The 56,660-nt window shown below is 64.6% G+C and carries 55 protein-coding genes and 1 tRNA gene (2 of these 56 running past the window's edge); 22 read left to right on the top strand and 34 right to left on the bottom strand.

Features of this window, described 5'->3' with window-relative positions:
- Positions 1-134, top strand: partial view of a TetR/AcrR family transcriptional regulator gene (locus tag GC088_RS07660; RefSeq protein ID WP_323958431.1) — the 3' portion only. It extends 532 nt beyond the left edge of the window; 134 of the gene's 666 nt are visible here — the last part of the coding sequence; its start codon lies beyond the left edge, outside the window; it ends in the stop codon at positions 132-134.
- Positions 135-366: 232 nt separating this feature from the next.
- Here GC088_RS07660 and GC088_RS07655 read toward each other — a convergent pair whose 3' ends face one another.
- From GC088_RS07655 to GC088_RS07625, 7 genes are all read right to left on the bottom strand, one after another.
- Entirely contained in the window at positions 367-1,143 is a 777-nt protein-coding gene (locus tag GC088_RS07655) for a hypothetical protein (protein ID WP_323958430.1), read from the bottom strand.
- 222 nt (positions 1,144-1,365) lie between these two features.
- Positions 1,366-1,449: transfer RNA gene (locus GC088_RS07650), tRNA-Leu, on the bottom strand.
- A gap of 72 nt (positions 1,450-1,521) precedes the next feature.
- Positions 1,522-2,760 (bottom strand): kynureninase, encoded by a 1,239-nt coding sequence (locus GC088_RS07645; RefSeq protein WP_323958429.1) that lies wholly within the window; start codon positions 2,758-2,760, stop codon positions 1,522-1,524.
- Positions 2,761-2,855: 95 nt separating this feature from the next.
- Positions 2,856-3,821, bottom strand: coding sequence for a trypsin-like serine peptidase (locus tag GC088_RS07640; RefSeq protein WP_323958428.1), 966 nt, complete (start codon positions 3,819-3,821; stop codon positions 2,856-2,858).
- Positions 3,822-3,837: 16 nt separating this feature from the next.
- Complete coding sequence (locus GC088_RS07635; protein ID WP_323958427.1) at positions 3,838-4,890, bottom strand: MaoC/PaaZ C-terminal domain-containing protein; 1,053 nt, start codon at positions 4,888-4,890, stop codon at positions 3,838-3,840.
- 20 nt (positions 4,891-4,910) lie between these two features.
- Complete coding sequence (locus GC088_RS07630) at positions 4,911-6,263, bottom strand: 3-oxoacyl-ACP reductase (RefSeq protein ID WP_323961867.1); 1,353 nt, start codon at positions 6,261-6,263, stop codon at positions 4,911-4,913.
- A gap of 2 nt (positions 6,264-6,265) precedes the next feature.
- On the bottom strand, positions 6,266-7,606 hold the full coding sequence (locus GC088_RS07625; protein ID WP_323961865.1) for an acetyl-CoA C-acetyltransferase: 1,341 nt from the start codon (positions 7,604-7,606) through the stop codon (positions 6,266-6,268).
- A 182-nt stretch (positions 7,607-7,788) separates the two neighbouring features.
- Here GC088_RS07625 and GC088_RS07620 point away from each other — a divergent pair, with 182 nt between their 5' ends.
- Complete coding sequence (locus tag GC088_RS07620) at positions 7,789-8,484, top strand: TetR/AcrR family transcriptional regulator (protein ID WP_323961863.1); 696 nt, start codon at positions 7,789-7,791, stop codon at positions 8,482-8,484.
- Positions 8,481-10,586, top strand: a complete 2,106-nt coding sequence (locus tag GC088_RS07615) for an acyl-CoA dehydrogenase family protein (RefSeq protein ID WP_323961862.1) — start codon at positions 8,481-8,483, stop codon at positions 10,584-10,586. Before GC088_RS07620 ends, GC088_RS07615 begins: the two co-directional genes overlap by 4 nt.
- A gap of 22 nt (positions 10,587-10,608) precedes the next feature.
- Here the strand turns inward: GC088_RS07615 and glgA are convergent, their stop codons facing one another.
- A complete protein-coding gene (glgA, locus tag GC088_RS07610) occupies positions 10,609-11,805 on the bottom strand; it encodes a glycogen synthase (protein ID WP_323961860.1) in 1,197 nt (398 codons plus the stop codon).
- A gap of 143 nt (positions 11,806-11,948) precedes the next feature.
- On the opposite strand from glgA, the gene GC088_RS07605 reads away from it, so the two are divergent.
- Complete coding sequence (locus GC088_RS07605) at positions 11,949-13,130, top strand: glucose-1-phosphate adenylyltransferase (RefSeq protein ID WP_416377527.1); 1,182 nt, start codon at positions 11,949-11,951, stop codon at positions 13,128-13,130.
- 63 nt (positions 13,131-13,193) lie between these two features.
- On the opposite strand, the gene GC088_RS07600 is transcribed toward GC088_RS07605, so the two are convergent.
- From GC088_RS07600 to GC088_RS07590, 3 genes are read right to left on the bottom strand one after another with little or no spacing between them, the layout of a single operon-like run.
- Positions 13,194-14,045 (bottom strand): transglutaminase family protein, encoded by an 852-nt coding sequence (locus GC088_RS07600; RefSeq protein ID WP_323961857.1) that lies wholly within the window; start codon positions 14,043-14,045, stop codon positions 13,194-13,196.
- Entirely contained in the window at positions 14,042-14,968 is a 927-nt protein-coding gene (locus GC088_RS07595; protein WP_323961855.1) for an alpha-E domain-containing protein, read from the bottom strand. Before GC088_RS07595 ends, GC088_RS07600 begins: the two co-directional genes overlap by 4 nt.
- Entirely contained in the window at positions 14,961-16,553 is a 1,593-nt protein-coding gene (locus GC088_RS07590; protein ID WP_323961853.1) for a circularly permuted type 2 ATP-grasp protein, read from the bottom strand. Before GC088_RS07590 ends, GC088_RS07595 begins: the two co-directional genes overlap by 8 nt.
- 146 nt (positions 16,554-16,699) lie before the next feature.
- Here GC088_RS07590 and pepN point away from each other — a divergent pair, with 146 nt between their 5' ends.
- Positions 16,700-19,309, top strand: a complete 2,610-nt coding sequence (gene pepN, locus GC088_RS07585; protein ID WP_323961851.1) for an aminopeptidase N — start codon at positions 16,700-16,702, stop codon at positions 19,307-19,309.
- 31 nt (positions 19,310-19,340) lie between these two features.
- Here pepN and GC088_RS07580 read toward each other — a convergent pair whose 3' ends face one another.
- From GC088_RS07580 to GC088_RS07560, 5 genes are all read right to left on the bottom strand, one after another.
- Positions 19,341-20,414, bottom strand: coding sequence for a lipoate-protein ligase LplAB (locus GC088_RS07580; protein ID WP_323961849.1), 1,074 nt, complete (start codon positions 20,412-20,414; stop codon positions 19,341-19,343).
- 110 nt (positions 20,415-20,524) lie between these two features.
- Positions 20,525-20,779, bottom strand: coding sequence for a type B 50S ribosomal protein L31 (locus GC088_RS07575; protein ID WP_323961848.1), 255 nt, complete (start codon positions 20,777-20,779; stop codon positions 20,525-20,527).
- A 147-nt stretch (positions 20,780-20,926) separates the two neighbouring features.
- Positions 20,927-21,739 carry a TrmH family RNA methyltransferase gene (locus GC088_RS07570; RefSeq protein WP_323961846.1) on the bottom strand — a complete coding sequence of 271 codons (813 nt, stop codon included), beginning with the start codon at positions 21,737-21,739 and terminating at the stop codon, positions 20,927-20,929.
- A gap of 1 nt (position 21,740) precedes the next feature.
- Positions 21,741-22,517, bottom strand: coding sequence for a sulfite exporter TauE/SafE family protein (locus GC088_RS07565; RefSeq protein WP_323961844.1), 777 nt, complete (start codon positions 22,515-22,517; stop codon positions 21,741-21,743).
- A gap of 18 nt (positions 22,518-22,535) precedes the next feature.
- The gene (locus GC088_RS07560) at positions 22,536-23,321 is read right to left on the bottom strand and encodes an ABC transporter ATP-binding protein (RefSeq protein ID WP_323961842.1); all 786 of its coding nucleotides are present in this window, start codon (positions 23,319-23,321) and stop codon (positions 22,536-22,538) included.
- Positions 23,322-23,464: 143 nt separating this feature from the next.
- Between GC088_RS07560 and serB the strand changes: the two genes are divergently transcribed.
- Positions 23,465-24,346, top strand: coding sequence for a phosphoserine phosphatase SerB (serB, locus tag GC088_RS07555; RefSeq protein ID WP_323961841.1), 882 nt, complete (start codon positions 23,465-23,467; stop codon positions 24,344-24,346).
- Positions 24,347-24,478: 132 nt separating this feature from the next.
- On the opposite strand, the gene GC088_RS07550 is transcribed toward serB, so the two are convergent.
- Positions 24,479-25,222 (bottom strand): SDR family oxidoreductase, encoded by a 744-nt coding sequence (locus GC088_RS07550; protein ID WP_323961839.1) that lies wholly within the window; start codon positions 25,220-25,222, stop codon positions 24,479-24,481.
- Between the two features lie 48 nt (positions 25,223-25,270).
- Positions 25,271-26,014: a 3-oxoacyl-ACP reductase FabG gene (gene fabG, locus GC088_RS07545; RefSeq protein ID WP_323961837.1), complete on the bottom strand. Its 744-nt coding sequence runs from the start codon at positions 26,012-26,014 to the stop codon at positions 25,271-25,273.
- Positions 26,015-26,125: 111 nt separating this feature from the next.
- Here fabG and GC088_RS07540 point away from each other — a divergent pair, with 111 nt between their 5' ends.
- Genes GC088_RS07540 through GC088_RS07530 form a run of 3 tightly spaced genes read left to right on the top strand, consistent with a single transcriptional unit; the run spans position 26,126 to position 27,596 of the window.
- Positions 26,126-26,530 carry a DUF3099 domain-containing protein gene (locus GC088_RS07540; protein ID WP_323961835.1) on the top strand — a complete coding sequence of 135 codons (405 nt, stop codon included), beginning with the start codon at positions 26,126-26,128 and terminating at the stop codon, positions 26,528-26,530.
- Positions 26,527-26,778 (top strand): hypothetical protein, encoded by a 252-nt coding sequence (locus GC088_RS07535; protein WP_323961833.1) that lies wholly within the window; start codon positions 26,527-26,529, stop codon positions 26,776-26,778. Before GC088_RS07540 ends, GC088_RS07535 begins: the two co-directional genes overlap by 4 nt.
- A 53-nt stretch (positions 26,779-26,831) precedes the next feature.
- On the top strand, positions 26,832-27,596 hold the full coding sequence (locus GC088_RS07530; RefSeq protein WP_323961991.1) for an SURF1 family cytochrome oxidase biogenesis protein: 765 nt from the start codon (positions 26,832-26,834) through the stop codon (positions 27,594-27,596).
- Between the two features lie 42 nt (positions 27,597-27,638).
- Here the strand turns inward: GC088_RS07530 and GC088_RS07525 are convergent, their stop codons facing one another.
- Positions 27,639-29,237 carry an ABC-F family ATP-binding cassette domain-containing protein gene (locus GC088_RS07525; protein WP_323961831.1) on the bottom strand — a complete coding sequence of 533 codons (1,599 nt, stop codon included), beginning with the start codon at positions 29,235-29,237 and terminating at the stop codon, positions 27,639-27,641.
- Positions 29,238-29,381: 144 nt separating this feature from the next.
- Here GC088_RS07525 and GC088_RS07520 point away from each other — a divergent pair, with 144 nt between their 5' ends.
- Genes GC088_RS07520 through GC088_RS07510 form a run of 3 tightly spaced genes read left to right on the top strand, consistent with a single transcriptional unit; the run spans position 29,382 to position 31,408 of the window.
- Complete coding sequence (locus GC088_RS07520; RefSeq protein ID WP_323961829.1) at positions 29,382-30,017, top strand: biotin transporter BioY; 636 nt, start codon at positions 29,382-29,384, stop codon at positions 30,015-30,017.
- A gap of 30 nt (positions 30,018-30,047) precedes the next feature.
- Complete coding sequence (locus GC088_RS07515; protein WP_323961827.1) at positions 30,048-30,758, top strand: energy-coupling factor ABC transporter ATP-binding protein; 711 nt, start codon at positions 30,048-30,050, stop codon at positions 30,756-30,758.
- Positions 30,755-31,408 (top strand): CbiQ family ECF transporter T component, encoded by a 654-nt coding sequence (locus tag GC088_RS07510; RefSeq protein WP_323961825.1) that lies wholly within the window; start codon positions 30,755-30,757, stop codon positions 31,406-31,408. The genes GC088_RS07515 and GC088_RS07510 overlap by 4 nt, the downstream gene beginning before the upstream one ends.
- A gap of 3 nt (positions 31,409-31,411) precedes the next feature.
- Here GC088_RS07510 and GC088_RS07505 read toward each other — a convergent pair whose 3' ends face one another.
- Both GC088_RS07505 and GC088_RS07500 read right to left on the bottom strand, forming a co-directional pair.
- Entirely contained in the window at positions 31,412-32,581 is a 1,170-nt protein-coding gene (locus tag GC088_RS07505) for a thiolase family protein (protein ID WP_323961823.1), read from the bottom strand.
- A complete protein-coding gene (locus tag GC088_RS07500) occupies positions 32,565-33,992 on the bottom strand; it encodes an AMP-binding protein (RefSeq protein WP_323961821.1) in 1,428 nt (475 codons plus the stop codon). The genes GC088_RS07505 and GC088_RS07500 overlap by 17 nt, the downstream gene beginning before the upstream one ends.
- 123 nt (positions 33,993-34,115) lie before the next feature.
- On the opposite strand from GC088_RS07500, the gene GC088_RS07495 reads away from it, so the two are divergent.
- Positions 34,116-34,646, top strand: a complete 531-nt coding sequence (locus GC088_RS07495) for an O-acetyl-ADP-ribose deacetylase (protein ID WP_323961819.1) — start codon at positions 34,116-34,118, stop codon at positions 34,644-34,646.
- Positions 34,647-34,735: 89 nt separating this feature from the next.
- Here GC088_RS07495 and GC088_RS07490 read toward each other — a convergent pair whose 3' ends face one another.
- The 6 genes from GC088_RS07490 to GC088_RS07465 are packed head-to-tail and all read right to left on the bottom strand — an operon-like array spanning position 34,736 to position 39,928.
- Positions 34,736-35,065: a metal-sulfur cluster assembly factor gene (locus GC088_RS07490; RefSeq protein WP_323961817.1), complete on the bottom strand. Its 330-nt coding sequence runs from the start codon at positions 35,063-35,065 to the stop codon at positions 34,736-34,738.
- A gap of 31 nt (positions 35,066-35,096) precedes the next feature.
- Entirely contained in the window at positions 35,097-35,870 is a 774-nt protein-coding gene (sufC, locus tag GC088_RS07485; RefSeq protein ID WP_323961815.1) for a Fe-S cluster assembly ATPase SufC, read from the bottom strand.
- A 53-nt stretch (positions 35,871-35,923) separates the two neighbouring features.
- Complete coding sequence (locus tag GC088_RS07480) at positions 35,924-36,295, bottom strand: non-heme iron oxygenase ferredoxin subunit (RefSeq protein ID WP_323961813.1); 372 nt, start codon at positions 36,293-36,295, stop codon at positions 35,924-35,926.
- Positions 36,295-37,593 (bottom strand): Fe-S cluster assembly protein SufD, encoded by a 1,299-nt coding sequence (gene sufD / locus GC088_RS07475; RefSeq protein WP_323961811.1) that lies wholly within the window; start codon positions 37,591-37,593, stop codon positions 36,295-36,297. Before sufD ends, GC088_RS07480 begins: the two co-directional genes overlap by 1 nt.
- A complete protein-coding gene (gene sufB, locus GC088_RS07470) occupies positions 37,593-39,068 on the bottom strand; it encodes a Fe-S cluster assembly protein SufB (protein ID WP_323961809.1) in 1,476 nt (491 codons plus the stop codon). Before sufB ends, sufD begins: the two co-directional genes overlap by 1 nt.
- Positions 39,068-39,928 carry a helix-turn-helix transcriptional regulator gene (locus GC088_RS07465; protein WP_323961807.1) on the bottom strand — a complete coding sequence of 287 codons (861 nt, stop codon included), beginning with the start codon at positions 39,926-39,928 and terminating at the stop codon, positions 39,068-39,070. The genes sufB and GC088_RS07465 overlap by 1 nt, the downstream gene beginning before the upstream one ends.
- Before the next feature lie 259 nt (positions 39,929-40,187).
- On the opposite strand from GC088_RS07465, the gene GC088_RS07460 reads away from it, so the two are divergent.
- Genes GC088_RS07460 through GC088_RS07450 form a run of 3 tightly spaced genes read left to right on the top strand, consistent with a single transcriptional unit; the run spans position 40,188 to position 42,821 of the window.
- On the top strand, positions 40,188-41,132 hold the full coding sequence (locus GC088_RS07460) for an ABC transporter ATP-binding protein (RefSeq protein ID WP_323961806.1): 945 nt from the start codon (positions 40,188-40,190) through the stop codon (positions 41,130-41,132).
- On the top strand, positions 41,129-41,866 hold the full coding sequence (locus tag GC088_RS07455) for an ABC transporter permease (protein WP_323961804.1): 738 nt from the start codon (positions 41,129-41,131) through the stop codon (positions 41,864-41,866). The genes GC088_RS07460 and GC088_RS07455 overlap by 4 nt, the downstream gene beginning before the upstream one ends.
- A gap of 4 nt (positions 41,867-41,870) precedes the next feature.
- Complete coding sequence (locus tag GC088_RS07450) at positions 41,871-42,821, top strand: COX15/CtaA family protein (RefSeq protein WP_323961802.1); 951 nt, start codon at positions 41,871-41,873, stop codon at positions 42,819-42,821.
- A 4-nt stretch (positions 42,822-42,825) separates the two neighbouring features.
- On the opposite strand, the gene GC088_RS07445 is transcribed toward GC088_RS07450, so the two are convergent.
- The gene (locus tag GC088_RS07445; protein WP_323961801.1) at positions 42,826-43,731 is read right to left on the bottom strand and encodes a dihydrodipicolinate synthase family protein; all 906 of its coding nucleotides are present in this window, start codon (positions 43,729-43,731) and stop codon (positions 42,826-42,828) included.
- 26 nt (positions 43,732-43,757) lie between these two features.
- Entirely contained in the window at positions 43,758-44,708 is a 951-nt protein-coding gene (locus GC088_RS07440; protein ID WP_323961800.1) for a heme o synthase, read from the bottom strand.
- A gap of 408 nt (positions 44,709-45,116) precedes the next feature.
- Between GC088_RS07440 and tkt the strand changes: the two genes are divergently transcribed.
- From tkt to pgl, 6 genes are read left to right on the top strand one after another with little or no spacing between them, the layout of a single operon-like run.
- Positions 45,117-47,291, top strand: coding sequence for a transketolase (gene tkt, locus GC088_RS07435; RefSeq protein WP_323961799.1), 2,175 nt, complete (start codon positions 45,117-45,119; stop codon positions 47,289-47,291).
- A 48-nt stretch (positions 47,292-47,339) separates the two neighbouring features.
- Complete coding sequence (gene tal, locus GC088_RS07430) at positions 47,340-48,452, top strand: transaldolase (RefSeq protein ID WP_323961797.1); 1,113 nt, start codon at positions 47,340-47,342, stop codon at positions 48,450-48,452.
- A gap of 5 nt (positions 48,453-48,457) precedes the next feature.
- Entirely contained in the window at positions 48,458-50,095 is a 1,638-nt protein-coding gene (locus GC088_RS07425) for a phosphoglucose isomerase-related protein (protein WP_323961795.1), read from the top strand.
- Positions 50,096-51,637 (top strand): glucose-6-phosphate dehydrogenase, encoded by a 1,542-nt coding sequence (gene zwf / locus GC088_RS07420; RefSeq protein WP_323961793.1) that lies wholly within the window; start codon positions 50,096-50,098, stop codon positions 51,635-51,637. It abuts the gene before it with no gap.
- Positions 51,634-52,575, top strand: coding sequence for a glucose-6-phosphate dehydrogenase assembly protein OpcA (locus tag GC088_RS07415; RefSeq protein ID WP_323961791.1), 942 nt, complete (start codon positions 51,634-51,636; stop codon positions 52,573-52,575). The genes zwf and GC088_RS07415 overlap by 4 nt, the downstream gene beginning before the upstream one ends.
- A complete protein-coding gene (gene pgl, locus GC088_RS07410; RefSeq protein ID WP_323961789.1) occupies positions 52,565-53,377 on the top strand; it encodes a 6-phosphogluconolactonase in 813 nt (270 codons plus the stop codon). Before GC088_RS07415 ends, pgl begins: the two co-directional genes overlap by 11 nt.
- 7 nt (positions 53,378-53,384) lie before the next feature.
- On the opposite strand, the gene GC088_RS07405 is transcribed toward pgl, so the two are convergent.
- From GC088_RS07405 to gap, 5 genes are all read right to left on the bottom strand, one after another.
- Entirely contained in the window at positions 53,385-53,759 is a 375-nt protein-coding gene (locus GC088_RS07405; protein WP_323961787.1) for an RNA polymerase-binding protein RbpA, read from the bottom strand.
- A 138-nt stretch (positions 53,760-53,897) separates the two neighbouring features.
- Complete coding sequence (gene secG / locus GC088_RS07400; protein WP_323961785.1) at positions 53,898-54,149, bottom strand: preprotein translocase subunit SecG; 252 nt, start codon at positions 54,147-54,149, stop codon at positions 53,898-53,900.
- Between the two features lie 20 nt (positions 54,150-54,169).
- The gene (gene tpiA, locus GC088_RS07395) at positions 54,170-54,985 is read right to left on the bottom strand and encodes a triose-phosphate isomerase (protein WP_323961783.1); all 816 of its coding nucleotides are present in this window, start codon (positions 54,983-54,985) and stop codon (positions 54,170-54,172) included.
- Between the two features lie 38 nt (positions 54,986-55,023).
- The gene (locus GC088_RS07390) at positions 55,024-56,271 is read right to left on the bottom strand and encodes a phosphoglycerate kinase (protein ID WP_323961782.1); all 1,248 of its coding nucleotides are present in this window, start codon (positions 56,269-56,271) and stop codon (positions 55,024-55,026) included.
- A 3-nt stretch (positions 56,272-56,274) separates the two neighbouring features.
- On the bottom strand, positions 56,275-56,660 hold the final stretch of the coding sequence (gene gap / locus GC088_RS07385; protein WP_323961781.1) for a type I glyceraldehyde-3-phosphate dehydrogenase. The gene runs 622 nt beyond the window's last position; only the last 386 of its 1,008 coding nucleotides appear in the window; its start codon lies off the right edge, out of view — the gene reads right to left on this strand; the stop codon is at positions 56,275-56,277.

The raw sequence follows: 56,660 nt of genomic DNA, 5'->3' as shown, positions 1-56,660 counted from the left end.
GCGGGCAATACCCGCATATGGTCGAGATCGCCACGGAAGTAGTCCTGCAGCCCGGGTACGACTACGGAAATGAGTTCGTGTATGGACTGGACCTGATTCTCGACGGTCTCGAACGCTCGCTGAATGCAGACTGATCGGATTGCAGGCAATTGTGCCTCGCCGACACGAAGCTGATCAACGAAGATAAGAACGACGTCGGTGGGCGGGGCGGGGCGGCCCTGCGGAAGGGCGGCCCCGCCCGGCAGAAGGAGCCAAAACCGGTGGCGGCTGGCTCCACCAGCAATCATGCGCAAGTGACCCTAGCGATACCTTGGAACTGCTGATGCCCTGTTCGGCGGGTGCAGACTCAACATAGGTAGGGTCGAGCTACTCCATCAAGTCAACCCCGAGGAAGCGCTTGGACGCTTCACCCGCACCAGGACTGTCCTTGCCCCGTTCAGGTACCCAGGTCATGACACCGTACTGCCCGGCTGCTAGGTCGTCGGAAATGTGTATGTCGAATGTGTAGGACCCGTCAGGTCCCGCGTAGGCGATCACAGGCTGCTGCGGCCAGCCCGAGCCGGGGCTCAGAAGGTTGTAGTCGGTGTGCGGCTCTGCGAACAGAACGTGAATGGCCTCGCCCGGGATGTAGCCGTGGCCGCCTATGGTCAGCACGCCCGGCATGATTGCGATAGTTGGGCCAGGATAACCGGGCTGAGGGTGTGCAACGCTGCGCGCTCCCTCATCATCCGGGTCGCTCGTGTGTGGTGAGCCAGGTGGAACATTTGGGTAGGGGTTCCCGGGCATCGGGTTCGGTTCGCCGTGTGGCGGCGGCACGAACGGATCGTTCGGTCCGACCGGAAGCGGCTCGATAGTCGGCACTGGCTGCTTGGGCCCGTCGGTCGCCGACTCGTCAGGCTCCTGTTCGGAGGTCGGCTCCGGTTCGGAGGTTGGCTCCGGCTTGAATGTGGGTACTGCGCTTGCGGGCGATTCCGATGTGGGCGTCTCATTCTCTTCGGTGGACCCCGCTGACGGAGTGGCAGACGACGGCGCGGATTCAGACGGTGCAGCGCCGATGTTGGGCTCCTCAGCTGGACTGCTATTGCAGCCTGCGAGGAAGACGGCGGCTACGGCGAAGGCGGTGAGCGATGACAGCTTGGACAAGGGCGTACTTTCGCGAAGAATCGGATGGGTGTGGCGGAGAATCGCCTTTGGCAAGAACCCTGCTGCAGTGCTGCATCCCCCACAGCGGACGTTACCGGCTGGAACTGGCTGTCAACAGCACGATTTGGTCTCGTGAGGAAACCGTTATGTGGCTTGTCCGCGTCTTGGTTCCCCGCTGCTCAGAGGACACAAAAAAACCCCGGTTTCCCGGGGTTTTCCTTGTGCGCGGAGGGGGACTTGAACCCCCACCCTCAATAAGAGGACTAGCACCTCAAGCTAGCGCGTCTGCCATTCCGCCACCCGCGCAGGTGGTGTTTTCGAAGTTTCATCTCCTCGAAAGCAGCGAGAAAAACTCTAACACGACGATGGCCAAAGTCTTTAATCGAGGGTCGCAACCCCCAGTTTTCGGGCGATCTCCCGGATGCCGGTGAGGGTTTCCTCGAAGGAGGTCGAGAGCGGGGACAGGCCCAGGCGCAGGCCGTGCGGGTTGCGGAAGTCGGGAATCACGCCCTCCTCCCACAGTTCCGGCAGCATGTTCTCGAAGGCAGGATGATCGATGGTGATGTGGCTGCCCCGCTGGTCTGCATCCCTTGGCGAGGCGATAACCACCCCTGCCCTACCCATCAATTCATCGACAGCGTCGATGGCGAACGACGTCAGCTGGACCGACTTGCGGCGAACCTCATCCATGCCTACCTGCTCCAGCAGATTGAGCATGTCCTGCATCGCCACCATTCCCAGGATCGGCGGGGTACCCGAGACCAGGCGGCGGACACCTACCGCGGGCTCGTAGGCGGTTCCCATTCCGAAAGGGGCGGAACTGCCAAGCCAGCCCTGGATAGGCTGATCGAGGCCCTGAAGGTGGCGCTCCGCCACATAGGCCCAGGCAGGAGCGCCCGGTCCGCCGTTGAGGTACTTGTAGCTGCAGCCAACGGCGAAGTCCGCCCCGCAAGCATCCAGGTGGACGGGAACGGAACCCACGGTGTGGCTAAGGTCCCACACAATGAGCGCGCCGGCGTCGTGCGTCAGTTTCGTGATGGTCTCCATGTCCGCAACATGGGCGGAGCGGTAGGCAACATGGCTGAGTACGACGACGGCCGTAGCCGGCCCGACCTGGCTCCCCACCGTCTCGGGCGTGGGACCGCCGTCGTGCGGGGTCTCCACCCAGCGCACCGTGAGGCCACGGTCCCGCGCAATCCCCTCGACGATGAACCGGTCGGTGGGAAAGTTGGCGCGCTCGATCACAATCTCGGAGCGCCCCGGCCGCGCATTTAGCGCAGCCCGGATGACCTTGTAGAGCAGCACGCTGGTGGAGTCGGCCACCACGCATTGCCCCGTGGCCGCGCCCAATGCCACGCGACCGATCTGATCCCCAACAGCCTCAGGGAGCCGCAGCCACTCCTCGTCCCATGCGCGGATCAGCCGTCCCCCCCACTTGGCGCGCACAAATTCATTGAGGTGCTCTGCTGTTGCCTTCAGCGGCCGTCCAAGCGAGTTTCCGTCGAGATAGGCGGGAAGCGAGGGGTCGTCGTGGCCCTCAAACAGCTCCCGGCACCACCCCAGGGGATCCTCGGCATCCAGGGAACGGGCAAGATCAGTACGGGCGTCAAAACTCATTGCATCAGTGTAGGTGCGGCCCCTGCGGGCGTACGCCGAGGTGCCGTCTCGCGGATTTCCGGCAAGGACGGCACCTCGGCGTCGCTGACGATCCCCTAGCGGCTGGCGGCCGTGGCGTACGCGCTCTGGATGGAGCTGCCGAAGTACGGCCCGTACATCACGTTCTTCTGAATGTTGTAGCCGAAGCTGTTGACCGAGTTCTGTGTTCCGCCCGAACCGGATCCGATAAACCATGGACCGCCGGAGGAACCACCAGTCATATCGCAGGGAATGCCCTGTGACTGTGTCCCGCCGATACGGTCGGCGGATGCCGTTCCGTAGCAGCTCTTGAGCGTCTCGCCGTTGAACGGCCTGGCAGCCGGGTAGCCGTACGCGGTGTAGGTGAGGTTGCGCGCAAGGTTGAAGCCGATGTTCGAGGCCCCGACGGTGGCCGCCAATGTGCGCCCGTTCAGGGGCTCGACGACGGCGAACGCGCCGTCGTAGCTGATGTCGTTGCGGGACACCCACTCCGTGGTCGAGTGGAGGGAGGCCGCGGCCCACATTCCGTAGGGGGAGGCACCATTGTTGTAGGCCGGTACGAAGACGAATTTGGTGGCCCAGCCGGCATCGATGTCGTACGTGCAGTGGCCGGCAGTGGCCACGGTGCTCTGGTTTCCGCTCTGCACGGAGTTGGCCGAGCAGACGTAGTTCTGGCCGCCCATGGTGAAGAAAACCTTGCCGATGTGGGACACGGGCGTCGGGCTTCCGGCACGAGTAGCGGGGCTTGCATTTTTCTCCGGCGTAGCCAGGGTCGCGTTGCCCGCTTTAGGCATGATCGAGCGGCCCTGCTCGCCCCAGCCCTGCGAGTTGATGGTGTTTCCCGGCTTGGCGTTCTTCATGCGCTCCGGCGTCCAGTAGGCCTTGAGTGCTTCCTGCGAGTCGGTCTGAACGTGTGATGCTGCGGCTCCGGCTGCGTTGCCGGGCGCATGCGGAGCGGCCTGCGCAGCCCCGCCGGTCAGGAGAGCCGAAGCCATCAGCGTCGATGCTGCGAGAACGGCTGCCTTGAAACCTCGTGAGTTCACGAAATCCTCATTTCGATCAAGTGCTTGCTGCCAGCGGTAGCTGACCCACAGGAGTCTGCACCGGCAGCAAGCCCCATTCACAGGCCTGCAGGACATCTCGAGGAAAATGGCGGCCGATCCCCAGAGGACCCTCGACTTTGGCGAACCAGCGTGCCATCATTCCGCGGCCGCGCGGCCTACAGCGGCTGAATCCGGCCGGAGAAATACGTACGACGCCGACGCGGATCCCAGGCGACGACCTCGCCTCCCTGCCTCCCCCGCCGTCGTTGTCACCTCCGGTGAGCGGAGCGAGGGCGACCTGTGCGGGCAACGAGACGGGCGAGTGGAAGTCGGCGCTCCAGATGAAGGCGCTCTCCTCCCCCGGCCCGAAGTCGGCAACCATGCGGGAGGCGAGGTACATTCCGTGTGCAATCGGCCTCTTCATGCCCATGGCGCGCGCGGTCAAGCGGCTGAGATGGATGGGGTTGTAGTCCCCTGAGACTTCGGCGTACCGGCGTCCTACATCTTCGGGCAGGGCCCAGACCGACGTCGGGTAGTCCGGTGGCGGAACCGCTTCCTGGCGGGGTTCAGACGTCGGGTCCGAAACCGGATCGGTTTCGGGCAGAGCGAGCTGGATGCCCTTCGCGAGGTAGGTTGACGTGCCATGCCAGACAGGCACGCCTGAAGCCTCCACTTCCACGACCACGTCAACCTGGGTTCCGGTCCGGTGCCCTCGCAGATTCTCCACCCAGGCCGTAGCAGTCAACCGCTCGTCCAGACCGATGGGACGCAGGTGCCGGATCTCGTTGCGCAGGTGGATCATGCCGGGCAGCGGGAGGGGGAAGTCCGGCCGGGCGAGCACGCTCACGCCGAGGGGAAACACAAGCGTGTGGACGTACCCGGACGGCATCACATCGACGTCAGGCCGGCGCATCAGGCCCTGGAACCCGCGTACCTGGTCAGGAGCACCCGCGATGCCCTCTACCCGATGTCGCTCCGCAGGCAACCCGGAAACAGCCCCTGATCGCCGCACCCTGTCCTGCAGCGGCCGGACAAGCGCCTTCCCGTAGAGCGAGGACAGACTCGGCATGGAAGTCAGGACACGGTCCATCAGGCACCCACCAGATTCTGACCGCAGACCCTCAGCGTCTGCCCGTTGATGCCGGCGGCGTCCGGTGAGGACAGGAAGGAGACGGTTTCGGCGACATCGAGCGGCAGGCCGCTCTGCTGCAGACTGCTCAAACGGCGGGCAATCTCGCGGGTGGCGAAGGGGATCTTCGCCGTCATCTCAGTCTCGATAAATCCCGGGGCAACGGCATTGATGCGCCGTTGGGAGCCGCCGAACGACGCCCCAGTCGCGCGCACCATGCCGATTACGCCAGCCTTTGACGCTGCATAGTTGGTCTGGCCCCGGTTGCCGGCTATTCCGCTGGTCGACGCCAGGCATACGATGCTGCCGTCCTCGCTGAAGTGCTCGGACTCCAGCAGTTGCTTGTTTATCCTCAGTTGCGATTCCAGATTCACGGCCAACACGGAGTTCCACCGTCCGGGATCCATGTTCGCCAGGAGTTTGTCCCGGGTGATCCCCGCGTTATGCACCACTATGTCGAGCCGACCGTAACGGCCTGCGGCATGCTCGAGAATTCGTTCACCCGCATTCGGGGACGTGACATCAACCTGGAGGGCGGTACCGCCGGCGTTATTGGCTACCTGTGCCAACTGCTCCCCTGCTGCCGGCACGTCCACGGCAATGATATGCGCGCCGTCCCGGCGCAGAATTTTGACGATCTCGGCACCGATGCCGCGCGCGGCGCCGGTGACGACGGCGGTGCGTCCCGAAAGCGGCGCGCCCTGCTGCTGGCGCTCGTGGGCAGGTTCGATCCCGGTGGACGCTCCGACCGTGAGGAATTGCCCGTCAACGTATGCGCTCTTGCCGGAGAGCAGGAACCGGAGGGTGCCGGACACACCGCCGGCGCTCATCCCGGCCGACTCGGCGACCAGGATTCCGTTAGCGGTGGCGCCGCCCCGCAGTTCCTTCGCCAGGCTGCGAAGCGACCCGTCGACGGCCTGCCGAGCGGCCGCGGTTTCCGGTTCATCGGCGGACGAAGCAGGCCGCGAGATCGTCACGACCCGTCCGCCGGGGAGAATGTTTCGCACCACCCCGGCCAGCTCCAGGAAAACCGAGGAAAGCTCGGACAGCCCGGTCATGGTATCGAGGACCAGAACGGCCGCTCCAAGCTTTTCCTTCGGCCTCACATGCCGCCGTACGTCCAGTCCCCAGTTCAGCAGAGTCGAGGCAACGTGCTGCGCACCGTCGGAGGTTCCGAGTACAAGGACCGGTCCCGGGATGAGAGGCTCACCGGGAACATGACGGCGAAGCGGAACGGGCCTGGGCAGACCGAGTGTCTTGGCGACCCGGGCAAAGGGCTGCGCGTTGACGAGCCTGGTGTAGTTGTCCGTCATGGTCAGCGTGCCTCCAGAATGGCGACGACGCCCTGGCCGCCGGCGGCGCATACAGAGATTAATCCACGTCCGGAGCCTTTCTCGGCAAGCGATTTGGCCAGCGACGCCACGATGCGGGCGCCGGTTGCCGCGAACGGGTGACCTGCGGCGAGCGAGGATCCGTTGACGTTGAGCTTGGCGCGGTCGACCGTGCCGAGTGCTCCGACCAGGCCCAACCTTGTCCTGCAGAAATCCTCGTCCTCCCAGGCCGCCAGGGTAGTCAGCACGGTGCTTGCAAAAGCCTCATGGATCTCGAAGAAGTCGAAGTCCGCAAACGTCATGTTATTGCGCTGGAGCAGCCGCGGCATGGCATAGACAGGGGCCATCAACAAGCCCTCCTTGCCCTGGACGAAGTCCACAGCGGCTGCTTCCGCATCCACCACGTTGGCAAGCATCGGCAGGTTGTGTGTCCGTGCGTAGTCCTCGGAACCAAGCAGTACGACGGCCGCGCCGTCGGTCAGGGGCGTCGAGTTGCCTGCCGTCATGGTTGCCTCGGTTGTGAGGTTCCGGCCGAAAACAGGCTTGAGGGACCCGAGCTTCTCAAGGGAGGTATCTGCACGAAGGTTTCCATCCCGCGATACGCCGCGGAAGGGCGTGATGAGGTCGTCGAAGAACCCGCGGTCGTAGGCGGCAGCCATCCGGGTGTGGCTTGCCAAAGCCAGCTCATCCTGGGCACTCCGGCTGATACTCCACTGGGCGGTGGTGATCGCCTGGTGCTCACCCATGGACAGCCCCGTCCGGGGCTCGGCCGTGGTTGGTGCATTAGGCAGCAGGTGGGCCGGCCTCAGCCCGCGAAGGGCTGCCAGCTTCTGCGGTGTGGTGCGCGCACGGGAGAAATCGAGCAACACTCGCCGCAGTCCCTCGCTCACCGCAACTGGAGCGTCCGACGCCGAGTCGACACCCCCCGCAATGCCTGACTCGATCTGGCCCAGCTTGATCTTGTTGGACAGGCCTATGACGGTTTCGAGGCCGGTGGCGCAGGCCTGCTGTACGTCGTAGGCAGGCGTATCTGAGGCGAGCGCTGAACCCAGCACCGCCTCGCGGGTGAGGTTGAAGTCACGCGAGTGCTTGAGTACCGCGCCCGCGGCAACTTCACCGATCCGCTCGCCCTGGAGCCCGAAGCGGGCCACCAGACCGTCAAGTGCAGCTGTCAGCATGTCCTGGTTGGACGAGTAGGCATACGCACCACCGGCGCGGGCGAAGGGAATCCTGTTCCCCCCGATGACGACGGCCCTACGCGAAGTCGGGCCGGCGGCCGACCCTTGCGGTGAGTCGGGCTGCTGCTCAGTGGCAGATGTGTTCACGGCTGCTCCTCTTGCCTGGACTTTGTTCGGACGGCTGCTGCTAGGACGGGGCCTGTGACGGCTCCCTGTGGGACAGATCCCTGCGAACCGCGGGCATGGCGGAAGCACAGTTAGCGATACCAAGCGTACCTGATACGCTGGGTATCGTGAATCGCCTTGCACCGCCAGATGCCGTGGCCGGTATGTCACCCCCCGATGGCCGCTCAAGCCGCTGGTCCCAACATCGCCAGGACCGCCGTGCCGCGTTGCTCAAGACCGCACGCCGGGCGGTACACAGACTCGGCCCCGGCGCTTCGATGGAAGACATCGCCACAGCAGCGGAAACCTCGAAGTCCGTGTTCTACCGCTACTTCGGGGATAAGGCCGGCTTGCAGCAGGCTATGGGCGAGGAAGTGGTTGCCCGGATGCAGGAGCAGCTGCTCGCTGCCGCCCGCCAGGCGCGTTCGCCGCGCGACGGACTTCGCGCGATGGTGGCTGCCTACCTGCATATGGCGGCATCCTCTCCGAACGTCTACATGTTCGTTACTCAGGCCGCTGCGGACACCGGCACACCGGCCCTCGATACCTCGGGCACACTCAGTTCCTTCTTTGATGCGATCTCCGCGATGCTCGCGAGCCCCATGAAGGCCTTCCTCGCCGAGGATTCCGGAGCCGGAATGCCGCCGTCGTTGGCTCTTTGGCCGCGGTCCGCAATCGGGATGGTCCGCGCGGCAGGCGAGCAGTGGCTGGCCCTTCCGGAAGGGCCGCAGCGACCCACCGAGGAGGACCTTGCCGAAGCCATTACGGGGTGGCTCTTCGACGGCATCGCCCTTTCTGTGCCCCAGCACCTAGGTACTCGAGATGCTTCCCCTACCCGACCCCCGAAGGATGAATCATGACGCAGACCGCTGCGCGCCCCGAACTCGCCGTTCCTGCCACCGTCACCATTCACGACGACGACACGGCCGTCGTCGACGTCGCCGCACTGGGAGAGCAACTGCTTGGCCGCTGGGCGGAAACCCGCCGGAAGGCACGCGCGCTGGCAGCCGACCCCGAGCTGCACAAGCGGGAGGGCCTTACGCTGGCTGAGCACCGCGCGCGGTGCCTCGGGCAGCTTCACATGCTGGTCGAGAGTAAGGCGGTCCACCGGGCCTTTCCGGCCGCTCTCGGTGGATCGGATGACCACGGAGGCAACATCGCGGGTTTCGAGGAGCTTGTGGTCGCTGATCCCTCCCTTCAGATCAAGGCAGGAGTCCAGTGGGGCCTGTTCGGTGCAGCGGTCCTGCACCTTGGCACCGAGGAGCATCACAAGCGGTGGCTTCCGGGCATCATGAACATGGACATCCCTGGGTGCTTCGCAATGACGGAAACGGGACATGGATCGGACGTGGCAAGTATCGCCACCACTGCCACGTTCCAACCTGACAGCGACGGGTTCCTCCTTAACACGCCGTTCCGCGCTGCCTGGAAGGATTACATCGGAAACGCGGCTCAGGACGGCAGGGCGGCCGTCGTGTTTGCCCAACTGATCACCCGCGGGGTCAATCATGGCGTCCACGCCTTTTATGTGCCGCTGCGGAACGACAAGGGCGAATTCCTTGAGGGCATCGGTGGCGAAGATGACGGCCTGAAGGGCGGCCTGAACGGGATCGATAATGGGCGCCTGCACTTCACGCAGGTCCATGTCCCGAGGGAGAACCTTCTCAACAGATACGGCTCAGTAACGGAGGAAGGGGAATACTCTTCCCCGATTGCCTCCCCCGGCCGCCGTTTCTTCACCATGCTGGGAACGCTGGTGCAGGGCCGCGTGTCGCTGGATGGTGCAGCTGTTGCAGCAAGCAAGATCGCGCTGAAGACCGCTATCCAGTATTCGGTCGAAAGGCGCCAGTTCACCACGTCGTCGGAGTTCTCCGAGGAGGTGCTGCTGGACTACCAACTGCACCAGCGCCGGCTCTTCCCACGCCTGGCACGAACCTATGCCGCCTCCTTTGCCCACGAGGAGCTCCTGGAAAAGTTCGACGGCGTCTTCTCGGGCAGGCACGACACGGACGAAGACCGCCAGGATCTGGAGACGCTCGCTGCAGCGCTGAAACCCCTCTCCACCTGGCATGCCCTCGATACGCTTCAGGAGTGCCGGGAGGCCTGCGGAGGTGCGGGCTTCCTCACGGAGAACCGATTCACCTCACTGCGTGCCGATCTGGATATCTACACGACGTTCGAGGGTGACAACAACGTGCTGCTCCAGCTTGTCGCCAAACGGCTTCTGGCGGACTATGCCAAGGAATTCCAGGGCGTCGATTTCGGAGTCCTTGCCCGATTCGTGGCAACCCAGGCAGCGGACAGGACGCTGCACCGGACTGGGCTGCGCCAAGTGCTGCAGACAGTGGTCGATACCGGCTCCGAGCGAAAGTCGGCCATCGCGCTGCGGGATGAAAGGACGCAGCACGAACTCCTGTGCGGTCGTGTGGACACCATGGTCGGAGAGCTCGCTGCTGCCCTCCGCGGAGCCAAGCGCCTGCCCCCCGCCGATGCCGCCGCCGTCTTCAATCAGCACCAAAACGAGCTCATTGAAGCAGCCCGCGCCCACGCCGAGCTCCTGCAGTGGGAGGCGTTCACCTCAGCACTTGGAAAGGTACAGGACGCCGGGACCCGCCAGGTGCTCACCTGGCTGCGCGACCTGTTCGGGCTGGGCCTGATTGAAGACAACCTCGGCTGGTACCTCATGAACGGGCGGCTGTCAGCACAGCGCGCCCGCACACTCGGTCCCTACATCAACCGGCTTCTCCTGAAGCTGCGTCCGCACGCCGTAGACCTGGTAGACGCTTTCGGGTACGGTCCGGAACACCTTCGGGCTGCGATCGCCTCCGGCGCCGAGCGTAGGCGTCAGGACGAATCCCGGGCGTATGCACGCACCCAGCGCGCCAGTGGGGACGCACCCGTTGACGAGAAGACAATGATCGCCCGCAGGGCGGAGGATGCGGCGACAACCGCAACCTCCTGACAGCCTTCGCCGGTCAGTGCTTTCAGAGCACTGACCGGTAGACCTCCAGCGTGGTTTCGGCAATCGAGTGCCAGGAGAAGTGCTGCTCGGCGCGTACCCGTCCCCGCTTTCCCATCTCGCGGGCGCGCTCGGGGTCGGCAACCAGCTCGTTCAGCGCGGCTGCGAAATCGTTTACGAAACGCTCTGGGTCGAGCGGCGTTCCCGTGCCGTCCTGAACCTGCTCAAGGGGGACGAGAGTTCCGGTGACGCCGTTGTCGACAACCTCCGGAATACCGCCGGTTGCGCTGGCGACCACGGCGGCTCCGCAAGCCATCGCCTCCAGGTTCACAATGCCGAGCGGCTCGTAGATGGAAGGGCAGGCGAAGACCGTAGCGGAGCTCAGGACCTGGATCAGCTCATTTCGCGGCAGCATCCGCTCGATCAGGATCACAGATCCGCGCTGGGCAGTCAGCTCCTCGATAAGCCTGGAGGTTTCGGCTGCGAGCTCGGGAGTGTCGGCAGCCCCGAGGCACAGTACGAGCTGCACGTTCGGGGGTAGCTGCACTGCAGCTCGCAGGAGGTACGGAACGCCTTTCTGGCGGGTGTTGCGGCCCACGAAGACCACGCTGGGCCTTTCCGGATCGATTCCCAGGGCCCGCACGGCGTCGTCGTTGTAATCCGGCGACCACTCCTCGGTGTCGATTCCGTTGTGGACCACCCGCACGCGTGCGGGATCCACATTCGGGTAGCACCGCAGAATGTCCTGCCGCATGCCCTCGGAAACGGCGATTACCGCCGCCGCAGCTTCATAGGCGGTCTTCTCAACCCAGGACGAGAGTGCATAGCCTCCGCCGAGCTGCTCCGCCTTCCACGGGCGAAGCGGTTCGAGGCTGTGCGCGCTCAGTACATGGGGGATTCCGTGGAGCAGCGAGGCCAGGTGCCCTGCCATGTTCGCGTACCAGGTGTGCGAATGGACCAGGTCCGCCCCGTTGGTGGACTGCAGGATTGCCAGGTCGGTTCCAAGGGTCTGCACGGCTGCGTTGGCTCCGGCCAGCTCCCCCGGCACGCCGTAGCTGTGAACCCGCGCACCGTGATAGTCAGCGGGGCGCTCGCCGCCGAAGCAATGCACGGTCAGGTTGTCGACACGCCCGGCCAGCACCTTGCTCAGTTCAGCAACGTGGACGCCCGCTCCGCCGTAGATTTCCGGGGGAAATTCTTTCGTCACAATGTCTATTCGCACGATTCCAAACGTAGTGCAGGCGGGGCCGGTCCTCTAGTGTGAGTCGCAAGAGGTCATACTCAAGGACGAGCGGAAGGGGAGAAACCGTGGCAGTGAAGAAAGTGCTCGCGGTAGTACTTGCTGGCGGCGAAGGCAAGCGGCTGATGCCGCTCACTGCGGATCGTGCCAAACCGGCGGTACCCTTCGCGGGAAGCTACCGGCTGATCGACTTCGCGTTGTCGAACGTTGTGAACTCGGGGTACCTGCAGATTGTGGTGCTTACCCAGTACAAGTCCCACAGTCTGGACCGGCACATTTCTGAGACCTGGCGCATGTCCACCCAACTCCAGCAGTACATAGCATCGGTGCCGGCCCAGCAGCGCCGAGGCAAGAGCTGGTTCCTCGGAAGCGCAAATGCCATCTACCAGTCGCTCAACCTGATCCACGACGCCCGGCCCGACATCGTCGTCGTCATCGGTGCCGACCACGTGTACCGGATGGATTTCGAGCAGATGGTGCAGGCGCACATAGCGAGCGGAGCATCAGTCAGCGTGGCTGCAGTCCGTCAGCCCCTCCACCTCGCCAACCAGTTCGGTGTCATCGAAGTCGACTCCGCGGATCCAGGAAGGATTGCGGCGTTCGTGGAGAAGCCGGCTTCAACGCCGGGCCTGCCCGATGACCCGAACAGTTTCCTGGCCTCCATGGGCAACTACGTATTCAACACCGACGCGCTCATCGAATCCCTCGAGGCCGACGCCGCCCGCCTGAACACCAAGCACGACATGGGCGGGGACATCATCCCCTACTTCGTGGACCGTGGGGATGCCGCCGTATACGACTTCACCACCAACGAGATTCCGGGATCAACGGAGCGGGACAGCCAGTACTGGCGCGACGTCGGCACGCTGGATTCGTACTACGAGGCGAACATGGACCTGATCAGTCCGCTCCCGCTGTTCAACCTGTACAACCTCCAGTGGCCCATCTACACGCGGCAGAGCATCTCTCCCCCAGCCAAATTCGTACGTGGAGCCTCCGGCGAGTCAGGCGTGGCACACGACTCCATCGTGTCCAACGGCGTCGTCGTTTCCGGTGGCAGCGTGCAGGGTTCGATCCTGGCCAGTGACGTCTTCATCGACCAGGACGCCGATGTCTCCGGTTCCGTTCTGCTCGACAATGTAACGGTCGGCACCGGCGCAGTGGTACGCAAGGCGATCATCGACAAGAACGTCTACGTTCCGCCCGGCGCAAAGATCGGCGTGGACCGCGAGCTGGACCTCAGCCGCGGTTTCACGGTCACCGATTCCGGCCTGACGATCCTGAGCAAGGGCCAAATCATCGAATGATGTGAAAAAGGATGCCCGGTCCGCAACAGGACCGGGCATCCTTTTTCATTGCTGACAAACTGCTCAGGCGACCCGCGTGATCTCCACAGACACGTCGAGGGTAGAACCTCCGCCGCCGGACAGTATGCCCTTCAGCGGCGAGACATCGCGGTAATCTCGGCCGCGCGCAACCGAAACGTGGAAGTCGCTCACTGGCCCGCTGTTCGTGGGATCCCATCCCCGCCACTCACCGTCCCACCACTCGACCCAGGCGTGGGATTGTCCGACGACGGCCTCCCCGACGGCGGCGCTCCGCCTCGGGTGCAGGTATCCGGAGATATACCGCGCCGGGATGCCGAGGCTTCGCAAAGCGCCGATCGCGACGTGGGCGAGATCCTGGCACACTCCCTGCCGCTCGGCCCAGGCTTCCCGTGCATCCGATTGGACGCCGGTGACGCCCTGCACGTACTGCATCTCGCCCTTGAGCCAATCGAAGACGGCATGCGCGGCACCGTGCGGGTCCTTGCCCTCGGTTACGTCCCTGACCAGCGACAGCACTTCCTCAGCGGGCTCGGTCAGGTGCGTGTGCGGCAGCCAGTCTGCGAAGTCATCCATCACGCTGTCGGACCGGAGCTCCTCCCAACTCACGATCTCCTCCGGAGTGGGAATGCGCTCCACCCGGCTGACTTCAACGAGCGTCCTGGCGAAGACTTCGAGCCGCTCGTGCGGAATCTGGACGTCGAAGGCGGTCACCCGGGTTCCCCAGTAATCGCGGTACGTGGCCATCGCCGCGCTTCCGGGTTTGATGTCGATGGTCGACTCGAGCACCACCTGCTGGGCGTCCGTGAGCGGCGTCATGCGCGCTTCGTTGTAGGAAAGCGAAACCCGGCGGACGTAGTTGTATCCGGTCCGGTGTTCGATGGATAGCCGGGTCATGAGACCTCCCCAACCCAGGACAGCTCCGCTGCCTGCGAGAAATAGGTGCGTGAAACGGCGTCGGAAGCCCGCGCGCAGGCCTTCTGGACCCGTTCCATATGCTCGGGCAGTTCCGACATCAAATCGTCCGTCTGGTGGAATTCGAGGAACGTGCGTGCCTGACCGACGATCCGGCTCGCGTCATTGATGAACCCCACCCGCTGGTAGGCCGGATTAAGGTTGGAGAGGCACTTCTCGGCGTCACTGAGGGCATACACGATCGACCGCGGGAACAACCGGTCGAGCAGCAGGAATTCTGCGGCATGCTGCTCACCGAAGGACGCTCGGCGCGTCCGCAGGAAGGATTCATAGGCACCGGCGCATCGAAGCATATTCACCCAGGACAGACCGGATTCGTGGACGTCACGAGTGGACAGCATGCGTGCGGTCATGTCGGCGCGTTCGAGGCTCCTGCCGAGTACCAGGAACTGCCAGCTCTCATCGTGGCTCATGGTGGTGTCGGACAGGCCGCGGACCATCGCTGTCCGCTCGATCACCCAGTGGCAGAAGCGGTACGTCCCGACAACGTCCTTCCGGTGCTGGGTCAGTCCGTACCAGGTGGTGTTCAGGCCTTCCCATACGCTGCCGGACACGGTCTCACGGGCACGCCGGGCGTTTTCACGCGCAGCACCCAGCGCACCGGCTATCGAGGTGGCGCTGCTTCGGTTGAAGGCGAGTGCATCCAGCAATTCCGGAAGCCCGAAATCATCGGAGGTGGGCCGGCTTCCCATGACTCCCAACAACTGCCGGGACACGTCGCGCTGGACGGGCCGCGGCATCTGGTTGAGCCGTTCAAGGTGCACATCAAGAATGCGTGCGGTGCCGTCGGCCCGCTCCACGTACCGACCGATCCAGAAAAGCGACTCGGCGATTCGGCTAAGCATTGTTCCCGTCCTCTCCCCCGGCTGCTGCCTGCTGTTGCTGCTGCTGCTCAGGCTGCCGGTCCTGCCAGCTGGTCTCGACTGGCCAGACGCTGACGCGTTCGGCCAGGGGCTGGACCGGCGGCGCGATGGGCGCGCTCTCGGACTGGCCGTCGACCACCCAGGTGTCCTTTGATCCTCCGCCCTGGCTGGAGTTCACGATCAGTGAGCCCTCCTTCATGGCCACGCGGGTCAGGCCGCCGGGTAGCACCCACACGTTGTCGCCGTCGTTCACGGCGAAGGGACGCAAGTCCACGTGCCGCGGACTGAACTGCCCACCCGACATGGTGGGAACCGTCGAAAGTTGGAGGACGGGCTGGGCGATCCAGCCGCGCGGGTCCGCCAAGATGCGCCCGCGCAGCGCGTCCAACTCCTCGGCCGATGCGTCGGGCCCGATCACCAGGCCCTTACCGCCGGAACCATCGACCGGCTTGACGACGAGCTCGTCCAACCGGTCCAGCACCTCTTCGCGGGCTGCGGGCTCTTCTAGCCGGTACGTATCCACGTTGGCGATGACCGGCTCTTCGTTGAGGTAGTAACGGATCAGGTCCGGCACATACGTGTAGACCAGCTTGTCGTCCGCCACGCCGTTGCCGACGGCGTTGGCGATCGTCACCATGCCGGCCCGCGCGGCATTGACGATGCCGGGACAGCCGAGCACCGAATCGGAGCGGAACTGCAGCGGATCAAGGAACTCGTCATCAATACGTTTATAGATAACGTCAACGCGCTGCTCGCCCGCCGTGGTCCGCATGTACACGCGGTTCCCCCGGCAGATGAGGTCCCTGCCCTCGACCAGTTCCACGCCCATCAGGCCCGCCAGCAGCGTGTGCTCGAAGTAGGCCGAGTTGAATACGCCCGGTGTGAGTACGACGACGGTAGGATCCTCCACCCCGGGCGGCGCCGTCCGGCGCAGGGCGGCAAGCAGACGGCGGGGGTACTCCTCCACCGGACGGATGTGCTGCTGTCCGAAGGCCTCCGGCAGGCCCTTGGCCATTGCCCTTCGATTCTCCAGCACATAGCTCACGCCGCTGGGAACACGTACGTTGTCCTCGAGCACGCGGAAGGTCCCCTCGTCGTCACGGACCACGTCGATGCCCGACACGTGCACCCGCACGCCGCCTGCGGGAACGAAACCGGCCACCTCACGGTGGAAGTGCGCGGATGACGTCACGAGCCGGCGGGGAATCACCCCGTCCCCGACGACGGTCATCTTGTCGTAGACGTCGTTCAGGAAAGCTTCGAGGGCGCGCACCCGCTGGGCCACACCCCGCTCGAGTACCTGCCAATCCTCACCGGCGATGACGCGCGGGACGATGTCCAGCGGGAACGGCCGTTCCTCGCCGGCGAAGTCGAACGTCACGCCGCGGTCCAGGAATGTCCGGGCCATTGAATCCGCCCGCGCCGTGACGTCGGCCAGGTTCAGTTCATCCAGTGCTGCGGCAACCGGGTTGTACTCGGCACGCGGGCGGTTGTCGCCGTCGAACATCTCGTCATAGGCAGGTGAGCGGCGTGCGGCGTTCGCATAGTCTTGAAAGAGCTCGGACATGGGTCCCACATTGCCATGGTGCGAGGGCTAATTCCTACTGGCGGCGCAATGCGGAGCGTCGCGGCCCTTACCAGCGTCATCTTCGCGGGGTTCCGGCCGCGCAGGCCGTCCCGGGGAGCGTCGGTGCTCCGTGATTGAATGGCCCGGTGCACAACGAGAATCTGAGCCGAAACGAAGCGGCGGACCGCTCCGCCATCATCACGGTGCGCAGTTACGACGTCAGCCTCGACCTGCGCACTGCGGAGGACCCGCAGAACGCAGGTTTCCCGTCGCGGACCGTGCTGACCTTTGACTGTTCGACTCCCGGCGCGACGACCTTCCTCGATTTCATCCATGGCGGCGTGGAGGCGGTCACGGTCAACGGCGCAAACCTTGACCCTGCTGCCGTGGTTGAAGGAGCACGCATCACCCTTCCGGACTTGGCGGCGAGCAATACCGTCGTCATCCAGGCAACTGCGCTCTACAGCCGCAGCGGTGAGGGAATGCACCGTTTCGAAGACCCGGCGGACGGCGCAACCTATCTTTACACCCAGTACGAGCCCGCTGACGCCCGCCGGGTCTTCGCCTGCTTTGAGCAGCCCGACCTGAAGGCGTCCTTCACCTTCCACGTGCGGGCGCCCGAGCCCTGGACCGTGGCGTCGAACGGCGCCGAGACGGAGCGGGACGTTCACGACGACGGGTCCGCCACCTGGCATTTCGCTCCCACCCAACGGATCTCCACCTACATCACCACTGTCCTGGCCGGGCCCTACGCCACCGTGACGGATCAGTGGACGGGCATCACCGGTGACGGCGAAATGCTCACCATACCGCTGGAGCTGTACTGCCGCCGTTCATTGGCTGAGCATCTCGACGCCGCGCGTATCTTTGACACCACCCGGCGCGGGCTCACCTACTTCCACGATCTGTTCGCCTACCCCTACCCGTTCGGGAAGTACGGGCAGGCGTTCGTCCCGGAATACAACCTCGGGGCCATGGAGAATCCCGGACTGGTGACCTTCAGCGAGTCCTACGTTTTCCGGTCCCGCGCAACCCATGCGCAGTATGAAGCGCGCGACAACACGATCATGCACGAGATGGCGCACATGTGGTTTGGCGATCTCGTGACCATGACCTGGTGGGACGACCTGTGGCTGAAGGAGTCCTTCGCCGATTTCATGGGCGCCCTCGCCGTCGCCGAAGCATTGGATTCAGCGACGTCCTGGGTGACCTTCGCTACCCGGCGGAAAGCCTGGGCCTACCTGCAGGACCAGTTGCCCTCCACACACCCCATCGTGGCTGACATCGTGGACCTGGAAGCAGCGAAGCTCAACTTCGACGGCATCACCTATGCCAAGGGTGCCTCGGTCCTCAAGCAGTTGGTGGCGTATGCCGGCTTCGAGGCCTTCGCTTCGGCTGCACGTGCCTACTTCCGGGAACACGCCTTCTCAAACACAACTTTGGAGGACCTTCTGCGCGCCCTTAGCGCAGCGTCGGGAAGGGACATGTCGGAATGGGCGGGGCGCTGGCTCCTGACCTCCGGCGTGCCGCAGTTGGCGGCAGAGGTGGCAACCGACGACGACGGCGCCTACACCTCCATAGCGATCCATCAGAGCGCTGTGGATCCGGTGACCGGGACACCAGCACTTCGTCCCCATCAGGTCCAGCTGGGACTTTACTCGCTGGACGTGAACGGTCGGCTGCTGCGGACCGGCTCGGAGTCTGTCCTGCTCGACGGGGAGCGGACTGAGGTTCCGGCCCTGCAGGGACACTCCCAGCCCGACCTCCTCCTGATCAACGACGACGACCTGACCTACGCAAAGCTGGTTTTCGACGAGCGTTCGCTCGCCACGCTGCTCTCCTTTCCAGATCGGCTGGAGGAGCCGCTGGCGCGCGCGGTCTGCCTCGCTGCCCTATGGTCCTCCACCCGGGATGCCCTGCTGAGCGCGGAAGACTACCTTGCGGCGGTCGAGAGGTCAGCGCCATCGGAAGACGGCGTGGCTACCCTGCAACAACTGCTGCAGAACGCCCACCACGCCACGGAGCATTACACACCGGCCGGGTCCCGCGAGGTGGTCCGGGAACGCTTCACCGACTTCCTGGTGCGGGGGCTGGAGGATGCCCAGCCGGGATCTGACCAACAGCTCGTCTGGGCACGGGCGCTGGCAGCTTCCGCACGTAAAACACCAAGGCACGCGCCCCTGCTGCGGGCGCTCCTTGAGGATGAGCGCAGGCTGGACGGTCTCGAGGTCGACGACGAACTCGGCTGGCAGTTCCGGCAGGCACTGGCCGCCCAGAATCTGGCAACAGTGGATGAACTCGAAGCTGCCCTGCAGCGGGATCACACCGCAGCCGGCCGCACCGGCTTCACGACGGCTTGCACCGCCGTTCCCGACGCCGGCGTGAAGGAGAAGGCCTGGCATGAAGTGGTCTTCGGCAACCGTCTCTCAAACGAATTGCTCAGCGCCACGATCGCGGGCTTCCGGGAAGGACCGCGGGCCCTCCGCGAGCCCTACGTTTCAACCTACTTTGAGCAGATTGACCGTATCTGGCGGGAACAGCCCATCGAGATGTCCTCGCGGATAATTCGCGGACTGTATCCGGGTGACCGGGACCATGAGCCGGGACTCGCGCCCGAAGACCATCCCGTGCTGGCGGCCACGGACCGGTGGCTGCATGAACAGGCCGATGCGCCGCAGTCCCTGCGTCGCATAGTCCTCGAGGAACGCGACCACCTTCTGCGGGCGCTGCGTGCCCAGGCCGCGGCGCAGCGCTGAGACCCTGCCGTCAGTGCTCCGCCCTGACCCGTTACGGAACCCTGTGCAGCCATTCCTCCGTGCCGAACTTCCGGTCCACCAGGTCCCGTGCAGCGGCTAGTTCCAAGCTGCTCAGTTCGCCGTCGACAGCTCCATAGCGTTCGCGGAAGGTGTCGCTGAGCACGCGGATAATCTCCTCCCGCGCCAACCCCGTCTGTCGCCGGAGCGGGTCCACACGCTTCTTCGCGCTCTTAATTCCCTTGTCCGACAATTTCTCCCGGCCGATCCGGAGCACTTCGAGCATCTTGTCCGCGTCGATGTCGTAGGACATGGTGACGTGATGCAGCATGCCGCCGTTGCTGAGGCGCTTCTGGGCCGCTCCACCGATCTTGCCGAGATCCGTCGCAATGTCGTTGAGCGGCTGGTACCAGGCCGAGATTCCCAACTTGCGCAGCCCCTCCATCACCCAGTCGTCCAGGAACGGGTAGGAATCGGCGAAACTCATCCCGTCAACGAGCGACTGTGGGAAGTAGAGCGAGTAGGTGATGGCATTGCCGTGCTCCATGAACATGGCACCGCCGCCGCTTATTCGGCGTACCACGGTGATGCCGTGGCGGCGGACGGCCTCGTCATCAACCTCATTCCGTACCGACTGGAAACTGCCGATTACGACCGATGGGCTCTCCCACTCCCAGAACCGCAGGGTGGGTTTGCGAAGGCCCTCCCCGACGCGGCGTGTCAGGACCTCGTCCATGGCGACGTGCATGCCGGTGGACAGCGGCGTCGGTCCGATGATTTCCCAACTGTGGTCAGCCCAGGTGGATGCCCGGCCCAGAGCACGGCGCACCGCAGTTGCAACAGCGTCGGCAGAGAAGCCGAACAGCTCCGCTCCAGGTCGCAACCGGCGTCGGACCGCCTCGGCTATCTCACCGTGGGTGCTTCCGGCCGGCAGTCCCTCGAGGGCAGCGTTGATGTCATCCAGCGCCTCGTCCGGTTCAAGGAAGAAATCGCCGTTGATGGACACGCCGTGAATCAGTCCGTCCGCGACGCCGAAATCTGCCACCACCAGTTTCCCGCCGGGCACCTTGAACTCGCCATGGTGCTCGCCTGCCGGCCCCTGCGCCAATGAAATCTCCTCCTGCTGCCGATGATGTTCCTACCCGCTTAAAGAGCTGGACCCGAACCGGCATTCCGGTTCGGGTCCAGCGATAAAATCCGTGGGACAATCCGCGCGGACTACTTCTTTCCGAAGCCCTTGAAGCGCTGGTTGAAGCGCTCGACGCGGCCGGCGGAGTCCATGATGCGCTGCTTACCGGTGTAGAACGGGTGTGACTCCGAAGAGATTTCCACCTCTACCAGCGGGTAGGTGTTGCCGTCTTCCCATTCGACCGTCTTGTCAGAGGTGACAGTGGAGCGAGTCAGGAAAGACTTGTCCGAGGCGAGGTCGCGGAAGACGACCGTCGAGTACTTGGGGTGGATATCAGACTTCACAGTAATACCTTCTGTAGTTGCCTGGATTTTGCCAGGCACCGGGAGTTTGAAAGTTCTTGGCCCGAGAGCAGGCCAGCAACCCACTCTACCGCACCCGCCCCTGATCTGCTAAGCGAAAGCCGGTGGACGGGGCTCACACGTACCGGTTCAGTCCACGCTTGGACGGCACTCCCAAAAGGCGACAGCCCCCGCAGCCGCAACGTTGAGGGAGTCGACAACGGGATTCATGGGAATCCGGACGGTCACGTCGGCTCGCTCCAGCGTCTCCTTGGCCAAACCGTCTCCCTCCGTTCCGAGCACAAGCGCCAGCCGCTCGACCGAGCGGCTGGACAGCTCCTGCAGTTCGATGGAGTCGGCTGACAGGGCAAGTGCCGCAACGACGAAACCCGCACCCTGCAAAATCTCGATCGACTCCGGCCACGACTCGAGCCGTACCCAGGGAACTTGGAATACCGTCCCCATGCTCACGCGGATAGCCCTGCGGTAGAGCGGGTCTGCACACCGGGGAGTAATGAGCACCGCGTCCACGCCGAGCGCTGCGGCGGAGCGGAACACCGCGCCGAGGTTGGTGTGATCGACCATGTCCTCGAGGACTGCGATCCTGCGCGCGTCGGCCAGCACGTCCGCGAGGGCAAGCGGGGCCGGCCGGTTCATGGCGGCCAGCGCTCCCCTGTGAAGGTGGAAGCCGGTTATCTCCTCCAGCACCTGTTCCGATCCCAGGAAGGCCGGCACGTCGGGGAACCGGTCGAGTATGTCCTGGAGGTCAGGCAGCCACTTGTCGGCAAGGAAGAAGGACCGGGGAGTGTGTCCGGCGTCGATTGCCCGGCGCAGCACCTTGGTGCTCTCGGCGATGTACAGGCCCTCAGCCGGTTCGCGCCGTCGTCGGAGCTGGGTGTCGGTGAGGTTCGTGTAATCGCCCACCCTGCTGTCTGACGCGTCCGAGAGGCGCACCAGCGGCATCTCAGTTCACCAGCCTGGAAATCATCACGTAGAGGGCAACCAGGCCGAGCACCACGATCACGCTGCGCAGAGCGACAGGCGGAAGCCGCCGCCCCACGAGTGAACCGACAAATCCGCCCGCCAGGGAGCCGACGGCAATCAGCAGGACCACCCACCAGTCGATCCGGTCGAAGGCGAAGATCATGTAGGAGACCGCCGCGATCAGGTTCACGCCCAGCACCAGGACGTTCTTCATGGCGTTTGCGGCCTGCATTGTGCCGTGCAGGAAGACGCCGAGGATGCCGACGAGAAGAATCCCCTGGGCTGCAACGAAGTAGCCTCCGTAAACTCCGGCGAGGAAAACCAGGATGGTCAGCGCGAGGGGATGTGACGGCGCAGCCGGGCGCGCCTCAGCCCGCCGTCGTACCCACCGCTGCAGCTTCGGCTGGAAGATGACAAAGCCAAGTGCGACAACGATGAGGAAGGGCGCGACCAGCCCGAATACCGTCTCCGGCAGGTTGAGCAGCAGCGCCGCCCCGGTGACCCCGCCCAGCAGCGAGGCCGGAAGCAGCTTCAGCAGCGTGCGGCCGCTGCCCTTGAGTTCGGAACGGTAGCCCCACGCACCGGACATGTTTCCGGCTACAAGCCCCATCGCATTGCTGATGGACGCCGTGACCGGGGCATACCCCAGAGCGATGAGAATGGGAAAGGTAACCAGCGTTCCCGATCCGACAATCGTGTTGATGGTTCCCGCCCACAGCCCACCTACAAGGATCAGCGCATCGCGCAGTAAGTCCACGAAGGAGTGCCGGAATATCTAGGAGCGTGCGACGGCGCTGTACCTGCCGTCGCGACGGGTCACCTCAAGCGGGAGGTCGAAGGCAGTGCTCAGGTGTTCGGCCGTCAGCACATCCTCGATCGGCCCTGCCGCCACCACACCGCCGTCGCGCATTAGCATGGCATGGGTGAATCCCGGCGGAACCTCCTCCAGGTGGTGGGTCACCAGGACCATAGCGGGCGACTCCTCGTCAGCTGCCAGCTCGCTAAGACGAGCCACCAGGTCCTCGCGGCCGGCAAGGTCCAGCCCTGCGGCGGGCTCGTCGAGCAGCAGCAGTTCAGGGTCGGTCATCAAGGCACGGGCGATCTGGACGCGCTTCCGCTCGCCCTCGCTGAGGGTTGCGAAGGTGCGGTTCATCAGCATGGAGACGCCCCACTTGTCGAGAAGGCGGAAGGCCCGGCGCTCATCGACCTTCTCATACTGCTCACGCCACCGTCCGGTCACGCCGTAAGAGGCGGTTACGACTACGTTGAGTACGGTTTCGTGTGCCGGGATCTGGGACGCCAGGGCCGCTGACGCAAGACCGATCCGCGGCCGCAGCTCAAAGACGTCAACCGCGCCCAGAACCTCGTCGAGGATTCCCGCCACGCCCCGGGTCGGATGGATCCGCGCGCCGGCAATCTGAAGGAGGGTCGTTTTACCCGCACCGTTGGGGCCCATGACCACCCAGCGTTCGCCCTCTTTGACCTGCCAGTCGACCCCGTCCAGCAGAGCTTTTCCACCGCGGACAAGGCTCACCCCGGACAGTTCCAGAACATCACTCATGACACTAGACACTAGGGCACGACGGGCATCCAGTGCTAAATGGACGACCGGCAGGCGGACAGCGCGGCAGAGCGTTAACACGGCCGGCCTGCAGGGCCGCATAATGGCAGATGAGACTTGGATCGACGAAAGGCCTTCGGCACGTGACGGAGACGTTCAGGGTAGTCAGCTTCGGCACCCGGTTGGAAGGATCGCACCGCTCCAAGGTGCGCCGGGCAGTGCAGGCGACCGGCGCCGTCGTCGTCGGGGAAAGCACGGACGACGCCGGCGCCTACCAGGTGGCCACGCTCACCGTGAGCTCGGATGAGGGGATAGAAACTTTACGGACCGCTCTTGCGCCGCTGGTGACTGAGGAAACCGGCGTCGCGGTGGTACCTCCGGCCCTGCTGGGCGAGGGAACGAAGCTGCTGATCATGGATGTGGATTCAACCCTTATCAAGCAGGAGGTCATCGAACTCCTCGCCGCCCATGCCGGCCGTGAAGCCGAAGTGGCTGCCGTGACCGAGTCGGCCATGCGGGGCGAACTGGACTTCGCGCAGAGCCTCCACGCCCGCGTGGCGGTCCTGGCCGGGCTGGGCGAGGGAGTGATTGAGGACGTCGGAACCCGGATTGAGCTCAGCGAGGGAGCAGAACACCTGATCGAGGCGTTCCTCGAAGCCGGGCATCTGGTTGCGGTTGTCTCGGGAGGGTTCAGCCAGATCCTGGAACCGCTGGCCGCACGGCTGAGGCTATCCCACGCCAAGGCGAACCTCCTCGGTGTCGACGCCGGCTCGCTGACCGGCACAGTCATCGGGCCCGTCGTTGACCGGGCCGAGAAGGAACGCTGCCTCCGTGCGTGGGCCGAGGCGGCGGGTATCCCCCTCGAACGGACCGTCGCGGTGGGCGACGGCGCCAACGACCTCGACATGCTCGCTGCAGCCGGCCTTGGTGTGGCTTTTAATTCGAAGCCTGCAGTCCGCGCCGCCGCGGACGTCGCAGTGGATTTCCCCTACCTGGACGTCGTACGCCACTTCGTGCGGCTCTGACCGGCTGGAGACACGTAAGGATCAGGACGCGAACAGACGAATGGCACCGGGCGGGTAAGCCCGGTGCCATTCGTCTATTGGTCGCGCAAACGCGTGGCAGAACCTGGTCGCAAAACCTGTTGCGGAAACGGATCAGCGGGTGAAGTGCTCCGCGCCGCCCACGTACTCGGTGTGGCCGGTGGGTACATCGGAGGTGACCATCTTCACGATCTCCGCTGCAAACTCCTCCACGGTGTAGAGGCGTCCGGCTTCCTGCCTGCGCGCTTCAATCGCACCGGGTGCAGCCCGGTCCAGCAGGGTGGCGGTGACAGTGCCCTCGATCATGTCGCCGGACACCACGACCAGGGAGATGCCGCGGTCGGTCAGGTTCGGAATCATCTCACGCAGGGCGTCCTCGCCTGCGCGCTTGCTGCGTGCTACGGGCTCGTATGCATCCATCGTTTCGACGGAGTTGATGAAGTGGGCCTGGTGGCTCGTGACGAATACCACGCGCGATCCGGCAGGCATGACCTCGAGTGCGGCTGAGAGCATCCCTACCTGCGCATCCCGGTTCAGCTTCAGCGCGTAATCGTCGCCAAGGCCGGTCTCCATGCCGCCGGATGCGTTGAGCACGAGGAGGTTCAGTCCGCCGAAGTTCTGCACAGCCGCGTCGACGAGCGCCTTCGCCCCCTCAGGCGCGGTGAGATCTGCACCCACGGCTACCGCGCGGCCGCCGGCGGCCTCAATTCCCGCGACGACCTTGTTCGCGCGGGGCGCCTTCTGCCGGTAGTTGACGACGACGGCGGCCCCCTGCTCGGCGAGCAGGCGCGCCACCTCTGCCCCGATTCCGCGGGACGAACCCGTGACGATCGCGGTCGTGTTCTGCAGTGCACCCATGTGTGGACGTCTCCTTGACTTGTATCTGTGTATCGTCAGTTGCTGTGGTCAGTGGCCCATGCCGAGACCGCCGTCGACCGGGATCACGGCGCCGGAGATGTAGGCCGCCTCGTCGCTGGCGACCCAGCGGACCACGTCTGCCACTTCGGATGCCTCGGCGAAGCGGCCGGCCGGGATGGAGGTCAGGTAGTTCTGCTGCGTCTCCTCGGGAAGCGCCGCCGTCATGTCCGTGTTGATGAAGCCTGGGGCAACAACATTGCAGGTGATGCCGCGGGAACCGAGTTCCCGGGTGAAGGAACGCGCGATGCCGACCAGGCCTGCTTTGGAAGCGGAGTAATTGATTTGGCCGGGAGCGCCGTAGAGGCCGGACACCGAGGAGATCAGCACGATCCTTCCCCGGCGCAGGCGCAGCATTCCCCGCGAAGCCCGTTTGATCACGCGGAACGAACCGGTGAGGTTTGTGTCGATCACGTCGGTGAAGTCATCTTCGCTCATCCTTAGGAGCAGGGTGTCCCGGGTGATGCCGGCATTGGCAACCAGTACCTCAACGGCGCCGTGGGCTTCCTCAACCTCCTTGAACGCCGCATCGATCTGGTCAGCGTCGGTGACATCGGCACGGACGCCAAGCATTCCCTCCGGTACCTCACCGCTGCGGTAGGTGATCGCAACCCGGTCTCCGTTCGCAAGGAAGGACTGGGCAATCGCAAGGCCGATCCCGCGGTTGCCGCCGGTTACCAGGACGCTGCGGCCCTCCTTCTGGGTGGGTGTTGCAGCGGTCTTCTGTTCCTGCACGGATGGTCCTCCGGTGTTCGCGGTCGTGTATCCGTTCGATCCTAGTCGCGCAGGCCCGAACTTTAACAACAAGGAACCAAGTGAGACAATGGATAGGTCCTTTGGAGAGTGATGATCAAGCTGCGCCATCAGTTCGAACGCAACCCGGATGTGCACAACATCAGTGATGCCCGGGAGGCGCACAGCGATGAGATGCGCCGCCGGATGATCAAGTACTCGCTGTCCATGGGCATCCGCCTGGTGTGCCTGATCCTGGTGTTCGTGGTCGAGGGCTGGCTGCAGTGGGTGATGATTGCAGGCGCCGTCTTCCTTCCCTACTTCGCGGTGATCATCGCGAACGGCGGCAGCGACACGAGCAACCTCGGGCACAGCGAGACATTGCTCGATCGGGCGCCGGCCCCGGAACTCGAGGCGGCGGCACCAGTGGCCGAGGAGGAAGGGCCGATGACCCTTCAGGGGGAGATCGTGCCGGATGAGCCGGACCAAAGCAGAGAGGACGGAAAGCGGGAAGCATGAGCATTTTTGACCAACTGCCGGGCGCCACTGCACCGGCAGCGCTCTCCGTCCCCACCTGCTCGCGTAAGGCCTGCAGGCAGCCCGCGACCTGGCAGCTGCTGTGGAACAACCCGCGGATCCATACCCCGGAACGCCGCAAAGTATGGCTGGCTTGTGATGCGCATCGGGAATGGCTGCAGGATTATCTGACCACCCGCGGACTCTGGAAAGAGACGCTGCCGTTGGAAGACGCGCCCGCAGCACCGTGAAGTTTCTGACGTATCTCGCATCCCCACGCTGGTTCGGTTGGTTCGCCCTGGTTATGGTCCTGGCCGCAGCCTGCACTGCCCTCGGTCTATGGCAGCTCGACCGTCGGGACCAGGCCGCAGCAACAGTGAGCACCGTGCAGGCCAACTACGATCGTGAGCCGATCGCCTATGATCCGAGCCTGTTCGACACCTACGAAGAGTCCCGCGAGTGGATGCCGGTGGAAATGACCGGCACCTATGATTCGGCGAACCAGCGCATCGTCCGGAACCGGCCACTGAACGGACGGCCCGGGTACGAGGTCCTGGTGCCCCTGCGGCTGCAGGACGGCACCGCCGTCGTTATCAACCGCGGCTGGCTGCCCATCGGGAACCGCGAGGCAGGCCATCCAGACGAGGTGCCGCAGGCACCGGAAGGCGAGGTCACGGTTACCGCGCGCATCCGGCCCGGAGAACCTGTCCTGAACCGTTCGGCGCCGGAAGGACAGCTTGCCTCCATCGATCTGGCCGGATACGGCGCACAGCTGGACTATCCGATGCACGCAGCTGCGTATGGACTCCTTGCCTCAGAATCCCCTGCCCCGGCAACCACACCCGTGGCGCCCGCAAAGCCCGCGATCGACCTCGGGCCGCATCTGTCCTACTCCATGCAGTGGTTCGCCTTCGGCGTCCTGCTCTTCGTGGGGTTCGGCTACGCCGTGCGTCAGCAGTACCGCCTCGACCACGAGGATGAGCTGGACGCGCCGGCACCCGTACGGACACGACGCCGGCCCTCCTCCGAAGAGGAAGAAGACGCCATCCTCGACGCCCGTGGGCTGTAGGAGTTCAGGCGTCAGCGCCAGGCGTGGAACGGTGCAGGCCGCCTAGGCCAGCGTCACCAGTTCCAGGTAGTCCTCGTTCCACAGGTCCTCGACCCCGTCGGGCAGCAGCACCACCCGCTCGGGATTCAATGCGTCCACCGCACCCTCGTCATGGCTCACCAGAACGACGGCGCCGGTGTAGTTCCGCAGCGCGCCCAAGATCTCCTCGCGGCTGGCCGGGTCGAGGTTGTTGGTGGGCTCGTCGAGCAGCAGGACATTGGCTGAGGACGCCACAATCGTGGCAAGCGCCAGACGGGTCTTCTCTCCACCCGAGAGCACTCCGGCAGGTTTGTCGACGTCGTCACCCGAGAACAGGAATGAACCGAGGATGCCGCGCACCTCGGCGTCCCGCATATCGGGGGCAGCAGTTCGCATGTTCTCCAGCACGGTGCGCTGGGTGTCCAACGTTTCGTGCTCCTGCGCGTAGTAGCCGACCTTCAGTCCGTGACCGGGAACGATCTTCCCCGTATCTGGCTGATCCACCCCAGCGAGCATGCGCAGGAGCGTCGTCTTGCCGGCACCGTTCAGGCCGAGGATCACCACCTTGGAGCCGCGGTCGATGGCCAGGTCGACGTCGGTGAAGATTTCCAGCGAACCGTAGGACTTGCTGAGGCCCTCGGCCATCATCGGCGTACGACCGCAGGGCGCGGGCTCCGGGAAGCGCAGCGCCGCCACCCGATCCTGCGCGCGGACCGCGTCAAGGCCGGACAGCATGCGCTCGGCGCGCTTGGCCATGTTCTGGGCAGCCACGGCCTTGGTGGCCTTGGCCCGCATCTTGTTGGCCTGATCCATCAGCACCTGGGCCTTCTTCTCCGCATTTGCCCGCTCACGCTTGCGGGCCCGCTCGTCTGTCTCGCGCTGCTGGAGGTAACGCTTCCAGCCCATGTTGTAGAGGTCGATCGTGGAGCGGTTGGCGTCGAGGTGGAAGACCTTGTTGACGGTCGCCTCAAGCAGGTCAACATCGTGGCTGATCACGATCAGGCCACCCTGGTGGTTCTTCAGGAAGTCGCGCAGCCAAGTGATCGAGTCCGCGTCCAGGTGGTTGGTCGGCTCGTCCAGCAGCATCGTTTCGGCGCCCGAGTAGAGGATCCGGGCCAGTTCGACGCGGCGGCGCTGCCCGCCGGACAGCGTCTTCAGCGGTTGGTTGAGGATCCGCTCCGGCAGCGCGAGGTTCGAGGAGATGGCTGCGGCTTCAGCTTCCGCGGCGTAGCCGCCATGGGCGAGGAATTCAGCCTCGAGCCGGTCGTAGCGCGCCATGGCCTTGTCGCGTACAGCGGCGTCGTCGCTGGCCATCCGCTCCTGGGTCTCCCGCAGCTTGCCGACAACTACGTCGAGGTTCCGAGCGGAAAGAATGCGGTCTCGGGCAAGCTGCTCCATGTTCGGCGTGCGGGGATCCTGCGGGAGGTAGCCGATGTCGCCGGTGCGTGTAACTGTTCCCGCGGCGGGTAGGCCTTCGCCGGCCAGGACGCGCGTGAGCGTGGTCTTGCCGGCACCGTTGCGTCCCACAAGGCCGATCTTGTCGCCGCGGTCTACCCGGAAGGACACCTGGTCCATGAGCAGGCGTGCGCCCGCGCGCAACTCCAGATTCGACACGGTGATCACAGTGGTTGAGCCTTTCCCTGGTTGCCGACGTCACGGGCCGGACCTGAATCTTGTAGGAACCCTACAAAAGCGTCTGGTTCTTTCCGCACTAATCTCGGTAAGTGAAGAGCCCACCGTTGTATAGATCTCACAGAAAGCTTCACGATGCACAAGACAAATCCGGTCCAGCACTCTCCGCTCGCCGAAGCTCCTGCGCGGCCCCGCCGCTCCTGGAGTGCGACCGATCTTTCCCTGATCGCGGTCTTTGCGGCCGTAGTGGCCACCAGCGCTATTCTACCCGCTATACCGGTGGGCCAGGTTGGCGTGCCCATCACCCTCCAGACCCTCGCGATCATGGTGACCGGCATCGTCCTGGGCCCGTGGCGCGCAGGGGCCGCCCTTACTCTCTATGTCGCCGTCGGGCTTGCCGGCCTGCCCATCTTCAGCCAGTTCCGCGGCGGCCTCGGTGTACTGTTCGGCCCTTCGGCCGGCTACATCATCGCGTTCCCGGTTGCCGCCGTCGTCGTCGGCTTCCTTGCCCGCCTGGTGTTCCGCAAAGTCTCCCGCCTGCGCCTGCTCGCCCTCTTCGCCGCCTGCACCGTCACCAGCCTCACCATCACCCATCCGTTCGGCATCGTGGGCATGATGATCAACGCCAAGCTGGACCTGGGAGCGGCCATCGCTGCGGACGTCGTGTTCCTGCCCGGTGACATCCTGAAGAACCTCGCCGCGGCGGCCATCGGACTCAGCGTGGTCAAGGCCTTCCCGCGCCTGCAGGGCCGGTCGGCGTCTCGCCGCTGAGCGCGGCGGACTCCGAAGGTCTGAGCTCCGATGATTGAGTTCGACGGCGCCGCAGTAGCGGCCGAGCATCCCTCACCTCGCCAGATCCTCCAGCCTGTCCGGCTGACGCTGTCCGAGCAGCGCATCAGTGTCATCGGCGCAAATGGTTCGGGCAAATCGACACTGTTGAAGCTGATCAACTCGCTGGTGCTTCCGAGCGCTGGAAGCGTGCGGGTCAACGGCCTCGACACCTCCCGCAACGGTTCCGCGGTTCGTCGGACTGTCGGCTTCATGTTCACGGACCCGCTGTCGCAGCTGGTCATGCCCACAGGACGCGAAGATGTGGAACTCTCACTGCGCCGTCATTACCGGCGCCGCGAAGATCGGCGTGAAACTGCGGCAGCAGTCCTCGACCGGTTTGGACTCACCAATCTGGCGGACCAGAGCGTCTACGACCTGTCCGGGGGCGAGCGTCAACTGCTTGCCCTCGCCACAGTGTTGGCCTGCGAACCCAGTGTGCTTGTCGCCGACGAGCCGACGACGCTCCTGGATCTCCGGAACGAACACAAGGTACGCACGCTCTTCGGAGGACTCGACCAGCAGGTGGTGTTCACAACCCACTCCCTCGACTTCGCCCAGGAAGCGGACCGAACACTTGTGATCGACAACGGTCGGGTGGTTTTCGACGGCGCACCGTCCGAAGCAGTTCGTGCCTACCGTGAGCTGACCTTGTCCGGGCTGTCATTGGAGGATCGACAGTGAGGGGCCATGTGAGCCTGCTAGGCGCCTATATCCCGCGCCTGTCGCTCCTGCACAGCGCTCCCCTCTGGGCGAAGGTGCTGTCCGTCAGCGTTCTTTCGATACTTGTCCTCGGATTCAACTCGCTCGCGGTAACGGGCGGCGGGCTGATTCTGGTGGCCCTTGCCTATCTGGCCGGGGCACGCCTGAGCTTTCGGGAACTGGTCCAGCCTCTCCTGAGAATGTGGCCGCTGATCCTTGTGCTCGGGATCTTCCAGGTCTTTACCGCCGGTCCCCTCAAGGCATTCCTGGTGGTGGGCAATATCGTGGTGTGCGTCCTGGCCGCCCTCCTGATTCCGCTCACCACCGAGAGCCAGCGGCTCCTGGACGGGCTGGTGTCCCTCGCCAAACCGCTCCGTCCGTTGGGAGCCGATCCGGAGCGCTTCGGGCTGACCGTGGCGCTGATGCTTCGGAGCATTCCCTATCTGGTCGGATCAGCAGCCGACGCACGCGATGCGGCCCGCGCGCGCGGCCTCGAACGAAATCCACGGGCCCTGATACTCCCCCTCTTCATCGGCGCCGTGGCGTACGCGCAACAGACCGGGGAGGCCCTCGCCGCCCGCGGGCTGGCTGAGCCTGACGATGACGGTGTTGCCGGAGGAAATGCCAGCTAGAAACTAGAGGCTCTCCGCGCGGAAGGCCGCCGCCGTTCCCACTCCCCCCGCCGCGCTGATCGCGGCAACCGACCAGCCGCCGTCGTCGTCGCCTTCCATCTGGCGGAGCAGGTTCGCCACCAGCATCGCCCCCGATGCTCCATAGGGATGCCCGTAAGCCAGGGCTCCGCCCTGGAGGTTGAGGCGTTCAGGCGGTACGTCCATCAGGCGTGCAGAGGCCAGAACCTGCGCGGCGAACGCTTCATTGAATTCCCAGCGGGAAATATCGTCCGGGCCCAGGTTCATCCGGCCGAGCAGTATTCTCACCGCGAGGGCGCCCGCCGTTCCGAACCGGGCTGGCTCGCCGCCGGTGCTTGCCGAACCACCGAAGACCAGCCCGCGTTCGACGCCGGCCGCCCTCGCCGAATCCACGCTGGTCACCAGGGCGACGACCGCGCCGTCGGCATCCGCGCAGGAGTTACCGGCCGTCACACTGCCCTCTGGATCGAAGGCAGGCGGAAACCGGTAAAGCAGGTGCGCGGTCATCCCTTTGCGCGCCGTTTGATCCCTGCCGAAGCCTTCGAGCGGCACAATTTCAGGAGTCATCAGATGCAACGAGGCTGCAGTCCGCGCATGGCTCCGCAGTGCGTAGGCGTCCTGTTGGGCCCGGTTGATCCCATGATGCGCGGCAACGTTCTCGGCCGCTTGACCCGCATCCGGGTCGCCGAGGTTCTCCGGCGCGAATTGTGCCCGTGAATAGAAGTCGGGCGCCCCTGGTGCAGAGGTGAGCCGATGGGCCCGAAGGGGTGCGGTGCTGCAGCTTTCCACTCCTCCGGCGAGGAACCAGCTGCCGGCTCCGGCCTCCACGAGCCGACAGGCCAGGACGATGGCGTCCAGCCCGGAGGCGCACTGCCGGTCTACGGTGAGTCCCGGGACGCCTGTGGGAAGCCCTGCAGTCAGTGCCGCCAAACGCGCAACGTTGCCGCCTCCGCCAACGGCGTTGCCCATGATGACGTCGTTAACCTCCCTGGGTGCGAGGCCGGAGTCCTGGATGACAGCGGTAAGTACGGGAGCCAGCAGGTTGTGAGCCGGAACCTGCGAGTACATGCCGCGGAGGCGCCCGAACGGCGTCCGCCGGCAGAGCACAAAAACTGCGCGGGAGCCGGAGGCGGAACGCTCAGGAGATGTGTGCACGCGTTGCCTCCGAATCCTGCATCAGGACAGCCAATGCTGCTCGATCAGGTTTCCCGGCTGCCGTCAGCGGGATCGAATCAACTGCCTTCACCCGGCTCGGGATTTTCACGGCAGGCAGAGTCTCCCGCAGCGCTTGGCGGATACGGTGGGAATCCACCTCTTCGTGACTCTCCGCTTCGATCGCCGCTGCCAGCAGCGTTCCCCGCCGTCCGTCCGGAATCCCGAAGGCAACGGCAGATCGAAAGCCGATGCGCGCCAGCGCATCCTCCACCTCCGACGGGTAGACGTTGGTTCCGGCAACCACCAGCATGTCGCCGGCGCGCCCGGCAAGGTGGAGGCCGCCGTCGTCGTCAATCCAGCCCTGGTCGTGAACTGTGACCCACTCGCCGTCCCGCGTGAACCCATGCCCGTCGTCGCCCAGCAGATAACCGTCGATGGCGGTGTCCGTGCTCACCCAGATTGTCCCGGGGGACATCGGCTGGTCAGCCTCGATTCGCAGGCGAACTCCCGGGAACGGCTTCCCTACATCGCCCCCGACCGCGCCCCCGACTGCGCCGTGAACGCGGCGTGCGGTTACGAGGCTGAGCTCCGAGGCGCCGTAGTACTCGAAAATCCATGCGTTCGGAGCAACGCGGAGGACCTTTGACACCTGCAAGTCCGTCAGCCGAGCTCCACCTGCGACGACGGTGCGCAGCGCGGGCAGGCTGTCGACGCGCTGAAGCGCAAGCCCCACGGCGGCCGGAACGGCTACAAGATGTTGAATACGCCAGGAAGCGAGGGCCTCCGCCATCCGTACTCCCCTCGGGCCCTGGGTCGACGCGCCGAGAGTGAAAAAAGCAGCTCCAGCGTAAAGCGCCTCCGCGAGTGCGTACAGGTTCAGGCTCGACGACAGGGGCCCGGGCGCGAACGTGCGGAGCCCGGGCGTGACACCGAAATAGGCGGCACTGCGGCGCAAGGAACGGGCCCACGAACCGGAGCTCCGGACGAATGCCTTCGGCACGCCGGAGGTCCCGGACGTGAAGCCGCAGTAGAAGCGGGTCTCCGCCGCAGCATCAGCCAGGGCGCCGGGGCGTCCATCCGCCTCCGCGGCTTCTGGGACGGCACCGGAGAACAATAATTCGTCAAGCACGCCAACGGGCCTCAGCCCATCCAGCACACGGGTACGAAGCTCTTCGGGCCACGCAGGATCAAGCACGGCAGCACACTTGCCGCGGCCGACGACGGCCGTGAAGGCCACGGTGAAGGCGAGCGGGTCGGCGAGCTCAAGCGCAACCAGGTTCCCGTCTGGAAGCGGTAGAGCGGAAGCCCTGGCGACCAGCTCGGCGCAGGTCAGTTTGCCCTCCTCGGTGACGACCGCGTCGCTGTCCGGAGTTACGCGTGCCCGTTCGAGCAGGCGGTTGATGAAGGGCATGGTGCCGACACCCTCTCTTCTGGCGGTAGGCCCAATGTACTAACGTGTGCCCATGACGAGCTATTCTGCAGTCTTCCGTTGCAGCGCCCAAGCGTCCGGGAGCAAAGGTTTCGGGAGCAACCGGTGACGCCGGCACCGGACATCGTGATCGTCCAGGGCGACATCACGCGGCAGGAGGTCGACGCCGTCGTCAATGCAGCCAACTCCTCCCTGCTGGGCGGCGGCGGCGTTGACGGTGCTATTCACGCTGCCGCGGGTCCGGAGCTTCTGGAAGCCTGCCGGGCGGTGCGGGAGGAGGAGTATCCGGGCGGGCTCCCGGTTGGACAAGCGGTGGCCACACCCGGTTTTCGGCTACCGGCAGCGTGGGTCATTCACACGGTCGGACCCAACAGGCATGCGGGCCAAACCGATCCAGCCCTGCTGGAGTCGTGTTTCCGTCGCAGCCTGGAGATTGCCGATGATATTGGCGCGCAGTCGGTCGCTTTTCCCGCTATCAGCGCGGGCATCTACGGCTGGGATCCGGAGGCAGTGGCCGGAGTCGCCCACCGGGCGGTGGCAGAGTACGACGGCGGTGTCCGCGAGGTGCGGTTCGTCCTGTTCTCAGACCGGCTGGCCAACACCTTCCGGCAGGTGTTCCAGCATCGGCGGGACTGACTCGAGTTGATTCCGCCTCTAACAACGAAGGGGGACGGCAACGCTGCAGCGTTGCCGTCCCCCTTCATGCAGAACCGGGAAACCGGAGGCTAGATGTTGAAGCCGAGGGCCCTCATCTGGTCACGTCCGTCCTCGGTGATCCGCTCGGGACCCCATGGTGGCATCCACACCCAGTTCAGGCGCCAGTCGTCAACCACACCGTCGAGAGCCTGTCCCACCTGCTCCTCGATGACGTCGGTGAGCGGGCAGGCGGCGGTGGTGAGCGTCATATCGATCAGCAGCGCGCCGTCGTCGGCGTACTTGAGCCCATAGAGCAGCCCCAGGTCCACGACGTTCACGCCAAGCTCCGGGTCGATCACGTCCTTCAGCGACTCTTCGATGTCCTCCAGGGACGTCTGCGCCGCATTCACATCACTCATGATGAGGAGCCTTTCTTCGGAGGAAGGGGTGTCAGGCGCCGGCCGGTGCTGCGCCGGGGACGAGGAAGCGGTCGTAGCCCTCTTCCTCAAGGCGGTCGGCAAGCTCGGGGCCGCCCTCTTCCGCGATTCGGCCGTCGACGAATACGTGCACGAAGTCCGGCTTGATGTAGCGGAGGATGCGGGTGTAGTGGGTGATGAGCAGGGTGCCCATGTTGCCCTTGCCGTGCTCACGGTTCACGCCTTCGGAAACCACCTTGAGGGCGTCGACGTCGAGACCGGAGTCGGTCTCGTCGAGGATGGCGAACTTGGGCTTGAACAGCTCGAGCTGCAGGATCTCGACCCGCTTCTTCTCTCCGCCGGAGAACCCTTCGTTCACGTTGCGCTGTGCGAAGTCGGCATCGATGCGCAGCTGCGACATGGCTTCCTTCACGTCCTTGGTCCAGTGGCGCAGGCTCGGGGCTTCGCCGTCGAGCGCGGTCTTGGCGGTCCGGAGGAAGTTGGTCATGGTGACGCCGGGGACCTCGACCGGATACTGCATGGCGAGGAAGAGGCCGGCGCGCGCACGCTCGTCCACGCTCATCTCCAGTACGTCCTCACCGTCCAGGGTGATCGAGCCGCTGTCCACGGTGTAGCGCGGGTGGCCGGCGATGGTGGAGGCCAGCGTGGACTTGCCGGAGCCGTTAGGGCCCATGATTGCGTGGGTCTCACCGGTGTTGATGGTCAGGCTGACGCCCTTGAGGATGGGCTTGCTGCCCTGTTCCGTTTCGATGCTGACGTGCAGGTCCTTGATTTCAAGGGTGGACATCTTGGTTCTCCTTTGCATCCTGCTTAGCAGGCTTGCTCAATTGTGTGAAAGTTCTAGTCGCGGTCGGGTACAGGCGCCGAGTTGACCACCGTGGTGACATCCACGTAGACACCGTCGCCGTGGATCTCGAGCGCGAACACCGGAACCGGCTCGTAGGCCGGAAGCTGAAGCGGCATCCCGGTGCGCAGATCGAACTGGGAACCGTGGCCCCAGCATTCGATCGCGCAGCCCTCAACGTCGCCCTCGGACAGGGAGATATCCGCGTGGGAGCAGGTGTCACCGATGGCGTGGATAGCGCCCTCGGAGTCCTTCACGATCGCGACGGGAAGGTCGCCGATGAGGATCCGCAGGGCCTGCTTTACGCCGATCTCGTCCACCTTGCAGACGAGTTCACCCCTGGGTGTCTCCGGAGATGCCTCGGTCATCAGTTGTTCCCTGCGGCCAACTCGCGCTCTACCGCTTCAGTTAGGCGCTCCTCAAGCACGGGTACCTTGATCTGCTGGATGACCTCGTTGAGGAAGCCGCGCACGACCAGTCGGCGCGCGGTCTTCTCATCGATACCGCGGGCCATCAGGTAGAACAGGTGCTCGTCGTCGAACCGGCCGGTGGCGCTGGCGTGGCCGGCGCCCTCGATCTGCCCGGTTTCGATCTCAAGGTTCGGAACCGAGTCGGAACGCGCGCCGTCAGTGAGGACCAGGTTGCGGTTCACCTCGTAGGTGTCGGTGCCCTCGGCCTCCTTGCGGATCAGGACGTCGCCAACCCACACGGTATGCGCGTCCTTGCCCTGGAGCGCACCCTTGTAGGTGACACGCGACTTGCAGTTGGGAACTGCGTGGTCCACAAGCAGCCGCTGCTCCAGGTGCTGCCCTGCGTCGGCGAAGTACAGGCCGTACATTTCGACCTCTGCACCGGGCGCGGTGAAGAACGACGACGGCGTGAGGCGCACCAGGTCGCCACCAAGGCTGACGACGACGTGCTTGAACCGTGCGTCACGGCCCACCTTCGCCTGCTGCGAGGAGACGTGGACGGCGTCGTCGTTCCATTCCTGGACGCTTACGACGGTGAGCTCCGCACCATCTCCCACGAGGATCTCGACGTTCTGGGCGAGCGTGGTGCTGCCCTGGTGATCCAGGACCACGACGGCCCGGGAAAACTTCTTCGCATCGATGATGAGGTGCTGGGCGGCTGCTGCGTTGTCGGTTCCGCGGACGGTAACCGTCACTTCGCAGTCAGCAACCGTCTCCTCGGGAATGGTGACAACAGTCGCGGCGGTCACAGCTTCCCAGGCCGCGGCGGAGATCCTGTCTTCCGGAATGGCGGCAGCACCAAAACGTGCATCATCGCGGGCGACGGTCTCGACCTGGATGTTGGACGCACCGGTGACAGTGACGGCGGGACCCTGCCCGGTCAGGGCATCGGTGTGCAGACCGCGCAGGCGCTTGAGCGGAGTGAACCGCCAGTCCTCTTCGCGCCCGGTGAGCGGAGCGAAGTCGGCGAGCTTGTAGGACTTCAGCCGCTCACCACGGGAGGCCTCCGGGACAACCGGCTCATCGCCATGGCTGTGCCGGCGGGCCCCGTGCTGCTCAGAGCCGGTGTTCAGCGGAGAGAGATTCTCGCCCTCTTCGGTGAAGCCGGCAATGGCCACCTTGTCCTCGCCCGAGGGGGCACCAATGCGTGCCTTTTCATCTGAAAGCTCAGGGCTCAACTGTGAGGTTTCGGCCATTAGCCTACGGCTCCTTCCATCTGGAGTTCGATCAAGCGGTTCAGTTCAAGGGCGTACTCCATCGGAAGTTCGCGGGCGATCGGCTCGATGAATCCGCGCACGATCATCGCCATCGCTTCATCTTCCGGAAGTCCGCGGGACATCAGGTAGAACAGCTGCTCCTCGCTGACCCGCGACACGGTTGCCTCGTGTCCCATGGTGACGTCATCCTCGCGGATGTCGACATAGGGGTAGGTGTCAGAACGGGAGATGGTATCGACCAGCAGCGCGTCGCACCGGACGGTGTTGGCCGAGTGCGACGCACCCTCCCGAACCTGCACGAGGCCGCGGTAGGCGGCACGACCGCCACTGCGCGCAACGGACTTCGAGATAATCGAGGACTTGGTGTTCGGTGCGATGTGCACCATCTTGGAACCGGTGTCCTGGTGCTGGCCCTCGCCGGCGAAGGCAATGGACAGCGTCTCACCCTTGGCATGCTCGCCCACGAGGTAGACGGCCGGGTACTTCATGGTCACCTTGGAACCGATGTTGCCGTCGATCCACTCCATGGTGGCGCCCTCGTGCGCGATCGCACGCTTGGTGACCAGGTTGTACACGTTGTTGGACCAGTTCTGGATGGTCGTGTAACGAACCCGGGCGTTCTTCTTCGCGATGATCTCCACGACTGCCGAGTGCAGCGAGTCCGAGGTGTAGATCGGCGCGGTGCAGCCCTCGATGTAATGGACGTAGGAACCCTCGTCCGCGATGATCAGCGTGCGCTCGAACTGACCCATGTTCTCGGTGTTGATCCGGAAGTAGGCCTGGAGCGGAATCTCCACGTGGACGCCCGGGGGGACGTAGACGAAGGAGCCGCCGGACCAGACCGCGGTGTTCAGCGAGGCGAACTTGTTGTCACCGACGGGGATGACTGAGCCGAAATACTCCTCGAAGAACTCAGGGTGCTCCCGCAGCGCGGTGTCGGTGTCCATGAAGATGACACCCTGGCGCTCGAGCTCTTCGTTGATCTGGTGGTAAACAACTTCGGACTCGTACTGCGCGGCCACGCCTGCCACGAGGCGGTTGCGCTCAGCCTCCGGGATACCAAGCTTCTCGTAGGTGTTCTTGATGTCCTCAGGCAGGTCTTCCCAGCTGGCAGCCTGCTTCTCTGTGGAGCGCACGAAGTACTTGATGTTGTCGAAGTCGATGCCGGAAAGGTCGGCACCCCACGACGGCATCGGCTTGCGGTCGAAGTACTTCAGGCCCTTGAGCCGCATGTCGAGCATCCACTCGGGCTCGTTCTTCTTGGCGGAGATGTCGCGGACGACTTCCTCATCGAGACCACGCCGCGCGTTAGCGCCGACGTCGTTCTTGTCAGCCCAGCCGTACTCGTAGTTACCGATGCCATGCAGCTCCGGATTCCTCTCGAGGATGTCGCTGATCACTCCTGCCGGCACGGCGTCGGGTACCAATGCCTTCTGATCTGTCTGATCCGTCATCACGGCCTTCCTTGCTGATCGTTGGAGACGTTTAAAGTTTGTGGGTGTGGTCCTGCGGGTGCGACGCCGGCCGGGCGGACTGCGCCGGGCGGGCTGCCTGTGCCGGGCGGGCTGCCGAGTCTGCCGAGGCGGCCGACAGGAATGTGGGTTGTGCACACGTGCCCACCGCTTGCCAGAGTGGAAAGCCGGCGCACATCAACACCGAGCAGCCTGGCGAAGACCTCGGTTTCCTGCTCGCAGAACTCGGGGAATTGAGCGGCCAGTTCCTGGATGGGGCAATGCCCCTGACAGAGCTGCACGCTCATCATTGCGGCACGGGGAGCATTGCGCCCGATCTCGCGGGTGGAGCCGACGAAGCCATCGACGCTCAGCGCCCCAGCCAGGGCAGCTGCCTTGTCCTCCAGGCGCTCACCTGCGGATTCGACGGCGGGACGATACCGTTCCTCCATGTCGGCGAAGCGGGTAGCGGCGAAGCGACGTACGGCGTCGGGCCCTGCCGCGTCCTTGAGTTGCCCCAGCGCCGCCTGCGCGATGTGAAGGTAGTCGTTGCCGAGGCGCGTCTGTCCCCGCTGGCTCAGGACATAGCGGCGGGCGGGACGCCCGGCTCCCGTCGACGGATTGCTTACGAGCTTGACCTCGATCAAGCCGTCCCTGGAGAGTGCATCGAGATGGCGCCGTACCGCTGCCGGCGTGTATCCGAGAAGGTCACCCAACTCGGCTGCACTCACCGGACCGTGCTCCAGCACGGCCGACAGGACCTTGTCACGCGTCCGCTCGTCGGCCGACCTGCGGGAATCAGCATCGTCGCCAACGCTGGCGCCTTGGGCGGGTACGAGCCCACGGACGACCGGATGGGACATCGCTGGAGCCTCCTCAGATGCGCTGGCAAACAAGTATGGGAACCGGCTGCTCGAACGATGGGCTATCCCACCCAGTGAGCATGCCGGAAAAAAATGTGCTGCTCGGTACGCCGGCGTTCAATTAAGCCAACACAACCGTGCCCTAATGTATTCCACTTATCCAGCCCCTTCCAGTAAGGCTAGGCTGACCGATCCCCTGCGGCTTCTTCAGCAGGCAACAAAGGATCAAGCGGGTTACTACCTGGCGTAGAATTGTCCGGTGCCCTCCTCCCCTGCCCTCGAAGTAAGCGGGCTCGTTAAGGACTTCGGACCGGTATCGGCGCTCGACGGGAAGATGGTCCGCGTGCTGGACGGCGTCACCCTGCAAGCTCACCGGGGACGGGTCACTACGCTGCTGGGGGCGAACGGTGCGGGCAAAACCACAACTTTGGAGTGCGCCCAGGGCCTGCAGAAGCCTACGGGTGGGCGGGTACGGCTACTCGGCGAAGACCCCTGGCATGCCGGAGCGGGCCTGCGAAGCCGCGTCGGGATCATGCTGCAGGAAGGCGGACTGCCTCCTGCTGTTCGACCTCTGGCCCTGCTCCGCCACGTGGCGGGAATGTATGAAGCGCCCCGCAGCGTTGACGCGCTCGCCGAGAGGCTGGGCATCGATTCCTTCGCCGGCACCACCGTGCGTCGCCTCTCAGGCGGACAGAAGCAGCGGCTGGCCCTTGCCTGTGCGCTGGTGGGCAATCCCGAGGTGATCTTCCTCGATGAACCCAGCGCCGGGCTCGACCCGCAGTCCCGCAGCATCGTCTTCGACCTCATCAACGAGCTGCGGTCAGAGGGCCTGGCCATCATCCTCACCACCCATCTGCTCGACGACGCGCAAAAACTGGCTGACTACGTCTACATCGTTGACAAGGGCAGGACAGTCCGGCACGGCACTGTCGCGGAGCTCACCGCGCATGCGGCAGATGCGGCGCGGGAGCTGCGCTTCGAAGCCTCTCCGGGCCTCGCGCTGCCCGCCTCGCGCCTGCCCGGTGTGCAGGTGAGTGAAGCAACGCCCGGTTCCTATCGCCTGAGCGGTGCCCTCACTCCCCGAGAGCTTGCAGTCCTGGCGTCATGGTGGGCCGAAGAGGGAATCATGCCCGCCTCGATCACGCTCACATCCCGTTCACTCGAGGACGTCTTCCTTGATATTTCTGGCAGGAGCGCCCGATGACCGCCGCACCCCTTCCGGTCCGCATAGTGAAACACGGCGGCTACGAGACCCTGGCGATGCTGCGCAACGGCGAGCAATTGGTGCTGGCGATCGTGCTCCCGCTGTTGGCTTTGGCCGCGATCTCGTTCACCCCGTTCCTTGGGACGTCTGACGAACGGCTTGCAGCCGGGACGCCTGGCGTCCTGGCGCTCTGCGTGCTGTCCACGGCATTCACCGGGCAGGGCATCGCCACAGGCTTCGACCGCCGGTACGGCGTGTTGCGGTTCCTTTCGACCACGCCGCTCGGACGCTCAGGTCTCATCCTCGGCAAGATCCTCGCCGTGGGTGCTGTGCTCCTCATCCAGGCCGTGATCATCGGTGCAGCCGCCCTGCTGCTGGGCTGGGACCCGAATCCCGCGGGAGTGCTGCCTGCCTTGGCCCTGCTGCTACCAGGCATCGCAGCCTTCACCGCCCTCGGCCTGCTCATCGCCGGAACGCTTCGTCCGGAGGCCACCCTGGCGGTCACGAACCTTGCGTGGGTCCTGCTCGCGGCCGTGGGCGGCACGGTGATTCCGCGCTCGAGCCTCCCGGAGGCCATCCAGCCCCTTGTCTCTGTGCTGCCCTCCTCCGCTTTGGGTGACGGTCTTCGGGCGGCCCTTCAGTCAGGAGTCTTTGACCCTGCATCCTTCGCGCTCTTGTGCGGCTGGGCGCTGGTCACCGGCCTCGCAGCCATCCGATGGTTCAAATGGAGTTAGGAACATGACGCAACTCTTCCCCGCGAGTGCGGTTGCCCGCCTTCCCCGTACGGTTTCGACGCCGGTACGTGGGCTGGCGGTTGCCTCACTGATATCCCAGATCCTTATCGTGGTGACCGGTGGCGCAGTCCGGCTGACGGCATCGGGGCTGGGCTGTCCGGAATGGCCCAGGTGCACAGCCGATTCGGTGGTTGCAACGCCCGAGATGGGCATTCACGGCGCCATCGAGTTCGGCAACCGGACCCTTACCTTCCTGTTGACCGCGATCGCGGTGGCCATGCTGATCTCGCTCTGGAACCTGCGGAAATCCCGCCGGGACCTCTTCGTACCGGCAGTAGTGCTTCTCGCGGGGATTCCTGCGCAGGCGGTCGTGGGTGGAATTACGGTACTCACCCAGCTCAATCCATGGGTGGTCGGCTGGCACTTCATCATCTCCATGGTCCTGATCGCGGTCGCAACCGTCCTGGTCAACCGGACCCGCCTGTCCCCGGAGGAAGCAGCGGCCGACCGGAATCCCCGGGCCACTCCGCTCCTCCGGCAACTACTTGCCGCCGCCGCCGTGCTAGCTACCGCAGCCATACTCCTCGGAGTAGTAGTGACAGGGTCCGGCCCGCACGCCGGTGATGCGGGAGCGGCGCGCAACAACCTGGATCCCGATCTCATGACGCGGATTCATGCCGCCCCGGTCTACCTGCTGGTCCCTACGGTGCTGATTCTGGTCTTCCTCGCCTACCGGTACCGCCTCGCGGACCGGCTCCGCATCGCGCTGGTTCTGCTCGCCGTCACCGTTCTGGCCCAGGGTGCAATCGGATATGCGCAGCACTTCCTTCATCTGCCGATCGCGCTGGTGGCGCTGCACATGCTGGGCGCTTCCGTGCTTACTGCAGCCACGGCCCACGCCGTCTTCACCGGTTTCACCCGGCGGACGCTGGACACCCGGCTGACGCTGGACTAGAGCGTCAGGCTGACAGACCGTCCTCGACGTCGTCGAGAGCGTTAACCAACCTCGCAAGATCGCGCTGTTCGCTGCCGGCGACGGGCAGGACCGGGCGGCGCGGATCGCCGGCGTCAATTCCGCACGCCCGGGCCAGCGCATGCAGCCCGCTAAGCGTGCGCAGCCGTTGTACGCCCTGCACCACCGGAAGCAGCCTCGAGCGATGCCTGCTGATGCGGTCCTCGTCGCCGGAGAGCACGGCTCTCCGGAAAGCAACGTAACTGGCCGGCAAGAGCGCGGCGAGTCCGGAATGCCAGGCATCGGCGGCAACCTCGCCGGTTGCAAGAAGTGGATCCGAACTCGCGCCGTGGCTGACAGGCCTGGGCAGCTGGGATTGGAGGTTGGCGGCACGGACGGCGAAGTCTTCCGGGCTGGCCGCCGTGTCCTTGAAGGCAGCGAGGGTAGGAACAGCAGCCAGACGGCCAACCAGCTCGACGTCTATCGACATCTGGGTGGTGCCCGGATTGTTGTATAGGCAAATCGGAAGTCCGGCTGCGCTCGCCACCTCCTCCACGAGGCAAACCAGTTCGTCGTCGGTCAGCGGAAGGTATGAAACCGGTGAGAGGACCAAGCCGGCAGCGCCTAGCCGTTCAGCAGAGCGGGCGGCAGTCAGTACGTCACGCGTGGCTATCGAGCTGATTCCGACGCTCACCGGCAAACGGCCGTCAGCAGCCGCCAGAGCACACTGGAGCACCCGGCTGCGTTCGCAGGCATCGAGGTAGGCAAAGCTCCCGGACGATCCCAACACAGTAATGGAGTCAACCTCCGATTCGGCCAACCGGCTGACAAGCAGGCCCAGCTCTTTCAGGTTGACCTCGCCGTCCGGGGTGAACGGGGTGATGGGATAGGCAACGACTCCGGTGAAGACCACCCTCCCATCCTAGGCAGGAGAAAGGGTCAGCCGGGGAAGATTGCCGATCCGACGAACGGGTCGACTGCAAGTGCGAGGAAGAGCACGGTCAGGTAGCTGATCGAGCCGTGGAATACCTTCATTGCACCCTTGCCGGTCACCGAGCCTGCACGCGCGGCGGCATGCAGCCGGTGCGATTCAAGAATGAACCACCCACCGCTCACGACGGCCGCGATGGTGTAGACCCATCCCGCGCCGCCGGCCGGCACAAGGAGGAGCGAGCAGATGACGGTGGCCCAGGCATAGAGGACAACCTGCACGGACACGACGCCGGCACCGGCAATTGCTCCCAGCATGGGTACGTTGGCGGCATTGTAGTCGTCGCTGTACTTCATGGAGAGGGGCCAGTAATGGGGCGGCGTCCACAGGAAGATCACCAGGAAAAGAATGACGGCGGGCCATTGGACAGTCTCCGTGACCGCAGCCCAGGCAATAAGTACCGGCATGCAACCTGCTGCGCCACCCCATACGATGTTCTGCGCGGTCCGGCGCTTCAGTACGAGCGTGTAGATCACTACGTAGAAGAAGATCGCCGCTACACCGAGCCAGGCGGCAAGGGGGTTGGTCCCCAGCCACAGGATGGCAACAGCCGCGACTCCAAGGGCCCACGCGAAGATCAGGGCCTCACGCGGCGATACCTCGCCGGTCACCAGTGGCCGATTGACCGTCCGGTTCATCACGCGGTCGATGTCGCGGTCCAGATAACAGTTGAAAGCGCCCGCGCTGCCGGCTGCAAATGCACCGCCGACCATGGTCGCCAGTACCAGCCCAAGCGACGGGAACCCGCCCTGGGCAAAGATCATGGTGGGCAGTGTGGTTACCAGGAGTAGTTCGATGACCCGCGGCTTGGTGAGTGCCACATACGCCCGGAGCTTCCGGCTGACGCCGTTGCTTGCCTGATGCACGCTGGGCGCAACTGCCGCCTGGTCAAAATTCACTGAGGATGCTCTGCTTCTGAAGTGAGGATAAGTCCTTGGCCATCATACCCGCTCCCTCTCCTTCTTTTACAGCACGTAGAAAAACCAGGCCCGAAATTCCAGGGAGCGGTCCACCCTTTTCGTTTCGTTGTGTGACTGTTCACAAAGACCCTCCCCACGCGCTTTGGGGTCCGAAAGCGCTAAGGTGACATATATCGCCTGGATCACGTTTGTAACCTCGCCGGTGTAACAATCGCCTTTGGTTTAGTGAGCAAAGTCACGCACGTCGATCGGGCCTGGACGAACGCAGCAGTATTCGAAGTTTTCAACGGTGAACGGCCGGCTGGCCTCGGAGACCTTGGCCTCCGCAGCGCAGCCTCATGCGGCGCCGCGGCGCCGGCCGTGACGTACAGAGAGGGGCCCGGTAACGTGCCACAGCAGGAACTGGACTGGAACGAACTGGACGATCGCGCGGTAGATGCCATCCGCGTACTCGCAGCTGACGCCGTGGAGAAGGTGGGCAATGGACACCCCGGCACGGCAATGAGCCTGGCACCGGCGGCGTACCTCCTGTTCCAGAAATTCATGCGGCATGACCCCACGGACCCGGAGTGGACCGGCCGTGACCGCTTCGTTCTCTCCCCCGGGCACACTTCCCTCACCCTTTACATCCAGCTTTTCCTGTCCGGCTACGGGCTCGAGCTCGATGATCTGAAGGCCCTGCGCACGTGGGGCTCGAAGACCCCGGGGCACCCCGAATACCGCCATACGCCGGGCGTTGAAATCACCACGGGCCCCCTCGGCCAGGGACTGGCTTCGTCCGTCGGCTTCGCCTACGCACAGCGGCGCATGCGCGGCCTTCTGGATCCCGAGGCTCCCCAGGGTGAGAGCCCCTTCGATCACACCATCTGGGTGATCGCCTCTGATGGAGACCTCCAGGAAGGCGTAACTTCCGAGGCCTCCTCCCTCGCCGGCCACCAGGAACTCGGAAACCTCGTTGTCATTTACGACGAGAACCACATCTCCATCGAGGACGACACCGATATCGCCTTCACCGAAGACGTTCTGGCCCGCTACGAGGCCTACGGGTGGCACACCCAGCGTGTGGACTGGACCAAGACCGGCGAGTACGTCGAGGATGTTGCGGAACTGCACTCCGCCCTAACGGCTGCAAAGGCCGAAACCTCCCGTCCGTCCATCATCTCGCTGCGCACGATCATCGGCTGGCCGGCGCCCAACAAGCAGAACACTGGCAAGATCCACGGCTCTGCGCTCGGCAAGGACGAAGTAGCCGCCCTGAAGACTGCGCTGGGGATGGACCCGCAGCAGCACTTCCAGGTTGACGACGAAGTCCTGGCCCATGCACGGAAGGTTGTCGACCGCGGCCAGGAAGCACGGCGCTCGTGGGAAGACTCTTTCAGCGCCTGGAAGCAGTCCTACCCCGACGGCGCTGCCCTCCTCGAGCGCATCTCCGCCCGCAAGCTGCCGGAAGGCTGGGATTCGAGCCTTCCCCAGTTCGAGGCAGGCAAGGATGTCTCCACCCGGGCCGCCTCGGGCAAGGTGCTCAACGCCATCGGTCCGGTCCTGCCCGAACTCTGGGGCGGTTCCGCTGACCTCGCCGAATCAAACAACACAACCATCGAAGGTTCGCCCTCCTTCGTGCCGACAAGCCGCCAGACAGAAGCCTGGTCCGGCAATCCCTACGGAAGGGTGCTGCACTTTGGCATCCGCGAGCACGCCGCGGCAGCCATCGTCAACGGCATCGTGATGCACAGCAGCACGCGCGCCTTCTCCGGAACCTTCCTGATCTTCAGCGACTACCAGCGCCCTGCCATCCGCCTTGGCGCCCTGATGGGAGTCCCGGCGATTTACGTATGGACACACGACTCCATCGGCCTCGGCGAGGACGGCCCCACCCACCAGCCCGTCGAGCAGTTGGCGTCGCTCCGCGCGATTCCGGGCCTCGACGTCGTGCGTCCGGGCGATGCGAACGAGGTCGCCGTGGCGTGGCGCACAATCCTGGAGAACACCGCGAATCCTGCGGGCATCGTGCTGACCCGCCAGAACATTCCCACCTGGGAACGTGGCGAGGGCGTTGCAAGCGGCGACACCTTCGGATCCGCGGAGGGCGTTGCACGCGGCGGATATGTACTCGCGGAAGCACCGTACGGCGGAGAGCCGGACGTAATCCTCATTGCCACCGGTTCCGAAGTACAGCTTGCCGTCGAAGCCCGGGAGACCCTCAAGAAGGAAGGGGTTGCTGCACGCGTTGTGTCCCTTCCCTGCCTGGAGTGGTTCAACCAGCAGGACGAGTCCTACCGCGAAGCGGTACTGCCGTCCAACATCCGCGCGCGCGTCTCGGTTGAGGCCGGCGTCGCGCAGGGCTGGCGTGAACTGGTCGGCGATGCCGGCCGCTCCATCTCGCTTGAGCACTTCGGGGCATCCGCCGACTACAAGACGCTGTTCCGGGAATTTGGGATCACCGCGGAGGCTGTCGTTGAGGCTGCACGCGACTCGATCGCCGCAGCGGACACCCGCAATGCTCCCGACGGAACCTCTGCAGCAGCCGGCGCAGCAGCAGCAACCACGGGCGACCGCCGGTAGCCGGCCCCTTCACCGATCAGACCAATCCACCTGGTTCAAGGAGAAAAAATGACTCCCACCCCCACCGCCGCTCTCTCCGAAGCAGGCGTGTCCATCTGGCTGGATGACCTCTCGCGTGAGCGGATCACCACCGGAACCCTGAAGGCCCTCATCACTGAGCGCAACGTCGTTGGCGTTACCACCAACCCGAGCATCTTCGCTGCCGCACTCAAGAACGGCGAGTCCTACTCGGCGCAGGTGAAGCAGCTTGCAGCTTCCGGCGCCGACGTCGACACCGCCGTCTTCGAGATCACCACCAGCGACGTCGCGCAGGCGTGCGACATCTTCGCGCCGGTAGCGGATCAGACCGCCGGCGTAGATGGACGTGTATCGATTGAGGTTGATCCGCGCCTGGCGCGCGACACGGCGGGCACGATCGCCGAGGCGCGCCGCCTCTCGGACGCCGTTGGACGCAACAACGTGCACATCAAAATCCCTGCCACCGTGGAAGGTCTTGAGGCGATCACGGAGACTCTGGCCTCCGGCATCAGTGTGAACGTGACCCTCATCTTCTCGCTTGAGCGGTACCGCGCAGTGATCAACGCGTTCATGCTCGGACTCGAGAAGGCGAAGGAGAACGGCCACGACCTCGCCACGCTCCATTCGGTGGCCTCCTTCTTCGTATCCCGCGTTGACGCCGAAATCGACAAGCGGCTGGACGCGATCGGCAGCGAGGAAGCCGCGAGCCTGCGTGGAAAGGCCGGCCTGGCAAACGCCCGCCTCGCCTACCAGGTGTACGAGGAAGCCTTCAGCTCCGAGCGCTGGAAGGTACTCGCCGCGGCCGGTGCCCACCCGCAGCGCCCGCTGTGGGCTTCTACCGGCGTCAAGGACCCGGCGTACCCGGACACCCTGTACGTCACCGGGCTCGTGGCCGACGGCGTGGTCAACACCATGCCCGAGAAGACCCTCGAAGCGACCGCTGACCATGGCGAGATCACAGGCGACACCATTACAGGCACCTACGCGGAGTCGAACGAAATCCTCGATCGACTCGAAAACATCGGGATTTCCTACAAGGAGGTCGTCGAGCAGCTCGAGGACGAGGGCCTGGACAAGTTCGTCGTCAGCTGGAATGAGCTCCTCGAGACCGTCACCACGGCACTCAAGTCCGCGAAGGGCTGACCCGGATGGCAACCCTATTCGTGAACGCTTCCGGCGCGGCCGCTGAAGCGATCGAGCGGGCGATCCCGGAACTGGTCGAAGAGCGTGTCGCTTCCCGGATCATGGCTAAGGACGCCACCCTTTGGGGACCGGAGTCGGAGCCCGAAGCTTCAATCCGGCTGGGCTGGGTGGACCTGATTGACGCATCGCGTGAGCTGCTCCCGGCTATCGAGGAACTGCGCGGATCCCTTCAGGCCGAGGGCGTCAACCACATCGTCCTGTGCGGCATGGGCGGATCCTCCCTCGCACCCGAGGTGATCACCCGAACCGGCGGCGTCGAACTTACAGTGCTGGATTCCACAGACCCGTCACAGGTGGGCGCTGCCCTCGCTGACCGGCTGGAGAACACCGCTATCGTCGTCTCATCGAAGTCCGGTTCCACGGTAGAGACGGATTCCCAGCGGCGGATCTTCGAGAAGGCTTTCACCGACGCCGGAATCGACGCCAAGAGCCGGATCATCATCGTCACGGATCCGGGCTCTCCGCTGGACGAATCTGCGCGGGCGGCCGGATACCGCTCCGTCTTCAATGCAGATCCGACTGTGGGTGGGCGATACTCAGCCCTCATGGCATTCGGGTTGGTACCGTCCGGCCTTGCCGGTGCGGATATCGCGGGCCTCCTGGACGATGCAGAGTCCATCTCGGAGTTCCTGTCCGAGGACGACGGCGGGAACGTAGGGCTGCGTCTCGGCGCTGTACTCGGAGGAACCCTCCCCCTGCGTGACAAGATCGTCTTTGTGGACGAAGGGTCCGGGATCGTCGGACTGGGTGACTGGGTCGAACAGCTCATTGCCGAGTCGACCGGAAAGCTCGGAACAGGTGTACTTCCCGTTGTGGTCGAGCAGGGCGCTCCGGAGCTTTCCTCCGGCGCTGAGGATGTGCTTGCCGTACATCTGGTCTCACCCGACGAGAGCGCTGAACCAACCGGTGACGGCATTACGGTCGGCGGCAGCCTTGGCAGCCAACTACTCGTGTGGGAGTTCGCCACAGCGGTTGCCGGAAGGCTCCTGGGAATCAACCCGTTCGATCAGCCGGACGTCGAAGCTGCGAAGAAGGCAGCCCGGGGCCTGCTTGATGCGCAGCCGGAGGCCATCGCACCCGACTTCGTGGACGGTGCAGTGGAAGTCCGCGCTGGCAAGGCACTCCTGGGCAGCGCGAGCACTCTCGGCGAGGCGCTGGAGGCACTGTTCGGGACTCTCGAATCGAACGGTTACCTTTCGGTCCACGCTTACCTTGACCGGATCGCTGAGGCTCCCCTGGCACAGATCCGTCCGGCGCTGGCCCGCGCTACCGGTCGCCCGGTGACGTTTGGATGGGGCCCGCGGTTCCTGCACTCGACCGGACAGTTCCACAAGGGGGGTACACCGGTAGGCGTCTATCTACAGATCACCGGCGCAACGCCGCAGGACCTCTCGATTCCCGAGCGCCCGTTCAGCTTCGGGGAGCTGATCGCTGCCCAGGCTGCAGGTGATGCCCAGGTACTCGAAAACGCCGGCCGACCCGTCCTGCGCCTGCATCTCGCCGACCGTGAGGCCGGGACCAGGCAGCTCCTGAACGTAATCGAGCATCTGTCCGGCCGTTCGGTTGAAATCGGAAACGGGTAGATGCCAGACAACAGCGCCAAAAGCAGGAATCCGCTTCGCGACCCGCGGGATCGCCGACTCAACCGAATCGCAGGCCCGGCATCGCTGGTCCTGTTCGGTGTCACCGGCGATCTCGCGCGCAAGAAGCTCATGCCCGCGATCTACGACCTGGCGAACCGTGGGCTGCTCCCCCCGAGCTTTGCCCTGGTGGGCTTCGGCAGGAGGGACTGGAGCGACGCTGATTTCGCCGAGCAGGTGCTCTCTTCGGTCAAGCAGTACGCGCGTACTCCGTTCGACGAGAGCGTCTGGGAACAGCTGTCCGCTGGAGTCCGGTTCGTGAAGGGCAACTTCGACGATGACGATGCGTTCGTCGAGCTGAAAAAGACCGTCGAGGAGCTCGACTCGACACGCGGAACGCGCGGGAATCACGCGTTCTACCTGTCAATCCCTCCCAAGGCCTTCGAGCTGGTCTGTCAAAAACTCTCCGAGCACGGACTCGCGCAGGCTGAGGAGGGCAAGTGGCGACGCGTGGTGATCGAGAAGCCGTTCGGTCACGACCTCGAATCAGCGCGTGAGCTCAACGCAATCGTCGAGCAGGTCTTCCCTCCGGATGCCGTGTTCAGGATTGACCACTACCTCGGCAAGGAAACGGTCCAGAACATCCTGGCGTTGCGCTTTGCGAACCAGCTCTTTGAGCCGCTTTGGAACGCCAACTACGTGGACCACGTCCAGATCACCATGGCGGAAGACATCGGCATCGGCGGTCGGGCCGGCTATTACGACGGCGTGGGTGCTGCCCGCGACGTCATCCAGAACCACCTCCTCCAGCTGCTGGCACTCACTGCGATGGAGGAGCCGATCTCCTTCAATGCCGCAGACCTGCGTGCGGAGAAGGAGAAGGTGCTGGCGGCGGTCAAGCTTCCCGAGGACCTCTCCATGCATTCGGCGCGGGGACAGTACGACGGCGGTTGGCAGGGCGGGGAGCTGGTGAACGCCTTCCTCGATGAGGACGGAATACCAGCTGACTCCACCACGGAGACCTACGCGGCCATCCGACTGGATATCAACACGCGGCGCTGGAGCGGAGTTCCGTTCTACCTGCGGGCAGGGAAGCGGTTGGGACGGCGCGTGACAGAAATTGCCGTCGTCTTCAAGCGCGCGCCGAACCTCCTCTTCCGCGACCACAGCGAAGACGACTTCGGGCAGAACGCGGTCGTGATCCGGGTTCAGCCCGACGAAGGTGCCACCATCCGGTTCGGATCGAAGGTCCCGGGAACCCAGATGGAAGTGCGGGACGTGACCATGGACTTCGGTTACGGTCACTCCTTCACTGAATCGAGTCCCGAAGCCTACGAGAGGTTGATCCTCGACGTGCTGCTGGGTGAGCCGCCGCTGTTCCCGCGCCACCAGGAGGTGGAGCTGTCCTGGAAGATTCTCGACCCGTTCGAGGAGTACTGGGCAACCCTTCCGTCCGCACCTGAGAAGTATGTGCCGGGAAGCTGGGGGCCCGCGTCCGCAGATGAACTCCTCGCCCGTGATGGAAGGACCTGGAGGCGACCATGATTGTTGATCTTCCCGATACAACCACCTCCAAGGTCTCCAAGGAGATCATGACCATGCGTGACAAGGGTGGCGTCGTCGCCCTTGGCCGAGTGCTGACGCTGGTTGTCATCACCCGATCCGGATTCGAGGAGGAAGCGATCCTTGCGGCCAACGAGGCCAGCCGGGAGCATCCCTGCCGGATCATCGTGCTCGCCGAAGGCGCGGGCGAACAGGAGACCCGGCTCGATGCGCAGATTCGGGTTGGCGGTGACGCAGGCGCTTCCGAAGTAATCGTGCTGCGCGGTTACGGCGAGCTCGCCGGCGAGAGTGAATCGCTGGTCTCGGCCCTTCTGCTGCCCGATGCTCCGATTGTTGCCTGGTGGCCGCGCGGGGTTCCCGAAGCAGCCGCCCGTACTTCAATTGGAAGCATCGCGCACCGTCGAATCACCGATTCCGCGAACGAGCCCGATCCTACAGCTGCTTTGTTCAACATCCGACGTACGTATGAGGCCGGCGACACCGACCTCGCGTGGACTCGGTTGACGAACTGGCGCATTCAGCTGGCGGCGGTGCTCGAGCAGCTCGACGGCTCGCCGATCACCGCAGTCACGGTCGAGGGTGCTTCCGACTCCCCCAGCACGGTACTGCTTGCCGCGTGGCTCACCCTTGCGCTGGAAGTACCCGTTTCGATCGAAGCGGGAGAACCGGGGACCGGACTGCACAGCGTGCGTCTGTCCCGGGCGGGCGGCGATGTGGAACTCAACCGCCCGCGACGGTCGGTGGCGGAACTTCACCAGCCGGACCAGCCTGTCCAGAAGATTTCCCTACCCCGGCGCAGCCTGCAAGACTGTCTCGCGGAAGAACTGCGGCGCCTGGACCCTGACGACGTGTTCGGTGAGGTCATCACTGAGGGGCTCGCACGAACCAACCTGAGGAGCGTACGGAGCAATGAACGCTGAACCGAAAGTCAGTATCCATCCAGATTCAGGGCTCCTGGCTGCTTCCGTCGCAGCTCGTCTGGTCACGCGCCTCGTGGATATCCAGAACGAGCGCGGGACTGCCACGGTTGTCTTGACCGGCGGAACCCTTGGCATCGGTGCACTGAAAGCCGTTGCGGAGTCGCCCGCCAGGTCCGCTGTCGACTGGAAATCCGTTGACTTCTGGTGGGGTGATGAGCGGTTCCTTCCTGCAGCCCACGAGGACAGGAACGCAGTGCAGGCACGCGCAGCGCTCCTGGATCATCTTGACGTTCCTGCGGAGCGGATCCACGAGTTCGGCAGCGCCGACCAGTTTTCGAACCAGGACGAGGCGGCCGCCGATTACGCCTCGCGGCTGTCCCAGGCGGCGGAGAAGGAGGCGGCCGAAGGCCTCGAGCTTCGGGACCCACGCCTGCCTCGCTTCGATGTCCTCCTCCTAGGAGTGGGCCCGGACGCGCATATTGCCTCCCTGTTCCCCGAGATGGCCGGAATCCGCACCAAGGGCGCAACGGTCATCGGAGTCACCGGATCGCCGAAGCCCCCGCCGGAGCGGGTAAGCCTGACCCTGGAAGCCATTAACTCGGCTGAGGAGATCTGGCTCGGTGTGGCAGGTCAGGACAAGGCCGGGGCCGTAGGTCTTGCTCTGGCCGGAGCGGGACCGGTTCAGGTGCCGGCCGCCGGAGCACGCGGCAAACGCAAGACACTCTGGCTGATCGACCAGGACGCAGCCAGCCAGCTTCCGGGGCGTTTGATCGAGAACGGCGAGACCGACTCGCCGGGCTGATGAGGAGCTAGAGCGATCGCCGCTGGCGCAACTGCGCCAGCGCGCGCTCAAGCACCTGGACGGCTTCTTCTTCGGTGCGCCGTTCCTTCACGTACTGCAGGTGGCTCTTGAAGGGCTCGTCGCCGTCGATGTTGAGCTCGACGCCGGGAGATCGCCCGGCGGGGCGCCCGCACCGCCCGCATTCCCAAATCTCGGGAATCTCCTCGTCCGTCAGCTTGGCGAAAGTAGGACGGGTCTCGTGCCCGTCGACACACCAATAACTGACGACGGTACGGTCAACAGCGCCCCGCACCCGTTCGTCGTCGAGATGACGACCGGCTGCGGCTGCGCTGTAGCCCGAACCGATGCGTGTCCCCTTAAATGCGTGTCCCGCGTTCACCATGGATTTCTCCCATCAGTACCGCACACGACCTGCGTTTGAGGTTCAGTGTACGCCCCGATGCGGTGGACGCGGGATAAGAGCAGACACCCGAAGCCTAGCAGGCTGCCTCTCACAGGATCTGAGAGGCAGCCTTTGCCCTTAGGAGTCTCCGGAAAAGCGCTGAATAAGTCCGAGTGCAACGATTACGACGCCCCAGGCCAGGCCCAGCGCCACCGTGAAGCGGTTTAGGTTACGCTCCGCAACGCCGGATGATCCCATGCTGGTGGTCATACCGCCGCCGAACATGTCCGACATGCCCCCGCCCCGTCCCTTGTGCAGGAGGATGAGGAGCGTCAGGAGCAGGCTGGTGATGCCCAGCAGTACCAGCAGGATGATACGGAGAATTTCCACGGTGACCTTTCAGCGTGACCTTAGTCGGTCACCAGATGGTGCTCGAACCTGACAATGTTAGCAAATTCGTCGACGTCGAGGCTGGCGCCGCCCACCAGGACGCCGTCGACATCCCTCTCCTTCAGGATGGCGGCGGCGTTTGCTGCCTTGACCGATCCCCCGTAGAGGAGCCGGACCCGTGCGGCCACCGACTCGTCGAAGAGAGCCGCTAGTTCACTGCGGATTGCTGCACACATCTCCTGGGCGTCATCGGGGCCGGCCACTTCCCCCGTTCCGATGGCCCAGACCGGCTCATAGGCGACGACGAGTTCCGACGCCTGCTCCGCACTCAGCCCTGCTACGTCTTTGCGGAGCTGTGCAAGAGTGTGTTCCACGTGTCGGCCTGCCTGACGAACTTCAAGCCCCTCACCGACACACAGCACCGGCACCAGGTTGTGGCGGTAGGCGGCCTGCACCTTGAGGTTCAGGACCTCATCGGTCTCGCCGTGGATGGTGCGGCGCTCGGAGTGACCAACCAATACGTAGGTACACCCCAGCTTCTCCAGGAACTGGCCCGAGATGTCGCCAGTGTAGGCACCGGAGTCGTACGGAGACAGATCCTGCCCGCCATACACCACATCGAGATCGTCCCCCTTGACCAGCGTCTGCACTCCGCGCAGGTCGGTGAATGGCGGGAATACCGCAACCTCCACACGGGCGAAATCGTGCTTCGCGTCGTCCAGTGTCCAGGCAAGCTTCTGGAGAACCGTAATGCCCTGGACATGGTCCAGGTTCATCTTCCAGTTGCCTGCGATCAGGGGCCGGCGGTCGTACGTGCCGTTAGTCGAGGACGTCATGGTCCCTCCCGTTCTGGGTTTCGATGGTGGGTGGGCGGTCAGCGGTCAAGCGCGGTCAACCCGGGGAGCTCCTTGCCCTCCAGGTATTCGAGGCTCGCGCCGCCGCCGGTGGAAATATGGCCGAAGCTGGACTCGTCAAAGCCCAGGCCACGGACCGCCGCAGCGGAGTCGCCGCCGCCCACGACCGTCAGGGCCCCGGCAGCCGTTGCGTCTGCAAGAGCCTGTGCCACTGCCCTGGTTCCGTCCGCGAAAGCGTCGAACTCGAAGACGCCCATGGGGCCGTTCCAGAAGACCGTGCGCGCCTGGGAAATCTGCTCGGCGAAGGCCGCTCCCGATTCCGGTCCAATGTCCAGGCCCAGGCCGGAGGAGCCGAAGGCACCTGACTCCATCGCGTCAGCTGCTAGTACCTCGTGCCCCGCGTCCGCTGCGAACTTCTCCGCCACCACGATGTCCGTCGGCAGAACGAACTCTGTGCCGGATTCAGCCGCGCGGGAAAGGTAGCCCCGAACAGTTTCCAACTGATCTTCCTCAAGCAGGCTTGATCCAACGGAGTGGCCCTGGGCCGCCAGGAACGTGAAGACCATGCCCCCGCCCACGAGCAGCCGGTCGGCGGTGCCGATCAGATTCTCGATCACTGCCAACTTGTCGGACACCTTTGAACCGCCCAGTACGACGACGAAAGGCCGCTCCGGGTTGGTTGTCAGGCGCTGCAGCACATCCACTTCGGCCTTCACGAGGTCGCCCTGGTAGGCGGGCAGGCGGGAAGCGACGTCGTACACGCTCGCGTGCTTGCGGTGGACGGCGCCGAAGGCATCGTCCACGTACGCGCCGTTGTCGCCGGTGAGCTTGACGAGCTCGTCAGCGAAGGCGCCGCGCTCGGCGTCGTCCTTGCTGGTCTCGCGCGGATCGAAGCGGACGTTCTGGAGAACCAGGACGCTGCCGGGTTGAAGTTCGGACGACAGGCTCCGGGCGCTCTCGCCCGTCACGTCGTCGGCAAAAGCGACGTCGAAGTCCGCCAGCTCCGCGAGGCGGTCAACAGCGGGCTTCAGTGAATACTTCTCTTCGGGCGCGCCCTTCGGACGGCCAAGGTGGGCCATGACGACGACGGCGGCACCTGCTTCAGTGAGCTTGCGCAGTACCGGCAGGGAAGCACGGATGCGACCGTCGTCGGTGACGCGGAGATTGGGAAGCTCGCCGTCGAGCGGCACGTTGAGGTCCGACCGGACCAGAACGCGCCGCCCACGAACGCCTTCATTCAGCAGGTCTTCAAGCGATGAGTAAGCCACGGTTCAGGCAAGCTTCGACGCGACGAGTTCGGTCAGGTCAACGAGGCGGTTCGAGTAGCCCCACTCGTTGTCGTACCAGGCAACAACCTTGACCTGGTTGCCGATCACCTTGGTCAATCCCGAGTCGAAGATCGACGAGGCAGGATCGGTGACGATGTCCGAAGACACGATCGGCTCTTCGGTGTAGGTGAGGTAACCCTTCAGCTGACCCTCAGCAGCCGCCTTGTAGGCAGCGTTGACTTCCTCGGCCGTTACCTCGCGGTTGACGGTGACGGTCAGGTCGGTGGCAGATCCGGTGGGAACTGGAACGCGGATCGCGTAGCCGTCGAGCTTGCCCTTCAGTTCCGGAAGCACCAGCCCGATCGCCTTGGCGGCACCGGTGGACGTGG

Source organism: Arthrobacter sp. JZ12 (assembly GCF_035189165.1).
Classification (GTDB): Bacteria; Actinomycetota; Actinomycetes; order Actinomycetales; family Micrococcaceae; genus Arthrobacter_D.
This window is presented reverse-complemented; position numbering and strand designations above follow the sequence as displayed.

Bases quoted from the DNA above. Each gene is read 5' to 3' on its own strand.
- GC088_RS07615 (WP_323961862.1), top strand. From the start codon at position 8,481: ATGACGCAGACCGCTGCGCGCCCCGAACTCGCCGTTCCTGCCACCGTC.
- GC088_RS07590 (WP_323961853.1), bottom strand. From the start codon at position 16,553: ATGTCCGAGCTCTTTCAAGACTATGCGAACGCCGCACGCCGCTCACCT.
- GC088_RS07425 (WP_323961795.1), top strand. From the start codon at position 48,458: ATGGCAACCCTATTCGTGAACGCTTCCGGCGCGGCCGCTGAAGCGATC.
- GC088_RS07515 (WP_323961827.1), top strand. From the start codon at position 30,048: ATGATTGAGTTCGACGGCGCCGCAGTAGCGGCCGAGCATCCCTCACCT.
- GC088_RS07635 (WP_323958427.1), bottom strand. From the start codon at position 4,890: ATGCCGAGTCTGTCCTCGCTCTACGGGAAGGCGCTTGTCCGGCCGCTG.
- GC088_RS07405 (WP_323961787.1), bottom strand. From the start codon at position 53,759: ATGGTGAACGCGGGACACGCATTTAAGGGGACACGCATCGGTTCGGGC.
- GC088_RS07605 (WP_416377527.1), top strand. From the start codon at position 11,949: ATGCCGCTCACTGCGGATCGTGCCAAACCGGCGGTACCCTTCGCGGGA.
- GC088_RS07520 (WP_323961829.1), top strand. From the start codon at position 29,382: ATGCACAAGACAAATCCGGTCCAGCACTCTCCGCTCGCCGAAGCTCCT.
- sufD (WP_323961811.1), bottom strand. From the start codon at position 37,593: ATGGCCGAAACCTCACAGTTGAGCCCTGAGCTTTCAGATGAAAAGGCA.
- tal (WP_323961797.1), top strand. From the start codon at position 47,340: ATGACTCCCACCCCCACCGCCGCTCTCTCCGAAGCAGGCGTGTCCATC.
- GC088_RS07600 (WP_323961857.1), bottom strand. From the start codon at position 14,045: ATGACCCGGCTATCCATCGAACACCGGACCGGATACAACTACGTCCGC.
- GC088_RS07500 (WP_323961821.1), bottom strand. From the start codon at position 33,992: ATGCCCTTCATCAACCGCCTGCTCGAACGGGCACGCGTAACTCCGGAC.
- GC088_RS07560 (WP_323961842.1), bottom strand. From the start codon at position 23,321: ATGAGTGATGTTCTGGAACTGTCCGGGGTGAGCCTTGTCCGCGGTGGA.
- pgl (WP_323961789.1), top strand. From the start codon at position 52,565: ATGAACGCTGAACCGAAAGTCAGTATCCATCCAGATTCAGGGCTCCTG.
- GC088_RS07450 (WP_323961802.1), top strand. From the start codon at position 41,871: ATGACGCAACTCTTCCCCGCGAGTGCGGTTGCCCGCCTTCCCCGTACG.
- GC088_RS07490 (WP_323961817.1), bottom strand. From the start codon at position 35,065: ATGAGTGATGTGAATGCGGCGCAGACGTCCCTGGAGGACATCGAAGAG.
- GC088_RS07465 (WP_323961807.1), bottom strand. From the start codon at position 39,928: ATGTCCCATCCGGTCGTCCGTGGGCTCGTACCCGCCCAAGGCGCCAGC.
- zwf (WP_323961793.1), top strand. From the start codon at position 50,096: ATGCCAGACAACAGCGCCAAAAGCAGGAATCCGCTTCGCGACCCGCGG.
- GC088_RS07630 (WP_323961867.1), bottom strand. From the start codon at position 6,263: ATGACGGACAACTACACCAGGCTCGTCAACGCGCAGCCCTTTGCCCGG.
- GC088_RS07620 (WP_323961863.1), top strand. From the start codon at position 7,789: ATGTCACCCCCCGATGGCCGCTCAAGCCGCTGGTCCCAACATCGCCAG.
- GC088_RS07415 (WP_323961791.1), top strand. From the start codon at position 51,634: ATGATTGTTGATCTTCCCGATACAACCACCTCCAAGGTCTCCAAGGAG.
- sufC (WP_323961815.1), bottom strand. From the start codon at position 35,870: ATGTCCACCCTTGAAATCAAGGACCTGCACGTCAGCATCGAAACGGAA.
- GC088_RS07535 (WP_323961833.1), top strand. From the start codon at position 26,527: ATGAGCATTTTTGACCAACTGCCGGGCGCCACTGCACCGGCAGCGCTC.
- GC088_RS07550 (WP_323961839.1), bottom strand. From the start codon at position 25,222: ATGGGTGCACTGCAGAACACGACCGCGATCGTCACGGGTTCGTCCCGC.
- GC088_RS07455 (WP_323961804.1), top strand. From the start codon at position 41,129: ATGACCGCCGCACCCCTTCCGGTCCGCATAGTGAAACACGGCGGCTAC.
- GC088_RS07595 (WP_323961855.1), bottom strand. From the start codon at position 14,968: ATGCTTAGCCGAATCGCCGAGTCGCTTTTCTGGATCGGTCGGTACGTG.
- GC088_RS07645 (WP_323958429.1), bottom strand. From the start codon at position 2,760: ATGAGTTTTGACGCCCGTACTGATCTTGCCCGTTCCCTGGATGCCGAG.
- GC088_RS07540 (WP_323961835.1), top strand. From the start codon at position 26,126: ATGATCAAGCTGCGCCATCAGTTCGAACGCAACCCGGATGTGCACAAC.
- tpiA (WP_323961783.1), bottom strand. From the start codon at position 54,985: ATGACGTCCTCGACTAACGGCACGTACGACCGCCGGCCCCTGATCGCA.
- sufB (WP_323961809.1), bottom strand. From the start codon at position 39,068: ATGACGGATCAGACAGATCAGAAGGCATTGGTACCCGACGCCGTGCCG.
- GC088_RS07480 (WP_323961813.1), bottom strand. From the start codon at position 36,295: ATGACCGAGGCATCTCCGGAGACACCCAGGGGTGAACTCGTCTGCAAG.
- GC088_RS07570 (WP_323961846.1), bottom strand. From the start codon at position 21,739: ATGCCGCTGGTGCGCCTCTCGGACGCGTCAGACAGCAGGGTGGGCGAT.
- GC088_RS07530 (WP_323961991.1), top strand. From the start codon at position 26,832: ATGGTCCTGGCCGCAGCCTGCACTGCCCTCGGTCTATGGCAGCTCGAC.